Here is a 56052-nt window from a genome sequence, read left to right on the forward strand (position 1 = left end):
CCCAGATACGGACCACCACATAGGTGGTGGTAATCTCTTCAATCCAGCCCCATTCGTTCTCAACGATGACCACGTCCTCAAGCCGGATTGGCTGCGTGATCGCAAGCTGAACTCCAGCCACCAGATTCTCCACCGTGGGCCGCGCGGCCAAACCCACCGCGAGGCCGGCGATTCCAGCCGAGGCCAGGATGCTGGCGCCCAGCTCCTTGCCCCAATGAAAGGACATCAGGCCGATCGCCACGGCCAAAATCGCGATAAGCGTCATCAGGATGCGGCGGAAGATGCGAATCTGAGTGACAATGCGCCGGGCGCGAAACTCGTCAGTCTCGGTGATTTGAAAATGCGCGATTAGGCTCTCGGAGAGCGCCAGTGCCGCCGTGATTAACAGCCAGGTGACGGCGCCGATCTCCAACAGCCCCAACACGTGTTGCAGGAAATCGGCCAACTCGTGGGGAAAACGCAGCAGCGGTGTCACCAAATCGACCGCGTAGATCGGCAGCGCCAGACGCAAGGGAGCGCTGCAGTTGAGCATCAGAAGCTGGGTTAGCTTGCCGGGATGGCGATCCAATCGGCGGAAGATCGCGAAGGCGATGCGATGGGTGATCAAGCCCGCGATAATCGCGCCTGCGACCAGAGCAGTGGAAATTGCCAGCCGATGCCAGTGAGCAAGAAGCGTAGGGATCGCGGAAATCCAGTCTGCCCACATCATCGCCTTGGCTCCTTTCGACTGATCAAATCAAGGCCCGGTTGACCTATCCGAAAATAAAAGATTGGCGAGGGGTCAGGCCGCGGCCTTCACCACCGTACAGTCTTAAAGCGCTTCTTTCAGCCTTGTTCAGGCTAACAGCCTGGGCTGCATCGGGCGAGCATTCGAGCGCGAGCCCTAATGATCGCCCCGATTTCCGTAAGCTTTGAAAAGTAATGCTCCCACGGAAAACGCGCGCGCTGAAAAGCCTGCGTAACACCTTGCCGCAGTTGCGCTCTCAGGCAATGGCAGGGTATGTGATAAGGACTCGCTCCGCCAAACCAGACTTGGCGGTGCAATCCTTACCAAAATCGCGCTTTGGACACGGGCGCATCCGGCACGGCTGTGTCAGCCCGAGCGCGGAAAGGCAATCGTGTTGAGAAAAAACCTAGCCAAGTTCGGCATGTTTGTGGCCGTAGCGGGAATGATCGCGTGGGGAGCGCCAGTGGTCCACGCACAAGGGGCTGGCGCCGAAGCCCAGTTGCGCGCGATCGTGGCGGGAGCGCAGCGTTCGGCCAAGAACCGCGCGCGTGACCGCTATCGCCATCCGGTGGAAACATTGGAATTTTTTGGGCTGCGGCCGGATATGACAGTGGTCGAAATTGCGCCCGACGGGGGCTGGTACACTGAAATCCTGGCGCCCTATCTGAAACCTCAGGGCAAGCTTTACGAGGCGGTGCCGCCTGGGCGTTCGCTTCAGAGCTTCCGCAAGAAAATTGCAGCCAATCCTGAGCTGTACGGTAAGATTATCGTCACCGAATTGAATCCAGAAAAGAAAGCCGCCATTGCCCCCGCCGGTAGTGCCGACCTGATTCTGACCTTCCGCAACGTTCATGACTGGGTTGCCAAGGGCGATGCGGAAAGCTACTTCCAGACCTTCTACCGCGCCCTCAAGCCTGGTGGCACTCTGGGCGTGGTCGATCACGGCAGCAAGCTTCCGGCCGACCCCCACGCCCGCTCAGGCTATTTGACCCAAGGCCAGATCGTTGCCCTGGCGCGCCAGGCCGGGTTCAAACTGGCTGCCAGCTCTGCTATCAACGCCAATCCCAACGACGATACCGATCATCCCGCAGGGGTGTGGACTCTACCGCCCACCTTTCGGCTGGGCGATAAGGATCGGGCCAAGTATGCCGCCATCGGCGAAAGCAACCGACTAACTCTGAAGTTCGTAAAACCGGCTGCCACAAATAAGTGAAGCGTTTCGCGGCCGAGAAACCGGCAGCGGCAACTGGTGGTGCGTGCAGCGCCCGCGCCACTAGTTGCCAAGCAAAATCCGATCACCTTCGAATTGCTTGCCTTAGGACGTGTTGCAGCCTATTTGCGAGCTATCAGCCAAGGCCCGAAGCTCGTTAAACGTGTTCGATTGGAAGCGGTGGGGCCGAAGGGTTGGGCGCCACCAAGTTTTCGACGGATTTCCCTACCGGCCGCCTGAATATGTGCCCTGCCTCTGTCGTCTCGACGTTTAGCGGCGGGTTAAGGGCAAGTTAATCTTTTCGCACCTATGGCTTTGATTCTCCGCTTTTTAGTGCTACGCTAGATTTAACTTACTTTTGCATTACAAAAAGCTATCCAAAGAGGATTTGAGCATGCGGTACGAAAGGAGTACGTCACAGTTGGCTGATACCCAATTGGTCAACGGAAACCCCGAGATCATGACGGTCTCGATGCTGGCCGAGTATCTGCGCTGCCATCCCAGTACGATCTATCGATTGTTGCGGCAGAAACGACTGCCCGGATTTAAGATCGGCAGTGATTGGCGATTTAAAAAATCGGTAATCGACCAGTGGTTGAAAGAGGTTACGGTAAGCGCGCTTGAGGAGTGAACGGCATCTTTGGTGCCGCTCGCTCCTCAAGCACGTTCTAGCCCAACAGCTTGCGGGTCACGCCCTCGATACGATCGAAGGCCTCGCGCAGGTTCTCCAGGGAATTGGCATACGACAGGCGCACGAACTGCGGTGCGCCGAAATCGGTGCCACCCACGGTAGAGACCAGCGCTTCGTCCAGCAGGATGCGGGCTAGACCGTCGCCGTCACCCACCGGCTGGCCGTTCCATTTGCAAGCGAGCAAGGCCGAGACGTTGGGGAAGACATAAAAAGCGCCCTCGGGTACGTTGGGCAGGCTGAAGCCTGGGATGGTGCGTACGCGCTCGACCACAAAGTCGCGCCGGCGATGGAATTCGGCCGCCATTTGCCGGACGTCGTCCTGCGGTCCGTTGAGCGCCTCGACCGCCGCGGCCTGGGCGATCGAATTGGGGTTGCTGGCGTTTTGCCCTTGCAGGCGAGTCGCCGCGGCGATGACCTCGCGCGGTCCGGCCGCCATTCCGATCCGCCAGCCGGTCATCGCATAGCTTTTGGAGAGCGAGTTGATGACGATGCCATGCTCCTTGAGTCGCGGCTCGATGGCAAAGAGGTGGGGTATGGGACCGCCGTAACTGATGTGCTCATAGACGTCATCGGAGATGACCCAAAGCTTGGCCTCCACAAATATCCGTGCGAGCGCGCGCAGATGCTCTTCCTGATAAACCGCGCCGGTCGGGTTGCAGGGTGAATTGAGAATAATGCCGCGGGTGGCCGGGGTCAGCGCCGCCTCAAGGCTTGAAGGGCTCAGCCGAAAGCCGTCGCGCTCCGCGGTGGGCACCAATTTGGGCGTGGCGCCCGACAATTGTACCATCGCGATGAAGCTCACCCAGGCCGGAGTAGGAATAATGAACTCGTCGCCTTCATCGAACAGGGCGTTTATCAGGTTGGCAGCCGCCGGCTTGCCGCCCGCCGTTGCCATCACTTCCGCTGGCTCGTAAACGAGCCCATTTTCACGTTTGAGTTTGGCGCAAATCGCCTGTTTGATCCGCGAGGTGCCGCTAACCGCGGTGTATTTGGTCAACCCCTCGGCCATCGCCGCGCGCGCGGCCTGCTTAATGCGCTCGGGGGTGTCGAAGTCGGGTTCGCCAGCGGCCAGCGAAATCACGTTCTTGCCGGCTTCGCGCAATTCGATCGCGCGCGCCTCGGCCGCCAGGGTGGCCGAGGGCTTCAGCATGCCAACCCGGCGATTGAGCTTGATCATCGATCAGTCCTTTGCATGGCCGCTGCCCGGCCGCGGGAATATTAATCCAGTTTAAACTTCTCGCGCAGTTTTTGCATGACGTTGGGGGGAACCAAGGCCGGCAGCCGTTGGCCATAACTGGCCACCTCCTTGATCAGGTGGGAGGCGGAAAAGAACAGGGCCGGATTGGCGAACAGAAAAATCGTCTCCACGTTGGGCTTCATGTACTTATTGAGATGGGTCATGCCCAACTCGTACTCGAAATCGGTCACCGCGCGCAGGCTACGGATAATTACCCGAGCGCCGATTCGTTCGGCGTACTCCACCGACAGGCCGCTGAATTTGTCCACGCGGGCCCGCGGTTCGAGGTCACGCACACTTTCCCGGATCATTTCCACCCGCTCGTCGGCACTGAACAGGGCGCTGTCTTTGTGCGGGTTGTAGGCCACGGCGACGATTACTTCGTCGAAGATTTCCACCGCCCGGCGCACGATATCGATATGGCCGTTGTGGATCGGGTCGAAGGTTCCCGGATAGACCGCGCAGCGCATGCGCGTACTCTGCTGGTTGTTCATTCCGCCGCTGTCTCCTCGAGGCGGTACAGCGCGATCTGATGGTCGCCCAAAGTAGCCAAGCTGATACGTTGCAGGCCCGGGCGCGAAGCGGGCGCAAGCTCCAGTTTGGAAACCTCTGTTACCGCCCATCCCCCTGGCGCAAACAATTCCAACTCCACCAGCCGGCTCAATACCGGCTCACCCCAGCCGCGCCGATAGGGAGGATCGAGCAGAATCAAATCGAACCGGGCGCGCTCGCGCGCAAGCTGCTCCAGCGCGGTCCAGATATCGCTTCCTATCACCCGTGCGCGTTGGTTCAGGGCCAAGGCTGCCAGGTTATCGCGCAGCGCGGCCAGAGCGGGGCGCGCGCCTTCCACGAAGGTGACGTGGGCGGCGCCGCGCGAGAGCGCCTCGATTCCCAGCGAGCCTGTGCCGGCAAACAGATCGAGCACGCGCAGTTCGCTCATTCCGAAGCGGGCCGCTAGGCGCGAGAAAATCGATTGGCGAACCCGTGCCAAGGTTGGTCGGGTGGCCAATCCGGCTGGGGCCTTGAGCTTGCGCCCGCGGGCGTCTCCCGCGATTATTCGCATAGTCGCCGCCGGGCGCGCGCGGCTAGCGCGGAACAGCGGGCGGAGTGAACCCCGGCCCGCCAATCGGTCGCCCGCTTTTGTAACATCAGTTGGGATAGATAAAGAATCCTCACGGGGGAAGCAAGGCGCAAGCCCGCGCGCGTCGCCGGCGCGGGCAGAAGGGTGGTGGTACTTGCTACGCAAATAGCTTTCGGATACGAGTTCATACTGTTCGCCCGGCGCGTGGCGGCGTCAGATTGAGATCGATGACCGAGCATAAAGAAATCAACTTTTCGCAGCCGGTGTTGGCGGAGTTGCACGACCTCCTGAGCCATTATCCCACCAAGCAAGCCGCGCTATTGCCCGCGCTATGGTTGGCCCAACGCGAGTTTGGCTGGATTAGCCCCGAAGTGGAAGCCTACGTCGCGGGGCTGCTGGGGTTGGCTCCCTCCCATGTGGCCGGTGTGGTTTCATTTTATACGATGTTCTACCGCAAGCCGGTAGGGCGCTGGCATTTGGAAGTGTGCGGCAATCTTTCCTGCCGCTTGCGCGGCGCCGCCACTATTATCGACTGCGTTCGCGACAAGCTTGCGATCGGACCGGGCGAAACCACGGCTGATGGCAAATTCACGCTCAGCGAAGTGGAGTGTCTGGCCTCCTGCGGCAGCGCGCCGATGCTTCAGCTCAACCATGGCCCCTTCTACGAAAACCTCACGCCCGAATCGGTGGTTCGGCTGATCGACGAGCTGGGCAGTCGTGGCGATTGATCTGCTCATTGGCGCCGTCAAGGCGATCGTGGTGATCCTGATGGTGCTCAACCTGTCAGCGCTTCTGCTGTGGTTCGAGCGCAAGGGCAGCGCCCTGATTCAGGATCGGGTGGGCGCCAACCGTGCCAACATTCTTGGTTTGGGACAGCGCCTGGGACTGCCTAATCTGGGCTTCGTCAACACCCTGATGGCGGATCCGCTCAAGCTCTTTACCAAAGAAGACTTTGTTCCCGCTGGCGCCGACCACTTTTTGCACAGCTTGGCCCCTTTTCTGGCCATGTTTCCGGTGCTGGTAACTTTCGCGGTGGTGCCCTTCGGCGACGAGTTGACCATCGGCGGTTACCACATCAGCCTGCAGGCCGCTCCGATCAACGTAGCCGCGCTCTATGTTCTGGCCACGGTTGGTATCGGCGTATACGGCGTCGCACTGGCCGGTTGGGCTTCCAACAACCGCTGGGCACTGTTGGGGGGTATTCGCGCTACCGCGCAGATGATCTCATACGAGCTGGCGATGGGCTTGGCGGTTATCGCGGTGGTTATGACCTACGGCACCCTGGATTTGCAGGTGATGTGCCGGGCTCAGGGGGGGGTGTGGTTTGGCTGGCTGCCGCGCTGGGGAATTTGCGTGCAGCCGGTGGCTTTTCTGCTGCTGATGACGGCTGGGATGGCGGAATCCAAGCGCGTGCCTTTCGATTTGCCCGAGGGCGAATCGGAGCTTATCGCGGGCTATTTCACCGAGTATTCGGGTGGCAAGCAGGCCGTCTTTATGCTGGTGGATTTTGCCGAAATCGTCCTGATCTCGGCCCTGGTCACGACCTTTTTCTTTGGCGGCTGGCAGGTCCCCTACCTCTATCCCACTGGCTTCCATTTTCCCGGTGGCGCCACGCTGGCACTGCCCAACGTAGTGGTGGCCATCCTGGGTATAATCAGTTTTACCCTCAAAGTGGTAGTTTTCTGCTGGTTGCAGATCCTGGTGCGTTGGACCCTGCCCCGCTTTCGCTATGATCAGCTCATGCGGCTGGGTTGGAAGGGGCTGTTGCCGCTGGCCGTGGCCAACCTGGTGGTCACAGCCTGCGTAATCGTGCTGGCGGGGGTATAACAGCGATGCCGCTTGGGCTGTTCGCTTTTCTGGCCGCATTGGCGGTGCTCTCCGCGCTCGGCGTCATCGTTCAGCGCAATCCCATCCACTGCCTGCTTTCGCTGGTGGGAACGCTGCTGATCATTGCCGTGCTCTTCATTGGCCTGGGCGCGGTGACCGTGGGTTTTTTGCAGGCGATCGTCTATGCCGGCGCGATCATGGTTTTGTTTCTCTTTGTTATCTGGCTGCTCAATCTGCAGGTCGAACCGCCCGAGGGTGGGCGGCTGGCGCTCAAGGTTCTGGCCGCGTTGTTCACTGCAGCGCTGATTGCCGAGCTGGTGATGGTCTTCGTGAATCTGGGGCCAGCGCTGGGCGGGAGCCAGCCCGCGGTTGGGGCCGGTTACGGCGACATCAACCGATTGGCGCAAACGCTTTTCTCCCAATACCTAATCGCTTTCGAAGTGACCTCGATTTTGCTGCTGGTGGGGGTGGTGGGCGCGATCGCGTTGGCGCGTCGGGTGGCGCCTGGCGAGGCAGGAGCCGTGAAATGAGCGTGACGCCGATCGATTACTTCCTTGTGTTGAGCGGTGTGCTGTTTTGTATCGGCGTTGCCGGTGTGCTGTTGCGGCGCAACATCATCATCATGTTCATGTCGATCGAAATAATGCTCAACGCTGTTAATCTGGCCTTCGTCGCGCTTGGGCGTGCGCTCAACTCCACCGACGGCCAGGCCATTGTGTTTTTCGTGATGACGGTGGCGGCGGCCGAAGCCGCGGTCGGCTTGGGAATCATTCTGGCGATTTTTCGTAACCGCGAAACCGTTAACGCCGACGAACTCAACCTGATGCGCTGGTGAGCCGATGACGGTTGCTTTTCCGGCCCTGGGCCTGATTTTGCTCTGCCCTGTCCTGGGGGTCGTGTTCAACCTGTTCTGGGGCGCGCGCGCCGGCCGCGCCGCGGTCTACACCGTAGGGGTGGCTGCGATCGCAATCCCCTTCGCCGTTGCCCTATGGGCAGTGGGTACCCTGCTGACCCTCAACCCGGGTCAGGTCTTGGGTGTCACCTTGTGGCCGTGGATCGAGGTCGGCAGATTTCACGTCCAGATCGCCTTGCGCCTGGATTCGCTGGCGGCGGTGATGGTGCTGGTGGTGTCGGGGGTAGGCGCGCTGATCCATCTGTATTCGTGCGGCTATATGGCTGAGGATCCTGACTTCGCCCGCTTCTTCACCTACATGAACCTGTTCGTGTTCTCGATGTTGCTACTGGTCTTGGCCGCCAACCTGCTGCTGATGTTTGTAGGCTGGGAAGGGGTCGGGCTGTGCTCCTACCTACTGATCGCGTTTTGGTACACCGATCCACAGTTTGCCTATAACGGCCGCAAGGCCTTCGTGGTCAATCGTATCGGTGACGCCGGCTTTATCCTGGGGCTGCTGACCCTATTCTGGGCGTTGTCTTCGCACGGCTTCTGGACCCTGGACTTTGTGCAGATGCAGAGCCATATCGCGGTGGTGACGCCCGCTTTGGCTACGGCCGCGGGCTTGCTGTTGTTTGCGGGCGCCACCGGTAAATCCGCCCAGATTCCGCTCTACGTCTGGCTGCCCGACGCGATGGTCGGTCCTACGCCGGTCAGTGCTTTGATCCACGCCGCGACTATGGTCACGGCTGGGGTCTACATGGTGGCTCGCCTCAACTTCCTCTACATGCTCAGCCCGCAGGCGATGGAAGTGGTGGCGGCGGTAGGCACGGCCACAGCGTTTTTCGCCGCCACCATCGCCATTGTCCAACCCGACATCAAGCGCGTGCTGGCCTACTCGACCATCAGCCAGCTCGGCTACATGTTCATGGGAGTGGGAGTGGGAGCGTTCGCCGCCGGTATCTCCCACGTCATGACTCACGCCTTCTTCAAGGCCCTGCTCTTTCTGTGCGCCGGCTCGGTTATCCACGGATTGCACGGCGAGCAGGACATGAACCACATGGGCGGGCTGGCGCGCAAGATGCCGATCACTTGCGTGACGATGTGGATGGCGACCCTGGCGATCGTGGCGATTCCACCGTTTGCCGGATTTTTTACCAAGGATCTGATCCTGAGCTCGGCCTACTCTTCGGGCCATTTCGTCTTATGGCTGGTGGGCTTGATTACCGCCGCGCTGACCGGACTTTACATGTTCCGCCTGATTTTCATGACCTTCCATGGCAAGTCGCGGGTCGCGCCCGAAAAAGCCCATCACATCCACGAATCGCCATTGGTGATGACGCTGCCTCTGATGGTGCTGGCGGCGCTGTCGCTATGCGGCGGCTGGATAGCGTTGCCCCAGGGCCTTCTGTGGGGCAATGTGCTGGGCCGCTTCCTGGCCAGTACGGTGGGCACCTTCAAGCCCCTGTTTGAAACCAACGAAGTCATGCTCAGCGGCTTGAGCGTGCTGGCCGGCCTGACCGGACTGGCAACTGCTTGGCTTTTCTATATCGCTCGTCCCGAGTGGCCCGGCCAACTCGCACGCTCGGTATATGCTTTGTATCGGCTTCTCCTGGACAAGTATTTCATCGACCAAATCTACGATCGGTTGGTGTCGCGGCCACTGTTTTTCATCGGCCATTATGTGCTGTGGCGCGGCGTTGACTCCTTCACGATCGATGGCGTGGTGGAAGGCTCGGCCGTGACCGTCGAGACCGGCGGTGACTTGGCGCGGCGGGCGGAAAACGGCAACGTGCAATCCTACGCCCTGGTCTATTTGCTGGGCGCGGTGGCGGTGGTTGCCTTCTACGTCTACCGGGTGCTCCACTGATGTTTTCCAACTGGCTGACCGCGATGGTGTTTGTGCCGCTGCTGGGGGCAATACTGATTACCCTGCAAAGCAATGAGCGGGGCGCGTGGCGCTCGGCCTTCATCTTTTCGCTGATTCCGCTGGCGATAAGCTTTTATCTCTTTGCCGCCTTCGACCCCGCCAGCACCAGCTATCAGTTCGTGGAAAACTATTCCTGGATTCCGCAATTCGGGATTTCCTATCACATCGGTATCGACGGCATCAGCTTGTTCCTGGTTCTTCTGACCACGATTCTGATCTCGCTCTCGCTGCTTTATTCGGGCGGCGGTGATATCGGGTTTCGGGCCAAGGAATTCTGTTTCTTCATGCTGGTGCTGGAAACCGGACTGCTAGGCGCCTTGGTGGCGGTTGATATTTTCCTGTTCTACGTATTTTGGGAAGTGATGCTTATTCCGATGTATTTTCTCATCGGGATTTGGGGTCACGGCCGCAAGCTGTACGCCGCCTTCAAATTTATCCTGTACACCATGCTCGGCTCGATCCTGATGCTGGTCGCCATCATCTATCTAGTGCTGGCGGCGCGCACGCAGCTTGGGCATCTCAGCTTCGATCTGCCGCAACTCTACCAAGTGCCGTTAACCGCGACCCAGGCCCGCTGGCTGTTCGCGGCCTTCGCCCTGGCCTTCGCGATCAAGGTGCCGATGTGGCCGGTGCATACCTGGCTGCCCGACGCTCATACCGAGGCCCCCACCGCGGGCTCGGTGATTCTAGCCGGGGTGATGCTGAAGATGGGCGGCTACGGCTTCCTGCGCTTCGCCATTCCGCTCTTTCCCGACGTGGCACGCCAAGCCGCGCCGATCTTCATGGCCTTGGCGGTAATCGGAATTGTTTACGGTGCGGTGGTGGCATTGGTGCAGCCCGATCTCAAGCGCCTGGTAGCCTATTCTTCGGTCAGCCATCTGGGGTTCGTGATGCTCGGACTGTTCGCTCTCAATCCGCAGGGCGTTGAGGGCGGGCTTTACCAAATGCTCAACCATGGGGTTTCCACCGGCGCTCTGTTTCTTCTGGTCGGGATGATCTACCTGCGCCGACATACGCGCGAAATCAGCGAGTTTGGTGGTCTGTGGCACAGCGTGCCCAAGTACGCGGGAATCTTCATGGTCGTGATGCTGTCGTCGGTGGGCTTGCCCGGCCTCAACGGCTTCGTGGGAGAATTCCTCATCCTGCTGGGCGCCTACCTGGCGACTTGGCAAGCGGCGGCGGTGGCCGTCACCGGCCTGATCCTGGGCGCGCTGTACCTCTTCTACGCCTACGAGCGGGTGATCTTTGGCCCCATCAAACACAAGATCAATGAAACCCTGCCCGATCTCACGGCACGGGAAATCGCGGTCATGGTGCCGCTGATTGGGCTGATGTTTTTCATGGGTCTTTACCCCAAACCTCTGCTGTCGCGGATGGAACCATCGGTGCAGCTGTTGGTGCAGCGTGCTCACGCCCAGGTCGCTCGGCTGGACCAAAGCGAGAGCAAACAGATGGCGGCGGCCGCGGTCGCGCCGGCGAGCAACCTGAGATGACTGCGAACGCTTTCAATTTCGCCCAGCTGCATTTCGCCTGGCTCCCAATCTTGCCGCTGATCGTGCTGGCGGTGACCGCGATGGTTGTGCTGCTGGTGGGGGCGCGCCTAAGTGAAGAGGAAGGCGAGGGCCTGGGCTGGCTGTCGCTGGTAGGGTTGGTGATCGCGTTTATTTTCGCGCTGGGGATGATCGGTCCCTCCGAGCTGACCTTTTCGGGCGCCTTGGTGGTCGATAATTTCAGCGCCTACTTCTTCCTGATCCTCCTCTTCGCCGCCGCGGTTACCGTTCTGATGTCGCTGGATTACGTGGCTCAGCAGGGCCTGCCCGGAGCCGAATATTACGCGCTGCTCCTATTTGCTACGATTGGCATGCTGTTGATGGCCGCGGCGGGCGACCTCATCATCATTTTTTTGGGCCTCGAGACGATGTCGATCGCGGTCTACGTGATGGCGGGACTGGCCCGGCGCGATCCCAAATCCAACGAAGCCGCGCTCAAGTATTTCCTGCTGGGAGCTTTTTCTACCGGCTTCCTGCTCTACGGTATCGCGTTTATCTACGGTGCCACCGGTAGTGTCAAACTCGCTCAGGTCAGCGCCGCCATGGGTCATTCCAGCCATCAGCCGCTGCTGCTCTTGGGTGTCGGCCTGCTCCTTATCGGGTTCGCTTTTAAAGTGGCGGCTGTGCCCTTTCACATGTGGACGCCTGACGTTTATGAAGGAGCGCCGACCTCGGTCACCGCCTTCATGGCAGTAGGTGTCAAACTGGCGGCTTTCGCGGGCTTCGTGCGTGTCTTCATGGTCCATCTGCCGGCGATAAGTCCGGATTGGAGTTGGGTGTTGTGGGTGATTGCCGCGCTGACGGTCACGGCTGGCAACACCATCGCATTGCTGCAGACCAATCTGAAACGACTGTTGGCATATTCCGCGATCGCCCATGCCGGCTACATGCTGGTGGCGATGACGGCGGGTGGAATTGGCGCCGGCGGCGCAGTCCTTTACTACCTGCTGGGCTACGCCTTCACCAACCTTGGTGCCTTCGCAATCCTGATCGCGCTGGCCCGCCAGGGCGAACCCAATGATCGGATCGACGACTTGCGTGGTCTGGCGACGCGCCATCCGATCCTGGCCGCCGCGATGACGTTGTTGCTGCTGTCTCTGGTTGGAGTGCCACCGCTAGCCGGATTCGTGGGCAAGTTCTACCTGTTTTCGGCCGCGCTGTCGGCTGGCTATGTCTGGCTGGTGGTAATCGCGGTCGTCAATAGCGTGATATCTGCTTACTACTATCTGACCCCGGTGGTTGCCATGTATGCCGGCACCGGTGGCGTCGAGCCCGGGCGTGTCTATGCCCGCCCGGCGTTGGTGGCGGCAATCGCTATAGGCGTGGCGGGAACCATCGCGATCGGGCTCTTCCCCCAGCCTTATATGGCGGCCGCCTCCGGCGCGTTCGCCTCCGCCTTCGGCAAACCGGCGCTGAGCGCGGTCGCGCTGTTTCATTAATTTCCTGCGTCCTCCAACTGCCTGGCTTTGGGGCGGGGTGTTCGCGATGCCGCGGGAAATGTGCGCTCGCTTGGCCATGGGCGCTCTGGCAGACTCGGGGTGGCCCCAATGCCCGAAGTACTGCTTAAACCCGCGCCCGAGGACTCCGCCAGGCAATCCACAGGGGTTTTCCGAGCCCTGCGCCACCGCAATTTTCGCCTGTGGTTTTTCGGCCAGTTTACCTCGCAGGTGGGCTCCTGGATGCAGAACGTGGCCCAGGGCTGGCTGGTGTTCAAGCTGACCGATTCCTCGCTGATGCTGGGAGTGGTCTCCTTTGCCTCGTTGATGCCAGTGCTGGTGGTTTCGTTGTTTGCCGGAGTGGTTGTGGACCGCAGCGATCGCCGCCGCCTGCTGGTCGGCACTCAGAGCGCGATGATGGCCACCGCGTTCGTACTCGCGGCCCTGACCTGGACCGGAGTGGTGCGGGTTGAGCACATCATCGTGTTGGGTTTCCTCAACGGCGTTGCGATGGCGTTCGACATGCCCGGCCGGCAGGCTTTCGTGATCGAGATGGTCGGAGGGCGCGAGGAATTGCCGGGTGCCATCGCGCTCAATTCGATGTTGATGAACGGGGCGCGCGCCCTGGGTCCGGCCTTGGGCGGCCTGCTGCTGGCGCTGATCGGTGAAGCCGGTTGCTTCCTGGTCAACGGACTGAGTTTTCTGGCGGTGATCGGTTCTCTGATGGCGATGAAGGTGGCGCCACGACCGGCTCCCCGTCACGGCGCGATGCTCTGGCGCCAACTGCGCGAGGGGCTGGCCTATGCCTGGCATCACGTGGCGATCTTCAATCTGCTCGCGATGCTGGCAGTGGTCTTTGGGATAGCCATGCAGTACATGGTGCTAGCGCCGATTTTTGCTCGCGACATCTTGCACGGCCAGGCGCGTCTCTACGGCTTTTTGATGGGCGCCAACGGCCTGGGCGCAGTGCCGGGCTCAGCCCTGCTCAGCGCCTATGGTCGCGACGTGCGCCGCCTGCGCCGCCTGCTGATCGCCGGCGCGTTCGGGATGGCGGTGGCGGTGATCGGTTTCGGCCTGTCCACCCACCCCTGGTTATCGCTGATAGCGTTGGTGTGCGCCGGTTGCGCGATGATCAATTACACCGCCGCCTCCAATACCTTGTTGCAACTATTCGTGGCCGAGGAGTTTCGCGGCCGGGTGATGAGCCTGTACACCCTGGCGATGCTGGGAATGACGCCGCTGGGCAGCCTGTTTGCAGGCTTCCTAGGGCAACGCCTGGGTGCGGTGTGGACCGTGGTGTGGTGCGGAGTCCTGACCCTGCTGTGTGCCTGCTATATGCTGCGCAAGGTCAAATATTTTGTGCTGGCGCCCGCGCCCGCTTGAGCCAACCGCCTAAAAGATCAATCCGGAGGCTCTGTAACCCACGCTGTAGTGAGCTATGATGCCTGCGGGCTTGTCGTTACCTTGGCGTGAAGTCGCGGGGTCTGTAAAAATCCCGAGTTGACGCTTGGGCGACAAGTCGTGGTCGGCGGCCTGAAGCCGCGAAAGGAATTTATGGGCAGTTGGGAGCGATGGGATCCGCAGGCGCTGGCCGAACGTGTGCTGGCCGGCGAGGAACTGGAGCGCGAGTGCGCGCGCGCCGTGCTGAACAGTCCGGATGAAGGCTTGGAGGAGTTGCTTCGAGCCACCTTGACTGTGCGCGAGGCCCATTTCGGCCGCCGGGTTAAACTCTGCATGCTGCGCAACGCCCGCAGCGGCATCTGCCCGGAAGACTGCGGCTATTGCTCGCAATCGCGCCTGTCGACTGCCGAGATCCCGGTGTACAAGCTGCAAAGCCTGGCTAGCTTGCTCGAAGGGGCCGAGCGCGCCGCCGCCTCCGGCGCGCGCCGCTACTGCATGGTGACCAGCGGGCGCGGCCCTAGCGCGGCCGATATCGAACATCTAGGCGAGGCCTGCGAACGGATCAGGGCGTGTCATCCGCAGCTGGAGCTGTGTTTGTCGCTGGGACTGACCTCGCGCGAGCAAGCCGAGGCGCTCAAGGCAGCGGGTGCGGGCTGGATCAATCACAATCTCAATACCAGCCGCAATTTCTACCCCAGCATTTGCACCACGCATACCTGGGACGATCGGGTAGCAACCATCGAAAACGTGCGCGCGGCCGGGCTTAACACCTGTGCCGGCGGGATTGTGGGCATGGGCGAGAGTATCGAGGATGTGTTGGATCTGGCCTATGCCACGCGGCGGATGCACATCGATTCAGTGCCGGTCAATTTTCTCAACCCTATCGCGGGCACGCCCTTGGCCGGGCGGCATGATCTGACGCCTCAACAATGCCTGCGCACCTTGTGCTTGTTTCGGCTGCTCAATCCCGGTGCCGAAGTGCGCGCGGCCGGTGGGCGCGAGGTGGGCCTTGGCCAATGGCAGAAGTACGCGCTGTATGCCGCCAACTCGATCTTCGTCGACGGGTATTTGACCACGCCGGGAATGGCTCTGGAGGAGACGCGCCACTTGATCGAAAGCCTTGGTTTCGAAGTCGAGCCGGGGGTCAATTAGGGTTCCGTGGCGAGCAAAGCTCAGGTACCGCCGGCGCCGCGGTCCAGCGCCTTGCGGCTGATGCCGTCGGTGGACGAATGCCTCAACGCCCTGGCGGGCGAGCCGGCATTGAGCGCAGTCAACCGGGCCCGCATCGTCGAAGCAGTGCGCGCCGCGCAAACCGCGCTGCGAGAGCAGGCTAGTGCAGGCCACTTGGAGCGCGACCTGCCGCGCGCGGCCATGGTGGCGCGGATCGTGAGTGAAGCGCGCGGGCGCTTGCTTGACCAAACTGCCAGTTGGCAACCTGTGATCAATGCCACTGGGGTGGTAATCCATACCAATCTGGGCCGTGCGTTGCTGGCCGAGGCTGCGGCCGAAGCAGTGGCACGGGCCGCCCGTGAGCCGATCGATCTAGAATTTGATCTTGCCAGTGGTAGCCGTGGAGACCGCGATCGGCTGGTTGAGGAGGATCTGCGCGCGCTATGCGGCGCGCCTGCCGCCACGGTGGTCAACAACAACGCGGCCGCGGTGCTGCTGGCCCTGGACACGCTGGCGCGCGGGCGAGAAGTAATCGTTTCGCGAGGAGAGTTGATCGAGATCGGTGGCTCCTTTCGGATCCCTGACGTGATGGAAAAAAGCGGTGCCCGCCTGCGCGAGGTCGGGACCACCAATCGCACCCATCTTAAAGATTATGCCCAGGCGATCGGACCCGACACCGCGCTAATGCTCAAGGTGCATCCCTCCAATTATCGGGTGGTGGGCTTCACCGCCGCGGTGGAATTGCGCGAACTGTGTGAATTAGGCCGCCGCCAAGGAATCGCAGTGATGGAGGATCTGGGGTCGGGAGCGCTGATCGATTTGCGCCCGCTGGGGCTCAAGTACGAACCGGTGGTACAGGAACGGATCGCGGCCGGGGCCGATTTGGTGTGTTTCTCGGGCGACAAGCTTTTGGGTGGACCGCAGGCCGGCATCCTGGTCGGCCGCAGCGACCTGATCGAGCGGATCAAGGCTAATCCGCTCAAGCGCGCGTTGCGCTGTGACAAACTGACGCTAGTTGCGTTAGCGGCTACTTTGCAGCTTTATCGCTGGGCCGCCGAGCCCGCACACGAGCTCCCAAGCTTGCGCTTTTTGTCCCGCGGCGCGGAGGAATTAGAGAGTTGCGCGCAACAGGCGTGCGCGATTTTGCGCCAGCGCCTGGACTCCGAGTTTACGATCACGGTGGCCCCGTCCACCTCTGAGGTCGGCTCGGGTTCGATGCCCGGTGAAGAGCTACCGACCCGGGTTCTCAGAATCACCCATCCACATTATTCGCCCCAGCGAATCGCGGCTTGGTTCCGAAGCGCGCGCCCGCCGGTAATCGGCCGCATCCAGGAGGGTGCCTTCCAGCTCGACGTGCGCACCATTGACGATCCGGCACGGCTGGCCATCGAGCTGCCTCCGCTCTGACCTTGCGGGCGAAGCTGGCTTTCCAAACCGCTCTTTTGATTGTGCCCTAGAGCGTTTATGCTTGATCGAGCACCCTGAGCTCGGAGGCGAGAGAGTTGCGATGAAGCGCTGCCCGGAATGCGACCGAACTTACCCTGACAGCGAGCGCTTTTGCGCCACCGACGGTGTGGCCTTGGTCAGCGGCGCGGAGGCGGCGGGCGAACGCGCTACCCAGCGCATGGTCTCGCCGCAGGAGGCGGCGCCGGTGCCGACGCAAGCCGCCGCGGTGGAATGTCCCGTATGCGGGGGCAGGGCTTTGCCCGGCGAGGAAGTCTGCTCGTTTTGCGGAGCTCGGCTGACGGCCGGCGGAGCGACGTCATCGCCGCCGCTGCCGCCGCCGTTGCGGCCCTCCTCGGCGCTGGGCGGCTATAATTTGGGGACGCCAGGGCAGACGCAGACCTTCGACGACGATCGGCCTCAAGCGCAAGTTTCGTCTTGGCGATGGCTCAGTTGGATAGGCTATGTGCTGGCCGCTCTCATCGCGTTGACGGCGGGTGCCTGGTTTGCCTGGCATCTCAATTCAAGGGCCACCCGCATGGCGGCTGCGCCTTCGCCCTCGGCGATCAGCTCACCGGCGGTGAATAGTGGTCCGGTGGCGGCGCTGGCGGCCTATACGCAAGTCCAGGTCACGGGGGAATCGGCCGATGATCCGGCGCGCAATTCCGATGCCGCTATCAAAGTATTCAACCAGAACAAGGCGGGCCTGCTCGATGTCTATCGTAACGCCTTGGCAGGCGACCCTAAGGCGCACGACGGACTGCTGGTTAATTTGACCGTAACGCCCGACGGCAGCGTTACCGCCGGCGCAATCCAGACCTCGACTTCGCCCAACCCGGCCCTGGACGGCGATGTCATCAAGACCATGATGGGCTGGCATTACACTCCTTTTTCCGGCAGCTCGGTGCAGATCAGCTACCCGGTCGTGATGGCGCGCAATCCAGATGAACGCTCTACGGTGGACTCGGCGCTGGCTGACAAGATTGCGCATATGAATAGCGGTGAAAGTCCCGAGTACGCCAATGCCCCAGCAGTGCCCGCGCCTGCCCCCAGCGCGGCCGCTGCCAGCCCGGCCGCTACGGCGGGTGCTGGCGTGGCTTCGCTGGGGCCCAGCGCACCGCCTGTGGCGCCCGAGCCGATCGCACCGCCGGTGGCACGACCACCGCTTCATCGGGAGCGGCCGCCGGTTCGTCACGTGGCGCGTCCGCCGCGCCCGAAGCCCACGCTGCTGGCGCGCGTGCAGGAACGGTTGCGTGCCGACCGTCGCTTTGGACGGGTCGGGGTTTACACCAACGGGGGCGGAGTGGTGACGCTGTATGGCAAGGTATTCGACGACAAGGCCAAGCGGCTGGCGGTCAAAGCGGCGCGTGGCGTGGATGGGGTCAGCGACGTAATCGACAATCTGCATACCGATACCGCCGAGTGGGCGGCGGAGCAAAGTTTGGTGCTGCAGAAATTGCAGGGTGCGGGACTCACCAAGGTTACGGTTCAGATCATTGGTCACGATGCGTACCTGGACGGCGAGGTGAGCAGTAACCTGGAGCGCGAACGGGCGGTAACAATCGCGGAGAGCGCCGCGCCGGTGACGGTGCGCACCAACCTCATACGAGTGGTCCCCAAAGGCATTTTCGGCTTCTAAGAGTGTGAAAAGCGTCGGCGGTGAACTTTAAAAGATTGCACCTGTGCGGCTTCGGTCTGCTAAGCTTGACTTGTGAGTCGAGGGGACCGGAGCGCTTCCCCAGAGGTCTTGGGATATTGACAAGCTGTTAGGGTGGCGCTTATATGGCCGCAGCAGTGCCCGTAGCTAGGCGCCGGCGAGAGAGAGGTTGGAATGCCATCCAGTTGTCAGGCGATTTTTGCTGCTATGCCCAGCAGCTTCAAGCCCGAAGCTGCACAGGGACTGGATGCTACCTATCAGTTCGACCTCTCGGGTGAGGGGGGCGGCAAATGGTACGTGGTGATCAAAGACCAGACTTGCCAGGTGCATGAGGGAAGTCATACCTCGCCCAGTGTCACGCTTTCGATGACCGCGCAAGATTACGTGGATATGATAAACGGCCAAGCTAATGGCCAAGTCCTTTTTATGACGGGCCGTTTGCGTATCGCTGGCGATTTAGGCTTGGCGATCAGAATGCAGAGCCTCTTCCAACAAGGCTGAATCTGATCTATAAATGTATTACGCTCCCTTCGGAGCGCTTCGAATTCTGCCCTATACCATTCCGCTAAATAATCATTTGAGCACGTAATCACGGCTCGGACTTTTGATCAAACGACTTTGGGCATTCGGCTGATTAGCCGCCTGGGCGGCGCACTTGGAAGAGTAATTTCCCGTCAGGAGAAGGGAGCTACATGGGTTCCCAAGAGACTATGAGTAATTCGGTGGGGAGCGAGGGGCTGGAGAACGAAGCGCGCGAGGGCGAAGCTGGTTTGGCTTCCAAGCTGTCGCAGGAGCTAAGCAATTGGCGACGCAAGCGTGGCAACGCCAACCTACGCAATCATGAGGCGCGGCTCAGCCTCAAGCCGCAGAGTTCCGAGCCGGCCCGTACCATCAAGGTTCGCGGGCATGAAACCCTGGTCATCCGCAAGGCCAGGCTGGCCAGCAAACCGCGCCCCGAAGTGACGCCGCCGCGCGCCTAGTATCGCGTCTCCTCAATAGGAGGAGCGCTGCGCGGTCCGCAGAAGCGATGCCGCCCTAGCGGGGCGGGCCGCCACAGCCCATTCGTTGTCAGCGCGGGCAAGGCTGCTCGCGATTTGTGACTAAGCTGCGCGCGGTCCTTCGCTTTACTCGTCTCCGTCCGTTCACCCCGGGGTAAGGTGCTGGGTTGCCAGCTACGGATAGTTGCGAGATGCGCTCCTGGCGTAAGTCTTGGCAATAACCTCGCCAATGCGCCGCCCCGTGGTTATGCAAGTGCGTGCAGGGGTGCGGGTGGGATCGTAGAGCTGGCAAGCGGCGCGAGCCTTGCTCAAGTCTGCCGCGCTACTCCGCGCGACTCAGCCCGGAGGCTGGAAGCAGGCATTTATTCCCAGCGGATAATCTCCACCGGCAATTGTCGCGAGGCTTGGCGCGCGGGATAGATCGTGGCGACTAGGCATAATCCCATCGCAGCCACTGCGACCCAGGCGAAGGCGGCCAGGGAGGGGGCAACCGGCAGGGTTGAGATGCCGTAAATGTCGCGCGGGAGATGAATGAAATGGAAGCGAGCCAGGGCGTCGCAGCCCATTGCGCCTAGCGCCAGGCCGGCGGCCGTGCCGAGCGCTCCTACCACCAGCCCCTTGAGCATGAAGATTCGGCGGATGGCGCCACGTGTCGCACCCATCGCCATCAGGATGGCGATGTCGCGCCGCTTTTCCATCACAACCATGATCAACATAGCCACCAAATTGAAAGCGGCTACCCCGATCAGCAGTGTCAGCACCAAACTGTACACTGTCTTGAGCATCGCAAAGCCGGCCGAGGCGGCCTGATTAAGCTCGATCCAGTTGCGCACACGGTACTCAGGAAAGGGAAAAACTCGGCGCAGCCGCGCGGTGACCAAGGCGGTTTGAGAAAGGTCACGCAGTCGAATCTCGATCCCATCCACCCGCTGCGGGCGGCCGAAAAAGGCCTGAGCTTCGCTCAAATCCATGAAGATCAGATTGTCATCAATAAATTGGACGCCGGAATTGAACAGTGCGCCTACTCCCAGCGGCGCGCTGGTCGCGGTGACCGCGGCACCTGAAGCCGATACGATGGGCGAGACGATCTTGACCTGTTGCCCGACGCTTGTATGCAGCTTTTTAGCCAAACTCTGCCCGATCGCGATCCAGCCCATGAGCGAGGTTTGCGCGGGTTGAGCCTGCCCCAGGCGTCCGAGGTTGCCGGCAATAACATAATTTTGCAACTGCACGATTGAGTTGGGGTTGGAGGGATCGACCCCGCGCACCACCACTCCGCTAGCTGCGGTGGGCGAAGTCAACATCGCTTCGCCGATGATAAACGGATCCGCGCCGGCCACGCCGGGCACGCGGTCGGCCCGAGCCACCGCTCGCTGATAATCGGTTAAGCCGCCGAAGCGGACCACTTCAACCTGGGGGGTTAGACTGAGCACGCGCATGCGCAGATTGGCCTCAAACCCGTTCATCACCGCCAAGGTAATGGTCAGCGCGGCGACTCCCAGGGTGAGGCCGATGGCGGTGAAGAAACTGGTGATGGACACAAACGCGGATTTACGCCGGGAGCCCAAATAGCGCAGCGCGATCAGCGCTTCGTAACCCATCAGCGCACGCCGCGCTGGGCGACTTTCCGCCGCCATGCTCCGGTCATGCACTGGGCCCTGTTGATGACATGAACAGCTCAAAGCTAGGCTGCAAAGGTTGCAACTCGGGCGTCTGAGCCAGTACCACGATGGCGCCGTCGGCGTCCTCGGCTGAGGCAAACTGCGCCAGGCAGCAGACTTGACCCGGCTCTCCAACCGCTCGCATCAGCACGTGATTGAGGTGACCGGTCAAGTCGTTCAACCGGCGGATTTTTTCTTCGCCCTCGTCGGTCCATTGGGCCAAAGCGACGACGACCAAAGCCTGCGTTGTACCGGCACCGCGACTGCTTTGCACCGGGCCGAAGGGCTGGTAGGCACGCTCGCTGCTAAGCTCCAGCATGGCATGCAGTCGGCGGTAAAGAGGCGAGCGAGCAAGTTCGCGCCGAGCCCCGCCCAAATCAGCCAAGCTTTCCCACTCTGAGCAAGCCAGCCAGACTTGCTCATCCTGACCGCGATAAAGGCGCTGGAACTGGCAGCTCTTCTTATGTCGCAGTATTTCTGACAACTCGCGCCACAGCCGCACGCCTTCGTCCAGATGTTCCGTTTTGAAGCGCAGCCGTTGCAATTCGCACACGTGGCGCATGCGCCCGCTGACGCTATTACTATTATGGTTCAATCGAGCAGCGATGGGTTGCTCTCCTTGCCAAGGTTGGCTTCATAATAGCCCCTGTGCGCCGCTCCATTCCACGCCAAGTGCCTTTCAACGGCGGGTTAGGCGGGGCCATTGGCGGCAATTTGATTGGAGGCCTGGTGCCCGTTATGGCATGAGAGCGCGGTGGTTCCATGTTTCTGCAATGGTGCAGCTGGCCACCGAGGATTGACAGCCGCAATTAAACTTGTATTCTACAAGCATATTTAATGGCCGTGCGTGCGAAGGCCCTGCGGAGTCGAAGATGGGCGCATCTAGGGAAGAGGGATTGTTGACTGGCATGCTTACCCGCGAGCACCGAAAGCTCGATGACCTCTGGGGTCAGGCGTTGACGACGCTGAAGGGCGAGGTCACGGCGGCCGGCACACCGCTGGAGTGCTTTGCTAACGAATTGCGCCGACATATTCGAGATGAAGAGGAAATATTCTTTCCTGGCTTCGAAGAGCGCACCGGCCTCACCGCCGGGCCAACCGCGGTAATGCGGATGGAGCATCGGCAACTCGAAGTGCTGCTTCAGGCGCTGGCGGCGGGCGTGCATGGCGGGGCCTCGGATCGGCTCGGCGAGCATGCGGCGGCGCTTTCCAGCCTACTCGATAGCCACGACAAAAAAGAAGAGGGGATGCTCTATCCCATGATGGACCGGGTGTTTGACGAGGACGACGGTTTGGCCCTCTTGGCGCGGGCCGGACTTAAACGCGGTCCGCAATAAGCGGCGGCCGCCTGGTTACGAAGTAGCTATGCGCAACCCAATTGGCCGGCCGTTGGCGCTGGGCTCCGTCTCTCCGCTCCAGATGCTGCGTGGGATGCTCGATATGTCTACCCAATGGTGGCACGATGGCTTTCCGCTGCTCGGTGCGATTCGCTTAGTTCTGCTGGGCGCCACGCTATGGGCGCTTCTTAACTTGGCACACGACCCGGTTCGGGGTGCGATCGTAGTTGCGGTTTGCCTGCCGAGCTTTTTTGTCTTGCGCCAGCGTTAGGTTTGGCGCGATTCAGTTAAGGCTTGAGCGCGGTGCCAGCAGTCTGGCCAGGCTCGTGCGCCGGCGCACCAAGTTGGCCAGGGAATAGCGATCGAGTACGGTCAGGAAACTTTCGCACGCTTCCTCCAGCGCCTCCACTAGGCCGCAGGCGCCGGTAATCAAACAGCGATTACGACTCGCGTCGAAACATTCCACCGGTTTAAATCTACCCTCAGTGTAGCGCACCACGCTGCCAATATTGATCTGCTCGGGTGGCCGTGCCAACTCGATCCCACCCCCCTTGCCGCGATAGGTCCTTATGAATCCGCCGCGAGCCAAATTATGCACGACCTTCACCAGATGATTGCGCGAGATATCATACCGCTCGGCGATCTCGGCCACGTTGGCCATCGGCTGGTCGGTCACAGCCAAGTACATCAGGACCCGCAAGGCGTAATCGGTATGATAGGTAAGCTGCATATGTAACGGCGGGCTTCGTATGGCGCCGGTGCACTAGCTGCCTTGTTCTGCCCGTTCCCTAAAGATATATCAGACATTCGTATTTAAGTGATGACAAGTCAAGCCTCTCGTCTGGCGCCACGGCGGAGGACGCAAGTGTAGGTTGGGTCCGGAATCCTGAACGGTGCCGGCCCAACCGTGGGAGGCCCTCGCAATGGACGGGAACGACCGGTAGCAGCTCTGCCGGCGGATCATCGAGCCCGCCTCTGTGCTCTCGCGGAGGCAAGCTCGAGGATCTGCACCACGGACTTGCTCAGGCCTCAACCTTGATGCCTAGGGCGTCTTCGAAGGCGCGGGTTACCTCGGGCGGCTGGCCAGTCTGAAACGGATAGGCGCGTCGGTTTCCCAACGCTTTGACCCGCGCTTCGTATTCCTCGCGGGTGGGTCCATTTTCATGGTAATCGCGTTCGGCGATCGGCAATCTTACGCAGCGGTTGGTCTCGATATCACGAATCGTGGCCTTGGGATCCTCGCCTCGCTTGATCGCATCGAGGTCGGCCAAAAAGCGCTTGCGGAGCGACAGCACGCCTACATCGCTGGCGCCCAGATGCTCCTGAGTGCGATCGGCAATCGTTCCTTGCCCGACCCAGGCGATGAAATCCTGGTTCATAATATGGGTGGAAATCCAACGCCCGGTGCGTGGATCTTTAATCGGACCGCGCCAATAGGGGATTTTCTCCTGCACATAGGGGTGGCGATCGCGCGGCACCGGGTCGAAACACCAGGTCACGCTGAAGGTGTTCTCGTCGTCCACCGGCACCCTCCATTCGAAATGGCCGCCGGTAAACAGTGCGTTCGGCCATAAGCAGACGCGCCCGATGGTCCACAAGGGATGGTCTTCGCCGGCCCCCTCGCGGATGCGCCGGTAGGTAAAACCGTAATCGAACTCGTCGAAGGCGATCTTTAGATGCCGAGGTGCGACGCCGCCCTCGTGGCGCAGCTTCTTGCCCCAGTTATCGTGCATCCATTCGAAATGGACTGGGTCGATCGAATTCTCCTGGCATTGGAACCAGTTGCAGGGAATGTCGGCATAGACGATTTGGCGAAAACCGTTACGCCAGGTGAAAGGCTCCCAGTTGGGGACCAGGGGCGCCGGCTGCGGCCCCATGTAGGCCCACACTAGGCCGGCGCGTTCGGCGGCCTGATAATGTTTGATGTTGATCTTTTCCTTGAAATGGCTGTTGGGATCGGCCTGTTCCTCGTACGGTTGCGCCACGCAGCGGCCCTGCGCGTCGAAGGCCCAGCCGTGATAATTGCAGCGTAGGCCGCATTCTTCCACCCATCCGTAGGACAGGTCGGCGCGACGATGGGGGCAATGGCGATCCAGCAGGCCGTAGCTGCCTTGCTGGTCGCGAAAGAGCACCAGGTCTTCGCCCATCAGGCGCACCGCCTTGACCGGATTTTCCTCCATCTCGGTGACCGCTGCGATCGGATGCCAGTAGCGGCGCATCAATTCGCCCATCGGAGTTCCGGGACCGACCTGGGTAAAGATCCGGTTGGCGGCTTCGCTCAGCATCGAGATTCCTCCTGTGCGATCAGCCGCGGCGCGGCGCGGCTTTCCTTTGGGAAGCCTAGCTTCTATGATGCCCCGGTCAAGAGCGCAAATTTATCCTTGGGAGGCGTTCGATGGCCAGTTCAGCGCCGCACAATCCTCCGTTCCGTGCCGAGCACGTAGGAAGCTTTTTGCGCCCGCCCGCCCTGCTGGCCGCGCGCGAGGAGTTCAAGGCTGGCCGGCTGCCGGCGGCCCGGCTGCGCGAGCTCGAAGACGAGGCGATCGGTAAGGTAGTCGCTTATCAAGAAGAGCTCGGCTTACAATCGATCACCGACGGCGAGTACCGGCGCGAGGTTTTCTACGCCGATTTCTACGCCCGCGGCCTGGGCGGAATCGCGATGGGTCACGACCCCGAGATCGATCAGACCTTCTTTATCGATACAAGCGGCAACAAGATTCCCATTCCGCAGCCGGTGGTCAACGGGCGGATGCGCTGGCACGGGCCGATCCACGTCGATGACTTCAACTTCATCCGCGCGCGCACCCAGCGCACGCCCAAGATCACGATTCCCTCGCCGACCATTATCCATCTGCGCGCCAGCCGCAAAAACATCAGCCGTGAGGTCTACCCCGAGATCGAGCTGTTTTGGGACGATATCGTCGAAGCCTTCCAAAAAGAGCTGCAGGCGCTGGCCGCGGCCGGTTGTACCTACGTCCAGATGGACGAAACCACGCTGTGTGCGTTGAGCGATCCGGCCGGATGGGAGCGGTTGCGCCGGCGCGGCGAAGACCCGCACAAGCTGCTATACGAGGTGTATCCGGCGGTGATCAACCGGGCGCTGGAGGGTCGCCCGCCCCAGATCCATCTAGCGCTCCATCTGTGCCGCGGCAACAACCTCAGCTCCTGGACCTCCGAAGGCGGCTACGATCCGTTTGCCGAGATGCTCTTCAACCGGCTCAACGTCGATTCCTACTTCCTGGAATACGACACCCCGCGCGCCGGCAGTTTCGAGCCGCTGCGCCAAGTGCCTAAGCACAAGACGGTAGTGCTGGGACTGGTTTCGACCAAGTTTCCCGAACTGGAGGCCAAAGACGCGCTCAAGCGCCGCATCGAGGAGGCAGGCAAATATATTGCCCTGGATCAGTGCTGCCTGAGTCCGCAATGCGGCTTTGCCAGCACCATCCCCGGCAATCTCATCACGCCCGAACAGCAGAGCGCCAAGCTGCGCCTGGTGATCGAGACCGCGCGCGAGGTCTGGGGTTAGAAGGGTAGCCCTATCGTGCGTGCGAAAAAGCTTGGCGTGCGGGCCAGCGGTTGTAGCGTGGCGGATGGAGGGATTCAAATACCCGTCCACCTGCCACGCCAGCTGCGCAATCTGTGAACACAGCCGAGAGTACAAACCATACTTCGCACGATCGAAGGAGGGAAATTCCTCGCCCTCAGCCCGCGCGGGGCGGGCTGGGAGGGCTACTTCGCGGATTTGAGCAATTCGTCGAAATCGATGCTGGATTTTTCCGGAAGCGTCACGGCGACCCGTTGTCCACCCGGTAGCATAATTTGTACGTTTACCCCTTGGGGGAACGTAACCTGAAACTTCCCCTCGCGATCCGAAACCGCTTCCTTGGTAACCGCATCGACGAACGCATCGCCCAGCATCTGGGTGTCGCACAGGAAAGCGATCTTGCGCCCCTCGGCGGCTTTTCCACCCGGTTCACGCAGGGTGCCTTTGATGGTGATATCAGGCATGGTGTTATCACCCTCCTCTCTGAGCCCGCCTTTTATCATGGATTTATACGCTCAACAACGCTGGTGCTGTAGCCATCGGCGCACTCGGCGGCGTCGGATTCACCAGTCGTAGCCGGGGCCATTGTCACTCTGAGCGGCGGAAGCCGAAGCGGCCAGGGTTGGTAAGCCGCCGAGAGTCTGGGCCGCATCGGAGGCGACGATTAGCCCGGTGTGATTGAGGATCAACGGGGCCAGTACGCTGGCGTGCGCCACCACGATGGGAGCTGCCGGGAGGGCGAGGCAGCCGGCGCAACCCAAGAAAACTGCCCCCATACCGGCCCGCGCCGCGCTGTTGCGCCATTGCGCCCCCGTCATTTGGGAAGCTCAGGCGGCGCGGGCAATCGCGCCGTGCGGTTCAACGCCGGCGGCTTGGAGGGCCTCGCGGATGCGCCGGCATTCGTCTGCTTCCAGCGCGACCAGCGGCGGTCGCACGGCGGCGCAGGGCAAGCGCCCCAGAATGGCGAGCGCGACTTTCATCCGATTGTGCATGTCCACCAGCGGGGGTGCGTAAAAGACTTGCGCCAGGGGATAGATGCGCTCGTAGAGGCTGCGGGCGGCGCTCAGATCGCCGGCCTGGAATGCGCTCCACAGCGCGACGTGAAGGTCCGCGATAACGCTACCGCTGCCCGACAAGATGCCGCGGCAGCCCAGTACCAGGGAACTCATCAGCCAGGCGCTGTGGGTGGTCAGCACGCTGAGCGGGCGGGGCAGGTGTTGCAGTACCCGGATGTGGCGCTCGTGCAGCACGACGTCGTTGCACCAATCCTTGATCGCGCACAGGCTAGGGATGCGCTCGGACAGCATCACCAACGTCTCCAGGGGATAACCCTGGCCGCCGGCCAGCGGATATTGAAACGCGATCAAAGGTAGATCGCTGGCCTGGGCGATAGTCTCGAAGTGAGCCAACGCCATCGCAGGTCGCCGCTGGGCGCCCATCGTGAAGGGCGCCGGGGGAAAAACCAAGAGGGCGGAAGCGCCGGCCGCTTGCGCCATTCGCGCCAGGCGCGCGGCTTCCAGCGAGCCGTCGGCGTACACGCCTTGCACGATCGGCAGCCGGTCGCCGATTTCCTCAAGCGTTAAGTCCAACACCCAACGCTGCTCCTCGAAGCTGCACGAGGCCACTTCCGAAGCGTGGGCGTTGACCGTGATCGCGCTCAGACCGGCCACCGCCGTTATGTCGCGCAGATGGCGCCGGTAGGCGGCAGGGTCGATCTGGAGGTCGCGATCGAAAGGCAACAGGCAGGCTGGAATTACGCCTTGAGGCTGAAAACCAAGCGGTGCCATGGTAGCCCTCCCTGCAGTAATTGCACGAACCTATCACCCGCTCGGCCCGGCGGTCTATGGTGAATCAGTGGGCGGCGGCGTGCGCTTGCGAGGCCTGCGAGACGGAGTCGGCTATCTGCCGACTCATTTGCCCCAAGGCTTGGCTGAGCGCCGCAGCCTGGGCACTGGCGGAATCGGAGTCGGCCGTGAGGGTGATCGCGCTGTGCCCCTGGCAGACCATCTGCCCGGCCTGATTGCTGATGCTCCATTGCGCGTCGACCCGGCATTGTCTGCCCGTGTCGCACTGAAAGTTAGTGGCATTGAGCGTGACCGCGTAATCGACGTGGGTGCTGCTATACCAGGGGTAGTTGACGATCCGTACCGGACCGAGCAATTGCGCCAGGTTTTCGTTCAGCACCGAGCGTACCGCAGCGCTGAGTGGCTCGGCCCACAGATCGTTATCGGCGATTTTCAACCGGTTGGCATCGATGCGGGTGACCATCTCTCGCCGGTCCAGGTAGGCGGGCAGATGAATCTCACCCAGTCCAATGGTCAGTTCCGAGCCGGTGCTTGGCGAAGTGGCGCTGGCGGCGATGGGAGTGAGAATGTAATAGCTAGTGCGGTCGGGCACTGGAGCCAGAAGCGATGAGCACGCGGCTACCAGGGGGGCGAATAGGCTCAGGCTGAGCAGTAGTAGATAGGGACGCGCTGTGTTCATTGTGCTCCGGCGGCACGCCCGCGCACCAGGGCGCTGGGGTTGCGCTGCAGATAATCGGCCAGGCGCTGGGTTGCCGCGGCGGCGGCCGACAGATCACGCAAGGTCTTGAGCAGTTGATAATTGAGCGGCGAGTCCGGCTGCGTCACCACCCCCAGTTGGGCGAAAGTCAGGCGAGCCTGATCCAAGGTTTGGGTCGCGGCCTGGCTGGTTTGGCGCAAACTGGTGCTCAGCGTCGCCGATTGGCCACGCAGGTCCCGCGCCAGCTCGGTAAACTGCGCGGTCATCATATCTAGCTTGCGCGTGCTCTCGTTCAAGTTATGCAAAGTGACGGGCATCGCGGCCAGAGTTTGCTGCAGCCCAGGTGCGTTGAGCAGGCGGTTGGCGCCATCCAAGGTCCCGGTCAAGGCTTCGGTCAGGTGGGTGATGTTGACTTCGTCCAACTGGCCGACCAGTCGGCTCAGCGCGGATTGGGCCTTCTGATATTCGGTCTGGACCGTGGGAATCTCGGTATAAACCGAGGGCTGGGGCAACACAAAATGCGGCTTGCTGCCGGGCTTCATGTCCAAGGCGACATAGAGCATCCCGGTGACCAGGCTTTCGATCGCCAACTGACCGCGCAGCCCTGAAGCGACTAGATTCTTGATCGTGCGCTGAGGGTTTTCGATGCGCAGGCCGTGACTTAGGATGCGGTTTTCGTTGAGTTCGATGACAACCGGAATGGTGATGTTGAAAAGCTGGGTATGGTGGTTCTGCCCGGGTTCGTCCAAGGTCAACAGAATACGCGAGACCGAGCCTATCTCGACGCCGCGAAACTTCACCGGCGCACCTACCCGCAGGCCGTTGACATCGCCGGAAAAAAACAGCACACAGCGAAAGGTCTTGGTGAACAAGCGGCCCGAGGCCAAAATCACCACCGCGGTGCCCGCGATCGCAATTGCACCCAGAACGAAAAGCCCCACCAAGGTGGGACTGACGTGTTTACCCATGGCTTGAATCCATAGCTTAGCGTGCCCCGCGAGTTAGAAAAGTCAGCACTTGCGCATTGGGTGGATGGGCCAGCAGCTCCTTGGGAGGGCCGCTGGCGGTCATCGCGCGGTGGTCCACGTCTAAAAAGATAGCGTTGCTGCCGATCGCAAAGATGCTGGCCAGGTCGTGACTGACCACTACCACGGTCGCGCCCAGGTTGTCGCGCATAGCCAGGATCAGGTCATCCAGGCGCCGCGCACTGACTGGGTCCAAGCCCGAGGAGGGCTCGTCGAAGAAGAGAAATTCAGGGTCCAGGGCGATGGCCCGTGCCAGCCCCGCACGCTTCTGCATCCCGCCGCTTATCTCCGAGGGATAGTAATCCTCGAAGCCGCGCAGTCCCACCAGCGCCAGCTTGAGCGCGGCCACCTCGCGAATCTCCGCCGGCTTCAGATCGGTGAATTCGGCCAGCGGCAGGCCGATATTTTCTGCCAAGGTTAGCGAACTCCATAGCGCCGAGCCCTGGTAAAGGATACCGACTCGGCGCAGGATCTGGCGGCGGGCTTCGGCGTCGGCATGAACGAAATCGGCCTGGCCGTAAAAAATCTCTCCCTGCTTGGTCGGATTCAAACCGATTAGATGGCGTAGGATGGTGCTTTTGCCCGAGCCGCTGCCGCCCATGATGATGAAGACGTCGCCCCGATGCACGGTGAAATTAACGTCGCGCATGACCACGAAATCACCGTAAGCCAGCACCAGGTCGCGCACCGTGATCATCGGCGCGCGGTCGCTGGGCGCCGCGGATCCCTCCGCCACGGGATTGTCTGCGGCTTTCAGCGCCATCTTTAGATTCCCAACATGTTGAAGACGAAGGCGAACAGACCGCAAGCGCAGACCACCAGCACGATGCCCATGACCACGGCGCGAGTGGCGGCATCGCCTACCGCCGAGCTGCTGGTGCCACATTCAAAGCCACGCAAACAGCCCGCCAGCCCCACCAGCACGCCATAGACCACGCTCTTGAACAACCCCCCCAGGAGCATAGTCATGGTGACCGCGCTCTCGGTTTCTCTCAGGTATGCGGTGAACGACAGATGGAGTAGGGAGGTGCCGATCGTGGCCCCGCCCAGAATGCCGACCAAGTCGGAGTAAAGGCATAACAGCGGCATCATCAGCACCAGCCCCATCATTCGCGGCAGAACCAGGAATTCCACCGGCGAGACTCCCATGGTCTGGAAGGCGTCGATCTCCTGGGAGACCTTCATGCTGCCCAGCTGGGCGGCAAAGGCCGCGCCAGTGCGGCCGGCCATGATGATTGCCGTCATCATCGCCCCCATCTCGCGCACCATTGCGATTCCCACCAGGTCTGCCACGAAAATGGAGGCGCCGAACTGCTGCAACTGGATCGCGCCCATGAAGGCCAGGATAATTCCGACCAGGTAGCTTATCAGGGTGACGATTCCCAACGCGTGCACGCCACAGTCTTGGATTGCCAGCATTAGGTCGATGCGCCGCCAGCGTGCCCGTGCGGTCATCCAATGCCAAAAGGCGATGGAAACCTGGCCGAAAAAGTTGAGCGAGGAGTTCCAGTTACGGCCATAATCGATACCCCACAGGCCTAATCTTTGCAGGAACGGTGGCGGCTTGCGCGAGGCAGCGGTCGAAACCTTCTCGGGCACCGCCTGTGCCGTTTCCATCATCCGGCGCAAACCCTCGGGCAAGGCACTGAGGTCCAACGCAGCCCCGGCTTGCCGGCAGCGATCGGCTGCTCGCAGCAGGAAAGTCAGGATACTGCTGTCCCAACTCGTCACTTCGGCCGCGACGACCACGCGGGCGGGTTGGCGCAGTTCGGCCAGTTGCTGGCCCAGTTCCTCGGCCGAGGGCATCCCATGGTGTAAGCGCCAAGCGCCCGAAAGCTGCATCAGCAGGGTGCTATCGTCACGCCGCTGCAGAGCAACAAGCGCGTTGGCTGTGGGCAAAGTTGCGGCAGTCATCAGTCAAGCGTTCTTAAGTTGTAGCCTATTGGCGGGGCCGCCGTAAGTGGGAGGGATGCTAAAAGTCGCTTTCTCAACGTTATACCGAGAGTATGCATTCGATCTGCTCGAGCATCGAGCGGCCGGGCCGAACTGGTTAAATCTTCGAGCTCACGGCAGTTGAGCGGCGTTAGCACACCATCGTGGCCGGCGCCCGGCTAGCCCCTCGCGCAGATTGTCCACCGCCATCTCGGCCATCTTTTGCCGCGTTGCCACCGAGGCGCTGCCGATGTGGGGCGTGATCACGACGTTAGGAAAGCTCAGCAACGGACTTGCGGAGTCCAGCGGCTCGCGCGCTGTGACATCCAAGCCCGCGCCGCCCAGTCGGCCGCTAGCCAGGGCCTGCACTAATGCCGGTTCGACGATCTCTTCGCCACGGGCGGTATTGACCAGGATAGCACCAGGTTTCATCAGGGCAAATTGCGCTGGGCCGATCAGTCCGCGTGTGGCCGCGGTCAAGGGAGCGTGGAGGGAAATAAAATCGGCGCGTTGCAGTAACTCGTTTAAGGGCAGGAACTCGGCCTCATCCGGCAGCTTCACTGGAGCGGGATTGTTATACAATATGCGCATCCCGAAACCGCGCCCCCGACGTGCCATCGCCGTTCCGATCTTGCCCATCCCGATGATTCCTAAAGTGGCGCCGTAAAGATCGCGGCCGAGCAGGATGTCAGGACCCCAGGTTTGCCAATTTCCCGCTCGCACGTACCGATCGGCTTCGACCACCCGCCGCGCCACCGCCATCAGCAAAGCAAAGGCCAGCTCGGCGGTCGTCTCGGTCAATACGCCTGGGGTATGGCCGACCGGGATACCGCGGGCCGCGGCCGCGGCCAGATCGATATTGTCGGTACCGACCGCCATCTGGCTTATCGCGCGCAGATGGGGTGTTGCGCGCAAGACTTCAGCATCTAACCGATCGGTGACCATCGTAAGCACCCCTTGCGCGAGGGCTAGATGGGCCCGCAACGCGGCGGGTGGAGGGGGCAGCGGATCGGACCATAAATCGACCTGGGCAAATTGAGCGAGCTGGGCCAAGGCCGAAGCCGCTATTGTTCGAGTCACAAACACGCGCGGCAAGGGGGTAGTCATCGGGGCTCACATAGCATGAGGCGCATCCGCTGTCACTTTGCGTGCGGCTCGCATTCAGCACCTTAACAAGCCGCGCCGGCGCGCCGATAATGATGGGGAAAGTGCACCAAAATGGAGGGACCGTCATGAGTGATGGGACCGAATCCGGCGCTAATCGCCAAGCGTTGCGTCCTCGCAGCGGTGACCTGATGCTGCTGGACCTGGCCGCCGAAGTCGCCCGTCTCAAGCAACAGCCGCAATGGGACGCCACCGACCGCCATGCGCTGAGCCTGGTGAAGGATGCTGGGCTCAACGTGATGCTGTTAGTGCTCAAGCGCGGCGCACACATGGCCGAGCATCACGCCAAGGGGCCGATCGCGCTGCATGTATTGGAGGGTTGTATCCGCTTCAGCGCCAACGGTCAGAGCGTGCAGGCCACGGCCGGCAAACTGCTGGCTTTGGACCGCCAGGTTCCGCACGGCGTGGAGGCGGTGGAGGAATCTACTTTATTGCTGATCACCGCGATCGGGTGAAGGTGGGCGAACGCGGCCATTGATTTGACTGCCGCGGCCGAGGCGGTCTATGGGAAAGAAGCGGCGGGGCGATGGATCAAGAGCGCCCGCTCGGTTTTGCCGATGCATTTTGTATACGAGAGCGCGCCGGCGCGCGTGATTTTTTTCCCCGGCGCATTGTCCCAGCTACCTGCCGAAGTCGAGCGCCTGGGCCGGCGCGCGCTGATTCTCTCCACCCCCGGTCATCGCCAACTTGCCGACGACGCAGCCAGCGGTTTGGGCGCACGCAGCGTCGGCGTTTTCGCCGGCGCCGTGATGCATGTTCCGGTTGAAATTGCTCAGGCCGGCCGCTCGATGGCGCGCGAGCTTAAGGCCGATTGCCTGGTCCCGATCGGTGGCGGTTCGACCACCGGGCTGGCCAAGGCGATTGCGCTGGAGCTGGAGTTGCCGATCCTGGCGGTGCCGACCACCTACGCTGGCTCCGAGCTGACGGCTATCTGGGGGCTTACGGAAAACAGCCGCAAGCGCACCGGGGTCGATCCGCGAGTGCGGCCAAAAACGGTGCTGTACGATCCCGAACTGACCTTGGGATTGCCTTTTGCGCTTTCACTCACCAGCGCGATCAACGCGCTCGCCCATTGCGTGGAGGCGCTTTACGCTAAGCCGGCCAATCCCGCCGTCGCCGCGTTGGCCGAGGAGGGTATCAGGCTGATAGCGAGCAGTCTGCCAAGGTTGGCGGCAAGTGGCGCCGACCCGGGCGCGCGCGAGCGATTGCTGTGCGGCGCGTGGTTGGGGGGCATTGCCCTGGACGCCGGCGGCAGCGCCTTACATCATAAGCTCTGCCATACCCTGGGCGGGAGCTTCAATTTGCCTCATGCTGAAACGCATACCGTGGTGCTACCCCACGCGCTCGCCTACAACGCTCCGGCGGTACCGGAGGCGATGGCGCGAATTGGGCGCGCGCTGGAGAGCGTTACGCCGGCGGACGCGCTTTACGACCTGATCGAGAAGCTGGGCGGGCCGACCTCGCTGCAGCAGCTTGGAATGCGCGCGGAAGATCTCGAGACCGCCGTCGAGTTGGCTGCGCAAAATCCCTATTACAATCCCCGCCCCATCACGCCCGAGGGGGTACGCGCGCTGCTGCAGGCGGCCTTCGAGGGCCGCCGTCCGGCATAGTTGTCCCAGCCGCGCCTATGCTAGGACAAGGCGCGAATAGCAGGAGGAGTTTGGTGGCGCAACTAACCGATCGCAATATCACCCAGGTGGTCCTCTCGCGCTTCGGCCCGCAGCTCGATCCGCGGGTCCGGCGCGTGCTCACCAGCCTGATCGAGCATCTGCACGACTTTGTCCGCGACGTCGATTTGACCAACGAAGAATGGCGCCGCGCGGTCGAGTTCCTCACTGCCACCGGTCATATCACCGATGACAAGCGGCAGGAGTTCGTACTGCTGTCCGATACCTTGGGGGTGAGTGCACTAGTCGATCTGCTGGCCCACGGCAAGCGCGCCGCGGGCGCCACGCAGAGCAGCTTACTGGGCCCTTTTTATGTCGAAGGCGCTCCGGAGTTGGAGCTGGGCGCCAACATCGCTCGCACCCCGGGGGATCCGATTGTCGTGCGGGGGCAGGTAACCGCGGTTGACGGCCGGCCGCTGCCGGGGGTGCTGCTCGATGTCTGGCAGGCCGATCCGCGCGGCTTTTACGACGTGCAGGATCCCACCCAACCGGCGATGAATCTGCGCGGCAAATTTCGCACCGACGCCGAGGGGCGCTACCATTTTCGCTCGATCAAGCCCAAGAGCTATCCGGTTCCGCACGACGGCCCGGTGGGAGAATTGCTACGCGCGCAAGGGCGCCATCCCTTCCGCCCCGCCCATATCCATTTCATCTTGTCGGCGTCCGGCTATCATACCCTCACCACCGCGCTCTATATCGCGGGCGACGAGTATCTGGAATCCGACGCGGTGTTCGGCGCGCGCGACCCGCTGGTGGTAAATTACCAACCCAATTCAGATAATAAGGAGGAAGTGCGAGAGATGATTCACTTCGATTTCAAGTTGGCGCCGCTCAAGCCCTGAGCTCGCCGCCGGCTACTTGCGCGCGCTGAGCCAGGCCTCGACTTCGCTTTCGATTGTAGTGCCCTTGAAGAAGTCGCGATTGGTCGAGGTCCAGAACGCGACCGCGTTGTCGAACAGAAATTGGCGCAGCTCGTCCTCGTCGATGAGATGATGTTCGACCAGTTCGTAAGCTTCTTCCAGCACCTCGCTCATGTCGGGAACGTCCCAATGGCCGATGTCGGAGCCGTACAGCGCCTTGAGGCGGGCCTCGAAAGGTGTCCCCATTGGACGAAAAGCGAGAGCGTTTAGCGGGTCGTCACCCTCGCAGCCGAAGTAGAACTGATTGACGAAGATGTCGCGCAGTTGCTGGGGCGAGGTAATCCCACTGGGGGCCCATTCGTCAGTCAGAGCAGCATCTTCGCCGATATACATCCGGCTGATCAGCGCGTCGAGGATCTGATCTTCGTGTCCTTGGGTGAAGCGGCCGCCGGCTCGCACCATTTCGCGCTTGAGCAGGGCGCGGTCGATGCGATCGGGGTCATAGAGCGCGATCGCCTCGCCGTTGCGCTTTTGCCAATGGCTAATCGCATCGGAGTACAGTGCGCGCGCCCACGCCATGCCGCCTTCCAGAAAGGCGAAGGTCAGCTTGGGAAAGCGCTTGGGCACGCCGCCCATCAGCAGGCCGCGGCAAATGGCGTCGGCGCTGGCGCCGAAATTGCCTAGATGGTTATGGACGTAGTTGGTAACCGATTGGCGCGCACCCCAGCCGTAGCCTAGCGAGTGAAAGGTGGGCGACACCCCCAGCTCCACGCATTTGGCCCAGAACGGATCGTAATCGTATTCAGAATCCAGTCCGTAGGTGTCCATCCAATAGGCCCATTGGCCGACCCCGGGGTAGCGCTTTTCGACCGCCGCGATCGGCCGCTTGACATAACTGGGCACCATGACAGCCTTGAACTTCAGTTCCTTGACTGCGTACTCCAGCTCTTCGATGGCTTCCTGCGGGGTATACATCGGGATGCCTGCGACCGGAGTCAGCCGATCGCTGAATTCGGCGAACATCTCGGCCTTCATCAGGTTGTGCGCGCGCACAGCGGCTTGGCGCACCTCGTCGTCGGCCACGCCCTCTATCTGGAAGCCCAAAGTTGGGTAGATCACGGCGTGGTCCAGCCCCATTTCGTCCAACCGCTCGTAGGTCAGGCGGGGCAGAATCGCGGTGGCCAGGTCGCGGGTATTGGCGGCGGCGATTCCACGCCAGGTCGGGCGCAGCTCGCGACGCTCGCGCCGTTGGGCGGGCGAATTTTCGCGCCAATGGGAACTGGTGTGGCCGCTATCGAAAGCCCGCCGGTAGCGGTCCACCATGGTGGCGCCTGCTACCCGCTTGAGGTAGTCGAAGAACACTAGCCCCATCTCGAAGGTGTGGCCGTCCGAATCGATCACCGGATATTTCAGCTGCGCGCGGATGGCGGCCGACTTGGAGCTCTGACTGATTGCCGAAGCCATCGCTAAGCCAAGCTTCTAATGGCGTCAGGCTAGCTGAGGTGCGGGTGCGCGCCGCGGACCGTCCATGATCTTGCGCACCCAAACCAGCTCCTCGGGCTTGAGGGCGCCAAAGCTGTCCTGACTCTGATGCTTGAGTTCGCGATCCTCCGCGGTCAGCTCGCGCACCGTCGCGCAGTATTCAAGCAGTAAGCCGTTGGGATCACGGAAATAAATGGAGCGGGCCCAGTTATGGTTGATAACCGGAGTTACTTCGATTCCTTGGGCCACCAGCTCTTCGCGCCGCTTGTTCAAGGCCTCCAGCGACTCCACCGCCATCGCGAAATGGTAGAAGGCGCCGGGCAGATTTTGCGCGCTGTTGATATCGGTGGCATACTCTTCGGGCACTCCAGGCACCCGCTCTGGACACATGAAGGCGAAGTAACAACCGCCCCCGCTATCGAGGAAGACGTGTTTGATGCGCCCGCCCTGCTTGGGTTCCAGGATGTCCTGGAAGGCAATCTTCCAACCCAGCTTCTTAGTATAAAATTCAATGGTCCCCTCGAAATCGAGGGTCGAAAGACCGATATGATGCATTCCAGGCATGGCGCGCCTCCAGCGTAGATTCATCTGAGCGATAACACGCTCCGTGCGCACCCGTCAATCGCCCGGAGCTTGTCCCCCGGCCGTTCAAGCTAAGCGCGGCTATGCTCGAGCAGCGTCGGGTCGAGCAGGCGCGGGCGCTGACCGGGCACCGGATGGGCTACCGCCTCCTCCAAGCTGGCTGCGCCGCGCCACTGTTCGGCCGGCCGCACCCACTGGTCGCTACCAACCTGATCCACGCCCCAGTATATCTCTAGGTTGTGGCCGTCGGGATCCAAAAACTCCACCGCGATTTGCGCTCCGGCCCGCCGCCGGCCTTCGAACACGATCGGTACCTGATGGCGGCGCAAATGCTCGCGGGCGCGGAAGACTTCGTCCAAGGTGGCCACTTCAAAGGCGAAATGATGCAGCTCGTGTCGCTCGCCCGGGCCCGGCGCGCCGCCCACCAAAGCGATCCCATGATGGTCGGTGTTGAAGCGCATGAAGACCATGCCGCCGGGCGCCAGCTCTTCGGAGTACACATCGGAAATTTTCATTCCCAGCACTCCAGTATAAAAGCGTGCCGAACGCTCCAGGTCGGTTACCCGCAAGACCACGTGGCCAATCTTTTGCAGGTCGAAAGGTTGGTCTTGCGAGGCCGCCAGTCGCTTGATTTTTTCTACTTCGACCATGATGGTTCATCTCCGCTCGCAAGCTTGACCGCGCCGCGGCCGCGCCGCGGTTTGCGCCCCGCCATTATGCAGCCCTAACATTGACCAGGGCAAACGCCGCCCGCCCCTGGCTTCCTTAGGTTGCGGCGCGAGGCAAATCGAGATGAAAGCGATCGTCATCCGCGAGTTTGGGCCGCCTGAAGTGATGAGGCTGGAAGAGGTGCCTAACCCAGTGGTGGGAGCGCACGACGTGCTGATCGAGGTCCACGCGGTCTCGGTCAACCAGACCCTCGACCTGATCGCGCGCGCCGGCAGGTACCCGGTTCCCATCCGCCTGCCCCATGTGCTCGGGGTCGATCCGTCCGGCGTGATCGTGGCCGCGGGTGCGGAGGTGAGCGCGCGCCAAGTCGGCGATCGGGTCGTGGTTTCCTCCCGTTTGAGCGCGCCCGACCAACTCCCGCGTCTGCTTGGTGTGCATCAATGGGGCGGATATGCGCAGTACGTGGCGGTGCCTGCCGCCAACACCCATCTGGTGCCTGATACAATCGACTTCCCCACTGCTACCGTGGTGGCTCGCCACGCGCCTCTGGCCTTTGGCCTGTTGCGCGATGAAGCGCGGCTCCAGCCCGGCCAGTGGGTTCTGGTGATGGGCGCGGCCGGCGGTCTGGGCAGCGCCGGTGTGCAGGTGGCAAAGTATCTAGGGGCGCGGGTGATCGCGGCGGCGGGTGCAGATCAGCGGGTGGCCTCGGCTCTGGCGCTGGGCGCCGACCATGGCATTAACTATAGGGCCGAGGATCTGACCGCACGGGCGCGTGAGCTAACCGGAGGGCGCGGCGTCGACGTGGTATTCGAAAATATAGGGGCGCCCGACCTCTTCCCCCAGGCCTTGGCTAGCCTGGCGCGCGACGGGCGTTTGGTCACCGCCGGCAGTCATGGCGGCGGTATCGTGCCGCTCGATGTCAGCCGGCTGTATATGCAAAACCTCACCGTTATCGGATCGACGCGCCAAAATTCCAATGATATTGACCTCAGCCTGCAAGCTGCGGCGCAGGGGCGCTATCGCGTCCTAATCGATCGAGTCATGCCGCTGGCGGAAGCAGTGGACGCCCACCGCTGGGTGGAGGGGCGGGCCGGACTGGGTAAGGTGGTGCTCACACCCCACAGTAGCCGCAGCGCCAAGAGCCAGCGCTAATCAGGGCTGGTGCAGATCGATTCGGTCCAAGCCGGGTTGCTGCTTGAGGGCTTGGGCTCGTGCTCGTTGGATGGCCGCCAGTTGCTCCAAGGCCGATGGTGCTGGCGGGCGAATCGCGGCGCGCCGGCGCACGGGGTGAGGGAGCGGGGAGGCGGACGAGCGCCCGGCTCGGGACGGCGGGGGTGGCATCACGCCCAGCAGGTAGGCCCATAGCACGCGGCGCACATAGGCGTGAGTTTCCTGATATGGCGGAATTCCACCATATTTCTGTACCGCTGCTGGCCCTGCGTTATAGGCGGCCAAGATTTCAGGTAAATAGGATGAGGTGGGGAAAGTGAGTTGAGCCCACGACCGCAGCTCGACCAGGAAGCGGGCCGCGCCTAGGACGCTTTGCACCGGATCAAATGGGTCGCGCACCGCATAGCGCTGCGCGGTCTGGGGCATGAGCTGCATCAGCCCTTGCGCCCCCTTGGGCGAGACCGCGCTGGGGTCGTTGGCGGATTCCACCTGCGCGATAGCGGCCAGCAAGCCTGGATCGACTCCATACATGCGTCCCACTACCTGATACAAGCGTGCCATTTCCTGCGGGCTCCACGAGCCGCTCTGCGCGCTTGCGCCACCAACCCACAAAAGCACCAGGATGAGCAGACCGCTGATGGCCCGCAGCCCGCGCCATGCTATAAGATAGCCGCGAGGCCGGCCGGACGCACGAAAGGGACGGGCGCGTCGCAGGGAGCGGGCAGCCAAGTTCATGTTAGTGTCGCGCCTCCAAAATAAGCGAAGCGCTGCGCGGTTACAGAAATCGGTAAGGCTTGGTGGGGCGAGCCGCCGTGCCCGCCCACCGTCCGCACGAGCAGCGCCGCCCGCGTCACTGAGGCTGACCAAGTTGTCCGAGAACCTTCGATTTCGACTGCCTCCGCTCGCCTCGTTTTGACATGCTCGCAGTCCGCCATGTCAGATCCTACAAACGCGACCTCTAGATCCCGACCGCCAGCACTCCGATCATGCCCAAGGCGGTGGCGCTTTGACCGATGATGGTGGCCACGTCGCGTGCCACTTCCAGTTTGTTGCTGCGCACGATTTTGTCGGGCACATAGACCGTATCGCCGGGCTGTAGCCGACTGGCCATCAAGCCGCCCGAGATCACCGGCAAAAATGGGAAGATTCGCGAGCGACGGCTCAAGTCGTAGCCTCTGCGGGTCAGGATCAGGCCGTTGGCCTTGATCACGAAGATATTCTCGGGGTCGGCCAATTCGGTCGGACCACCAGCCCGTTGCAAGTAATCTTCCACCCGCATGGTGGCGTCATAGACGATCGCGGTGGGGGTATATACCTGGCCCATCACCGAGACCGCGCTGGGTACTTTGGGCACCATAATCCGGTCCTGATCTTCCAGCACCACATCTTGGTCAGAGGGCATCGGACCGTCAAGCGGCCCCAACTGCACGACCAGCCGCCCCGGGGCCTGCAACCCCTGAGCCTGTGACAGCAGGCGCTCTAGGGTGTCGAAGTTGGTCGCGGCAGGGGGATTGCCGCTGTTGGAGCTTTGGGCCTGAGTGAGCTGCAGTTGAGCCAAGCCCGCGGCTAGGCGCGAGCGCGCGAGTTCGACCTGTTCCTGCTCACGTTTGCGAATTGATTCGCGAATCAAGATCAATCCCGGCAGGTAGGCATCCGGGAGCAGGCCTCCGCAGCGCTTGAGCAGAGAGGCCAGCCGCTCGCCTTTGCGGATAGTATAGGGGCCAGGACGTGCCACCTCGCCCTGGACAGTAACCAGCCAGGGCAGATGCCAGCCTGGGGCCGCCCAGATCGAGAGTTCGTCGTTGTCGCGCAGGAGTAGGTTTTGCTCCCGGTCGCCGTGCAAGGCGGCTTGCAAATTGATGGTGAAGAAGGTGTGCACGGTGCGCGCGCCATGCAGAACTTCGGTGCGCGCCAGCTCGGCTCGGGCCAAGTAGGCCTGGTCTGCCGCCCCACCGGCGGCATAGACCAGATCGCTCACCCTCATCCCATGGCTGAGCGGATATAGGCCGGGTGCGCGGACCTGGCCTTCCACTCTGACGGTGGGCTGGGACTGCATCTGGTTTTCCCCGTAAATTACCAGCTCGTCGCCCGGGCGCAGCGGTAAATTGCCTGGGTCGCTGGGGTCGGCTAGCAGGTCGCCCAGATTGAGCGGCTGATAAAGGGTGGTGCGGTCGGCTCCCTGCAAGCGCTTGAGGAGGGCATAGGCAAAGAAGGTATGGGGTAGAACCCCTTCGCCGCGGCGGATTAGGTCGGTTACTTTCATCCCGTCGTAAAGCTGATAGCTGCCCGGCCGGCGCACGTTGCCGCTGAGCACCACTTCGTTGTCGGGGCCGGGTAGGACCGAAAAGATTTTAATCAGATCACCGTCCTGCACCTGAAAGCGCTGGTCGGCGATACGCTCTAGGTCGATATCCAAGGCCACCATGTGGCTGTGGTTGGCGGTGCGGATAACCTGCAAGCGCTGGGCATAGCTGAAGGGAGTGGCGCCTCCCGCCAAGTGGACCACCTCTTGCAAGCTGGCGCTGGCGCCGCGCAGCTCATAGATGGCGGGTCGCTTGATCTCGCCCGCGACCGCCGTCACCGCTCCGATTACCGGAACGAAAATGACGTCGCGCGCTTGCAGGCGCAGGTCCTCTCGATTATCGCCGCGCAGCAGCAAATCGTACAAATCCAGCGTGGCGACTACATGCCCGGCGCGCCGCAACTGCACCTGGCGCAAGCTGCCGGTAGGGTTGATTCCACCGGCGGCGCGCAGGCCATTGGAGATGCGCGCCAAGGCGCTGACCGTGTAGGCGCCGGGCTGAGCGACTTCGCCCAGCACGAAAATGCCGATCGTGCGCAAGCGCCCCATCGTGACCTGCGAGTCGATACCGGTGATTTGATCGAGATGCCCCTCGATCAGTTTTTGCGCTTGTCCGAAGGTCAGCCCTGCTACCTGCAAAGGGCCGACTTCCGTCAGAAAAATCGCCCCATTGCGGTCAACCGAGATCACCTGGCTGCGTGAAAAGCGACCCCAGGTGTTGATGTTCAATTCGTCACCGGGTCCCAACACGTAATCGCTGCCTACCGGCACCTCGGCCACTGGCGCAAAGGTGGAAACTGGGGCGGAAAACAGGCTGTAGCCGAATTGACGCAGATGTTTGGTGTCGGGCGGGGGTGGTAGCGCGTCGGGCTGGTCCAAGAGGGCAAACTTCTTTTCCAGCGCGCTCTCGGCCCCGCTGGCCGCAACCGCGCTGGCCGGCGTTGCCGGCGGCTGGCTATGCACGGGGGCGCGGCTACGCAGTTGTTCGATTTGCGCCGCGCTCAGCCCCATCGACTGCGCGATCGCGATAGTCTCCTGCATACTCAGCCCTTTGGCTTGCGCCCGCGCGCTGAGAGCTTCGAGCTGATCCGAACTCAAGCCGCCGCCGGCGATCGCGTTTTGGTAGCTGCTGATCTGCTCGGGCGTCAAACCCAGCCGCTGCGCCAGTGCTTGGGGGTTGTTTAAACTCTCCTGGGGCAGCTCTCCCCCATCGCCATTCACCGCCGGCCCAGGATTGCCAGCCAGCCCCTGCGCGCGCGCAAGCTCAACCCAGCCCAACCCTATCCAGACAGCCAAAATCGCGCTTCCCAGCCTGCGTCGGTTAATCATGGGACAGCCTTCCACGGCAAGGCGCAGCCTTAGCCGCGCCAGGTTTAGCGCTCTTGGTTTGGGGGGCAATCAATGCGCGGATGGCAGCAATCGACACCCGCCTGGCTTACGCGGCGACTATAATGCGGGTGAATGTAACGCTCAAACTTTGGCGCGGTGAATCGCGAGCGGGCTTGTCACTGACCAAAAATCGCCGGGGCTCGACCGGAGTCAGCAACCCCTGCTCAGGGGAGATGAATTTGAAACAAAACCAGTTGCTCAGGGCGCGGCCTGCCAGAGCCCGCGGTGAAATCGCGGGAGTGGGTCTTTTCGCCCCTGCCAGGCTGGCTGCCAGACGGGGAACGCCTTGGCTGGGGTTTGCGCAAGTCGAGGGCGGTCAGGGATGCCCGTAGCTATCCCTGCTCGGGATCAATCCAACGGGTCGGAATCATTCTCAAGGCGCAGGCTGAGGTCTTGGGCGAGTGCCTTCGAGGCTTGATTGCGGACGATCAATAACTGGCGGCGCCCATCAAAGCGCACCTGCCCACCATCGCGGTTGGGCCACAGCGCCAAGCGGGGGACATCGTCTGCCCCGCTCCCACCTAGCTCTCGCGAGGGCGAACCCAGTATCTTTTTAAGGCGGGTGAAAACCAAAGCGGAAGAATCGGCGGTAAAACTCGCTAGCACCATCTGCATCCCGTCCTGAGGCGTGAACTCGTATAACACCGTCGGGTACTGAATGCCCTGACCAGACAAGCCCCGGACCTGATAACACGTAAAGCCCATGGGGCTGGTCCGAACCATTCCGCTTGGGTAGCGCTGGCGGGCTTGGGCCAAATCGGCGCCGAAAGGTAAGCCTAGGAAGGAGCGTAAGAAGGGTTGGCGTGCACCTGGGATAGAGCCATAGCCGCTATTCAAGGAGCAGCCTGCGAACATCAAGAGCGCCATGCCCACGGCGACCAGGGCCGGCGCGCGGCGGCGTGAACCGGTATCGACAGGATGCGCGAGCTTCACTCAGCCACGCAACTTAGCGGTAAAACCACCCTGATGGAACTGGCTCCAATCGCGTCAAGCAATATTGCCACCCGCTCGCTACTTGAGAGGTAGCGATCGAAGATCGCCTGGAAACCGCGGAAGGGGCCGTCCACGATGGTGATGCGCTGACCGTGCCCCAAGGCCGGCGGCTGAATCTCCACGATCCCATTCTCGCCGCGCCGCCGGATCTCCTCCACGATCAGTTTAGAAACCACCACCGGTTCGCCTCCGACGCCAACCAAGCTGTGCACGCCGGGAGTGTATTTGACGTCGTAATAGCAGGTTTTCAGGTTGAAACGGCTAAACACATAGCATGGAAAAAGAGGTTTGACGGTGGTGGTCAGCCGCCCGAAACAACGGGTCTTGGAGCGCAGCAGAGGAAGGAAGGGCTCCTGGGTGATGCGTTTCAACTGATCGAATACCCAACGCTCCTTGTGCGGCTTGGTGCGAACCAGATACCAATTGCTGAAATCCGCGTCGGACATTAGCCCCACCTTTCGGTGCTTCGTGCAAGCTACCGCTCTTCCAAGCTTTCTTATCGACGACAACAAGTAAATAGAAGAGCGCTTCGGACTGCAAGTGCGCTTTGATGAACTGACTCAAGCCGAGCCAGAGATCGGCCTAATACTGCTCCAGATCGCTCGCCAAAGCGACAGCCAGAGTGCCGTTAACGGGTGCTCTGGCGCTGAGGTGGGGATGATCGACCTCGATCGCAAGCCGCCCGTGGCGTGCGCGCTCGAGAAACTGCTCGGCGTTATAGTCGCCAAGCGAAAATTTAACGAAATGAACCGAGCTGATGCGCTCTTCGGTCATTTGACGGGTGTCGAATCGGGCCAACTCTCGCCGCTCGCCATCAATCAGCCACAAGTGGCGCTCCAGTCCCACCAACCGGTGCAACTGCTCGTCGCGCTGGGCCGGATCGGGGAACTGGATCAGCAGGGTGGCAGACAGTTGATGTGGGTCCGGCAGCAGCTCATTGTAAGTTTCCAATTCATGCGCCAGGGCATCGAAGGCAACGATCTTCTCGCTGCGAATCATCTCCTGAATCTGGTACCAGACGGTCTGGGTATTCTCGAATAGCAAAGTCAGATGAGCCCCTAGCTCCAGCCGCCGCCGTTCCTTTTCAGCGATAAAGAGCGGGCGCAGCAAGGGACGCAAAGTCTCGTATTGGCCCGGCGACAGAAGCTGAGTTGGCTGTACCGCAATCATGGGTTTTTGGCCTGAGCCGGGGGTACCGCCTGCTCGAAGCCCTTGGGATCGTAGGCGCGGGCGAGCACTTCCAGGGGATGGATCGGATGGACGCCGGTGGCCTGTTCGATCTGCAGCGCGGCCAAAGGGCAGTCGGTGGCCATCAGGCGGGCCTGCGCGTCGCGCATCCCGCTGAAGGCCTTTTCGCCCCATTGCATCGACAAGGGGAAGAATTCCTTCTTCATCGCCCAGGTGCCGTCGTGGGCGCAGCAGGCATCGACGCTGGTGATTTCCGCCCCCGGGATGAGTCGCATCAGATCGCGGGCGCGCAAGCCGATGTGCTGTGCTTTGAGATGGCAGGGGATATGATAGGCCACGGCGCCGGGAGTGGAGCGAAATTCGCGATTGAACCGCTCAACCCGCCGCAACTGGTAGAGCAGCTCGTGGGTGTCCACCACCGCCGCGGCTAGCGCGCGCGCGTCGTCATGGTCTATCAGGCGTGGATATTCCTGACGCATCATCAGGGAACAGGTGGGGTTAATGACCGCTACCTGCCAACCTTCCTTGACCAGCGGCAGCAGGCTGTCGATATTGCTTTGAGCCTGCTTGCGCGCGAATTCCACATCGCCCCCGTCCAGTGCCGGCATTCCGCAACAGTTCTGGCGCGGACAACGGATCGCGCATTGATTCTTGCTCAACACCGCGACTGCAGCCCGGCCTGGGGCGGGGTCGTTGTAGTTGATAAAGCAGGTGTGAAACAGCGCGACTTTGGCCGCAGGATCGGCCGGCGCAGCGGGGAGCGGATGGCTGCTCAGCCAGCGCTCAAAAGTCTCGCCCTGAAAATCGGGCAGCTTTTTGTCGCGATGGATTCCCAACAGCTTTTCCATCACGATTCGATGAAAGCGGCTGTTGTTGGCCCAATTGGCCATGAAGGGGGTCAGACTGCCCAGCTTGCCCAATTTGTCGGGGTCACCCAGCAGTTTGTTGCGTAAGCCCACCCCATGTTGGCGTGCCTCCAGCGCCTTGGCTCGCTGCATCAAGCGGGGAAAATCCAATTGAAACTCATGCCCGTCGCGCGGGGTGTAAGGACATCTAATTTCGCACAGCTTGCAGCCGTAGCACAGATCCACCACCTCTTGACGCTCAGCCGCGCTCAACGCCGCCGCGTCGCCCTCGTGCTCTTCGACCGCCGCGAACAAGGTGGGAAAGGAGGGGCATAGATTGAAACAGAGGCGGCAGCTCTGACAAACGTCGAAGACGCGGGTCAGTTCCTGCTCGAGTCCCTTGGGCTCCCAATACTTGGGCTCGCTGGGATTGTAGGACAGGCCCTCGGTGGGTTGGGCTTTGATCCGATCCATCAAACTCCTCAAACCGCCCGTACGCGCCCGATCGGCCGAGCTAGCCGACCGGGTGCGCGCACGGGCGAGGCGTGGCTACAGACTGCTGGCAGCCTTGGAGAAACGACCGGCATGGGATTTCTCGGCCTTGGCCAGGGTCTCGAACCAGTCCGCGATTTCCTTGAAGCCCTCATCGCGTGCCGTCTTGGCCATTCCGGGGTACATGTCGGTGTACTCGTAGGTTTCACCAAAGACCGCCGACTTGAGGTTGGCCAAAGTGTCGCCGATCGGCTGATCGGTCACCGGATCGCCCACCGACTTGAGATAATCTAGATGGCCATGAGCGTGGCCGGTCTCACCCTCGGCTGTGTCGCGGAACAAGCCGGCCACTTCCGGGTTGCCTTCGACATCGGCGATTTTGGCGAAATACAGATAGCGACGGTTGGCCTGGCTTTCGCCGGCGAAAGCCGCCTTGAGGTTTTCGTGGGTCTTGCTTCCCTTTAGATTTGCCATCGATCTCAGTCCTCCGCTGGATTAGGAGCTTTTGCTCGTTTTGTTCGGCGCGGGTTTGCCGCCCGTGTTCTCATTTGACAACTGGCGCACAGCGCCTGAATCTCCACCGTGGCCCCCAATAGCGCATACTCGCCCAACCGTTCACGCCCGTGCAGGAGATGGTCGAACTCCGCCATCTCGATATCGCTCACTCGTCGGCAGCGCACGCAGACCAGATGATGATGGGGCTGGGTGTTGCCGTCGTAACGAGCGCTGTCGTGCAGGGCCGTCACCTTGCGTGCCTCGCCGATCGCGCACAGGGTCTCCAGGGTGCGATGGACGGTGGCCAAAGAGATGGTGGGGAATTGCTCTCGGAGCGCGGCGAAAATGCTCTCGGCGCGGGGATGGTCGCTGGCGGCCAGCAGCGCCCGCATCACCGCTAGCCGCTGTGGGGTCAAGGCTAGCCCGCGCTGGTGGCAGCGCTGGCTGAAAGCCTCCAGCCGCTGGTCGGCGTAACGTCTGCGCCAGGCTGGGCTGATGAGGGTCGGACCATTCATCTGGTTGATAATAATTATCAGGTAGTATCTGGTGGCGCAAGCGGCTGGCGCGCGACGGCGGGCTTATAGGCGAGATGAAGCGCAATCGTGCCTAGATTAAGCCGCCGGTAACTAGCCTGCTCCAGCCCCGCATTCACCATCCGCCGGCACAGTTCGTCGGCTTGTGGATGGCTGTGGACCGAAGCCGGCAGATAGCGATAGGCGGCAAAGTCGCCGCTTATCAGCCCACCCAGGAGCGGTACGAAAAGGGCGAAATAGGGCCACAGCAGCGGTCTGAGCCAGCGCGGCGCAGGAGTCAAATCCAGGCATACCAGCCGTCCGCCCGGTTTGAGCACGCGGCGAAATTCCTCAAACGCGCGGTCCAGATTGGCGACGTTGCGCAGGAGGAAGCCGTTGACGATGCAATCAAACTGGCTGTCGGGGAAAGGCAATTGCAGAACATCGGCCGCGAGCAGGCCGCGATGGGGTGCACGGCCCAGCTTGGCGGCGGCGGCGAAAACCATTTCCGGGCAAAAATCCGCACCCACCACCATACGGCTACCTTGGCGCTCCAGCTCGGTTATCAAATCCCCGGTGCCGGTGGCGGCATCCAACGCGACCGCGCCTTGAGGCTGAGCGGCGGCCACGGCCAGGCGCCGCCAGCGTCGGTCCATCCCCAAGCTCATCAGCCGGTTGACGAGGTCGTAGCGCGGCACGATGCGGGCGAACATCGCGCGCACCGCGACCGCCTTGGAAAGTTCCGCGCTCGGCCGACTGCTGGCGGCGGGTAGCATGCCAAACCCGCGCCGGGTGCCTAGAGTATCAGCCCCAGGGCGAGTAGCAGGCCGAAGAGCAAATGGAGGCGGGCGGTGGCCTTAAGCACGGGGTTGAGCGCCGCGCCCTGCTTGGCCCGCAGTTCGCGTGCCAAGCGGGCCGCCATTGGCAAGGTCAGCCACGCCAGCAGGGCCCAGGGTTGGGCCTCGCGCCGGGCGACCACAATCAGCACCACCAGGTAGGCGCTGGCCAGTAGCGCGAAATATTCGAGCTGGGTTCCGGTGCGACCGATGATAGTGGCCAGGGTGTGTTTGCCGGTACGCTGATCGGTTTGCAGGTCGCGCAGGTTATTGACCACCAGAATAGCCGTTACCAGAGCCGCGACCGGGAGCGAAAGCAACCAAGCCAGTGCCGTCAAGGCGCGGGCGTAAAGGTAATAGGTTCCAAGCACCGCGACCAAGCCGAAGAAGATGAAGCAGATGAGATCGCCCAAGGCATGATAGCCGTAGGGCCAGGGGCCGGCGGTGTAGGTAATTCCGGCCAGAACACAAGCGACACCCACCGCGACGATTGGCCAGCCACCTTGAATCGCCAGATAAATTCCCAGTGCTGTCGCCAAGCCGAAGCTGACCACACTGCCTGTGGCCACGGCACGGGGACTCAAAATGCCGGCTTGTGTCACTCGGATCGGACCCACCCGCTCGCTGGTGTCGGCACCTTTGCGAAAATCGGCCAAGTCGTTGGTCAGGTTGGTCCCGATCTGAATCAGAACCGAGGCCGCCAGCACGGCGATGAAGATGGCGCTACTGAAGCGATGGTCACGCGCGGCCAGCGCGCTGCCGACCAGAACGGGGACGACCGCCGCGGGCAAGGTGGGAACTCGAACCGCCATCCACCATGCGCGGGCAGGGTTGATCCTGAAGGCGGCAGCCTGAGCTTGCGCTGTCATAAACTCCATGTCCTAAAAAGGCGGCTCTTCAAGCGCGCCGGGTCTTACTCAAGCGCGGTTTTGACAACCTCGCCGTTAAATTTTACAAACCAGCTCTCGGAGGGGAAGGGCTTGCCTGCCAACCGTTGTGCCACCCAGTCGGCAATCAAAGGTGCGGGCGAGGGGCCTCTGTAGGGCGCCGGGGTAGCACCCAGGGAATGGCGATCGCCTTGGTAGATCACCAGCCGGCGCGGACTTTTCACCACTTCCATCAGCCGATGGGAATGTTCTAGCGGGCTTAGCTGATCCTTCTCGCCCCCGACCACTAGCAACGGGCACCGCAGGCGGCGGGCGGCCGGGAGGGGGCTGAGCGTTTTGGCGAAGCTATCGAAGCGCGCTTCGTTGCTGAATCCCGACATGTACATGTAACGAATTTTGAAAGTAGGCGAGGCGGCGTTGAAAATCGTGTCCATCCCCGGTTCCAGGCAGGTCAGCGAAGAGGCGCAAGCCTTGATCCGGGGTTCGGCCGCGGCCGCCTGGATCGCCCAGAACGAGCCCATACTGACCCCGTTGACTGCGATGCGCTGAGGGTCGATCTCGGGTCGAGAAGCCAGGTAAGCGTAGGCGGCGCGCCCGACATCCTCGAAATTGTTGGCGGTGCAATGCAGGTTGCGGATCAGGCATTCGCCTTGGCCGGGGCCATCGATCGCCAGCAATGCCATGCCTCGCTCTAGCCAATTGTCACCATGCTGAGCACATGACAGCTCTTTGAAGCTGTCCATCCCCGGGATCGAGATTACAGCCGGCAGTGGCCCCGATCCCGGCTGGGCGGGCATATGCAGATAGGCCGGAAAGGTTGCTTTACCCAGCGCGATCTCGACTCGCTCCACCGGATGGGGCGCGTTGCGAGCCCAAGCGAGGTAGCAGGCGTTCTTATGCTCATTATAACGTATATTGTCGGCATTGTTCTCATGCAGCGGCCATTGCGCGCCGCCCCACAGGACCGAGGCCAACAGATAATTATCGCGCGCGGTAATTAGATTACCCTCGGCTTCGGCTGCCTTGGCCTTGCTTTCACGCAACCAAGCGGCGGCCTCGTACGCCGGGGCAATATCGTCATAGCGCTTGACCTGGGCCGCGATCGCCCGCATGTCCGCCATCGCTTCGGCACCGCAGGTGCGAACCGGCAGCAAGGCGCGTGGCTGGTCCCATTCCAGACCAACCGAAGCCACGGTAGCGTCGAGCAGCCAACGCTGGTCGAAATACCGTTGACAAAAGGGGGCTTCGGTGCGCTTTTGGGGAGTGCTCTTGGCCGCTGGGAGCTTGGACTTGGCTACTGCCATCGCGAGGTTCCTTCCGAGGAGAGTTCTTATCTTGGGCAGATTTATCAGCCGAGCGCAGGTTGGCGAAACTGCTCCTCGCCGATATACGCGAATGTCACGCAATAATCCATGATTGTCCAGCTTAATCGCCCGCGTGAGCGAACTCTCATCGGCCATAGCTTGGCACAGGGGCGACGGTAGTAGCCCCCGCCATTTTTACTGGCCGCAGCTAGCCGCGTGCTATGATCAATGGCTATTGTGTCGTCGTTCCCCGCACCCCATGTGGCTGACCTGATTGCCGCGCGCAAAGCTCGCTTACTGGCCGAGTTTCGCGCTCAGGTGCGCCCGCTCAGCGGTCGGCTGGCGCGCCTGGAGGACGAGCAGCTCGAAGACCATTTGCCCCGCTTGATCGACGCCTTGATGGCTATTCTGCGGCAAGGCCCCGGTCATGGAGAGCAATTGGTGCAGGAAAACGGTGCCCATCACGGCCTGATCCGCCGCCAACAGGGCGGCTCGGTGGCCGATATCGCGCGCGAGATCAATCTCTTTCGCAGGATGTTGTTGGCGCTGACTGAGCAGGCCGCTACTTATGGGGCGGATGCCGGGGAAATCGAGGCGGCGCGAACCGCGTTGCTGGAATTGGTCGACCGCTCCCAGGAAGCTTCCATCGCCAGCTACAATCAGGCGGGCGAAGACGCGCGCCGCGCGGCCCAAGCCGAGGCGCGCGAACTTCATATGCAGCGCGACCGCTTTTTGACCACGCTTTCGCACGAATTGCGCAACCAGATCTCGCCCATCCTGCTCTCGGTCCGCGTGCTCAAAAGCAGTCCGCTGAGTGAGCGCCAGCAACGCAGCCTGAGCATCGTCGAACGCCAAGCCCGCCATCAATCGGTCCTGATCGAGAACTTGCTGGAGATCAGCCGTTTTCGCTACGGCAAAGTGAAACTCAAGCGCGCATCGGTTGATCTGAGGCTGGCTGTGGAACAGGCGGTGGAGAGCTGCCAGAGCGACATCGAAGCCAAGGCGCTTAACTTGACCGTTGAACTCCCTGAGCGGCCCGTCATCATTGACGGCGATGTCGCCCGTTTGGTTCAGGTGATGGTCAATCTGCTCTCCAACGCGGTGAAATTTACCCCGGCTGAGGGTCATATAGCGGTGAGACTGCACAAGGAGGCGGGCGAACTATTGCTCAGCGTAAGCGATAGCGGAGTAGGCATTCCTGCCATGCTGATGCCCAGGATCTTCGATATGTTTTACGAAGTCGAAAACCACGGCACGCTGAGCGGATTGGGGATCGGGTTGTGGCTGGCTCGCAGGTTGGTGGAAATGCACGGCGGCAGCATCAGCGCCGCTAGCGAGGGAGCCGGCAAAGGCGCCAGCTTTTGTGTGCGCTTGCCTGCGTTACAGCCCGTGCAACTCGCTAACCGGCTGTTGTTGGTCGAAGACAGCCTCGACCAGCTCGAAGCGCTGAGTGAAGTGCTGACCAGCGAAGGGTTTGCCGTGCTCAAGGCGTCCGAGGCCGGGGAGGCGCTGCGCCTGGCCAGTTGTGAACATCCCTTTGCCGCTATCGTGGATATCGGGTTGCCGGGAATGAACGGCCTGGAGTTGGCGCGTGAACTGCGCGCGATACCCGGCCTGGGCCATCTGCGGCTGATCGCCCTAAGTGGCTACGGTACCGAAGCCGACCGCAAGGCTGCCCACGAAGCCGGCTTTGACCATCATTTGGTCAAACCTCCCGATATCGATCGTTTGAAACAACTTCTGCTGGCTGACAGCAAAGATCGGGTTCGGCAGAGGCACGAGTCGCTCAGCGGCAAGCCTGCAAGCGATAAGCTTCGCGACAAGCTTCAATGAAGAGCGCGATCGCAATTAGGCACGTTCCCTTCGAAGATCTGGGCAATTTGGCGCCGGTGCTGGCTGCTCACGGCCTGGCCTCGCGCTATCTGGATTGCGGTCTGGATGAAATCGATGGGCGCGCGGCACGAGAGGCCGACTTGCTGGTGATTCTGGGCGGTCCAATCGGGGCCTATGAAGACAATCTCTATCCCGTGCTCGGAGAGGAGTTACACGTGCTGGAGCGGCGGCTGGCCGAGGGCCGGCCGACCTTGGGTATCTGCCTGGGGGCGCAGCTAATCGCACGCGCTTTGGGAGCCAAGGTCTATTCGGGAGCGCACAAGGAGATCGGCTGGTCCGCGCTTGAACTGAGCGCGGCCGGCAAAGCCTCTGCCCTGCGTCACCTGCAGGACGTCGAGGTGCTGCATTGGCACGGCGATACTTTCGATCTGCCGGCGCAAGCAGTCGCGCTGGCTTCCACCCCGGTTACGCCTAATCAAGCCTTTGCCTGGGGCGCGGCGACCCTCGCCCTGCAATTTCACCTGGAGGTCACCGCCGCCGGCCTGGAGCGCTGGTTTATTGGCCACGCCTGCGAGATCTCAGCCACGGCGGGAGTCAACCTCGCGGCCCTGCGCGCTCAAAGCCGCGGTTGCAGCGATAAACTGCAAGGGCCGGCGCACCGCGTCCTGGACGAGTGGCTGAAGCGTGTGCTGGCGCCTTGAGGCGTACGCTCGGTGCCAGCCCTCAGGGCCGTGGCGCGTCAAAAGCGCTCAGCTCGCGCCAGCTCCGCTGGGGTGGAAACTTCACCGAGAGCGCGCGGATGCGCGAGTAATCGACGGGCTGCGCCAAGCCCGGTGCGGGCTTGCCCTGGGCAAAGGCGCGCGCCCCTTCGATCAACGTGCGGCGCACCCGGATAATCACCGAGTCGCTGCTGCCCAGGTACTCGCGGCTGCGATCCACGACCGGTGTCATGGCTTCCTGAATTGCGAAATCTTCCCACGGCACCGAATGCATCAGGCCGCTCCAGTGACCGGCTTTCATCGCCGCGCGATCCTGATGCCAGAGGTTGTCGACATCGCCCAGGGCGGCGCAAAAGTTATTGGGGTCGTCGCTGGGATCCAAAAAATGGGTGCCCCACTTGGCCTCTTCAGTGCTCAGCGGATGGTCAGGATGGTAAACGACGTACCACTGATAGCACCAGTAATCGTCGATTGGGATCGAGAAGATGGTGGCGCATTCATGCCCGGGTTGGGTCGGAATGAAGGCGAAGTAGGGATAGACGACCTCGCGGATGCGGGCATAGCGTAGCCCGTCGGGCAGATCGCGTAGAGCGCCTTCACGAAAGCCATAGGGGCGCTCGAGAAACTCGAAAGTCGGGCCGCTGCTGGCGTTGGAGAGCTGAATGTCGTTGACAATCCCGACGTTGCCGGCGTCGTCGCGAATCCAGCCCTGATGGAGCTGGCCGAGGTGAGCCGAATCGAGCACGCCCTCGAAGCCCTGAAACCAGTTGGCATGCACCATCGCACGCCGCGCGATCACATGGTCGGCCGGCAGGCGGGTGAACTCGAAATTGAAGAAGGGCGGTGGCTCGGTGCGAGCACCGAGATAGACCCAGACAATCCCGCCGGCCTCGCGTACTGGATGGTGGGCAACCCGCACCTTGGCGGCAAATTCGGCACGCCGCTCCGGCGGCTCGGAAGGGACTTCGACCACCTTGCCCGAGACGTCAATTTTCCAGCCGTGGAAGATGCAGGTCAGCGCATTATCTTCGTTGCGCGCCAACGCCAGCGAGGTACAGCGATGGGGGCAGCCTTCGTCGAAAAAGCCCACGCGCCCATCGGTTGCGCGAAAGGCGACAAAATTTTCGCCTAGCAGTCGCACGCGCACCGGCGCGCCGTCGGCCTCGAGCTGAGCGCCGCGCAGCGCCGGGGTCCAATACTGGCGCAGCATTTGACCCATCGCAGTGGCGGGTCCGACCTGGCATAGCAAATCGTTTTCTTCGCGAGTCAGCATTGGATTAGCCTCCGCGTTATCGCTGCCAACGGACCGCTATCGGCCGCCGGGCCTGTTCACCAGGGTACCGAGGCCGGGTCCAACTCGCGCCAGTTACGCTCCATCGGCAGTTGCGTGGACATCGAGCGCAAGCGGCTGTAATCCTGAGGTTGAGCCAGCCCCAGCGGCGGTGCGCCTTTAGCGAAAGCGCGCGCCCCCTCGATCAGTTTGCGCCGGGTGCGGATGATGATCTGGTCGCTGTGGCCCAGGTATTCGCGGCTGCGATCGACGATTGGTCCCTGCCCTTCCTGCATCGCAAAATCCTCGAACGGCACCGAGCGCGTAATGCCACTCCAGTGCCCTTCCTTCATTTTAGCGCGATCCTGGGTCCAGTTTTGGTCCATCCCTCCGGCCGCGGCGAAGTTGTCCGGGTCGTCGCCCTCGACGAAATGGTCGCACCATAATTGCTCTTCGCGCGAGAGCGGATGGTCGGGGCGATAGACGATGTACCACTGCGCCATCCATTCGTCGTCAATCGGCACCGGCGCGACCAGTGCCATTTCGGAGCCTGGCGGAGTCGGAATGAAGGCAAAGTAGGGCCACACGAACTGGCGGATGCGTACGTAGCGGCTGCCGTCGGGCAGCGGCCGCATCGCCGCCTCGCGAAAACCGTAGCTACAATCCTCGAGCTCGAACATGGGGGCGCCGGTGGCGTTGGTCATGCGAAAGTCGTTGGCGATTCCCCGATCCTTGGCGCCGCTGCGGATCTGGCCCTGATGGAGCTGGCCTACGTGGGCTGAATCGATCAGCCCCTCCAACCCTTGCACCCAATTGGCGTGATTGATCGCACGCCACACCTTGACGTGACCGGCGGGCAGATTGGTCGGCTCAAAATTGAAGAAGGGCGGCGGCTGCTCGCGCTTGCCCAGATAGACCCACACGATCGTGCCGGCCTCGCGCACCGGATAATGGCGCACCCGCACCTTGGCGGCGAATTCGGCACGCCGCTCCGGCGGCTCGGAAGGGACTTCGACCACCTTGCCCGAGACGTCGATTTTCCAGCCGTGAAAGATGCAGGTCAGCGCGTTGTCTTCGTTGCGCGCCAGCGCCAGCGAGGTACAGCGATGGGGGCAACCTTCGTCGAAAAACCCGACCCGTCCGTCGCTAGCTCGAAAGGCAATGAAATTCTCGCCGAACATGCGCACCCGGACCGGCGCTCCGTCCGCTTCCAAGGCCTCCGCGCGTACCGCCGGATTCCAGTATTCGCGCAGCATCTCGCCCATCGGGGTGCCGGGTCCCACCCGGGTAAGCAATTCGTTTTCGGCGCGTGTCAACATCGGGTCGCAAGCCTCCTCGCAATCAGGTCGCTGGTTCTGGTGGCGCTGACTTCATCTTATAGGAAAGCGCTTGCGCGTGGGTCAATCCAGGCGAGTCGCCAGGCTTTTCAAAGGGGAGAAATGTACGCCAGAATACTTGTCAAAAGATATATAACATGGCATAACAACGAACCATGAAAGATTTTCCGAAAGCCGCCTGTTTCACGCTCTGCGCGGTTATGCTGGTGATCTCGGGTGCCAATCGCTCCTGGGCCCAATCTGCACCAAGCGCGATACCTTCGCCCGTTACGATGCCCGCGCTGGCGATGGCGGGCCCCTCGCCAACGGTTTATTCGCCCTTTATCAACCTGAAGGCCAAGTACGACGCCTGGCTGGACATGGTCCATCGTACGCATGAAGAGGAGCAGCCCGACTGGATGACGCCGCTGGTCACCGTAATCCCGACCCTGCAACAAGAACTTCGCACCGACTACAGCTTCGCTTTTGCCCCACACGGCTTGCAGACCTTCACCTTCTTGAGCAAGGGCACCGAGATCATTCCGAGCGAGAACACCGAGATAATCTTGGGCAATCCCTCCTACATCACCAAGAATCTACCGGTGGACAAGCACACCTCGGGCTGGGCGGATTGGCCTTTCTTGGTGAAGTACCGTTTGTTGTCCTCGCCCAGCGAAGCGGGCAATTACGTGGTCACGATTATGCTGTCGACCTCCTATGCCACAGGCTCGACCACCTTCGTCTCGGAAAACCACGACTACTTCTTGCCGATGCTGGGCTTTGGCAAAGGCTTGCTGACGCGATATGGTGAGTTCGATTACCAGGC

At 61.7% G+C, this 56052-nt stretch carries 57 protein-coding genes (1 of these 57 only partly in view); 25 read left to right on the forward strand and 32 right to left on the reverse strand.

From position 1 onward, the window contains the following. Nucleotides 1-709, reverse strand: a 709-nt coding sequence (locus VKV28_04095) for a mechanosensitive ion channel domain-containing protein (protein HLH75969.1), incomplete at its 3' end; no start/stop codon positions are given. A 409-nt stretch (nucleotides 710-1118) separates the two neighbouring features. Between VKV28_04095 and VKV28_04100 the strand changes: the two genes are divergently transcribed. Next, nucleotides 1119-1940, forward strand: coding sequence for a hypothetical protein (locus tag VKV28_04100; protein ID HLH75970.1), 822 nt, complete (start codon nucleotides 1119-1121; stop codon nucleotides 1938-1940). A gap of 391 nt (nucleotides 1941-2331) precedes the next feature. Then, the gene (locus VKV28_04105) at nucleotides 2332-2568 is read left to right on the forward strand and encodes a helix-turn-helix domain-containing protein (GenBank protein HLH75971.1); all 237 of its coding nucleotides are present in this window, start codon (nucleotides 2332-2334) and stop codon (nucleotides 2566-2568) included. Between the two features lie 37 nt (nucleotides 2569-2605). Here VKV28_04105 and VKV28_04110 read toward each other — a convergent pair whose 3' ends face one another. From VKV28_04110 to rsmD, 3 genes are read right to left on the reverse strand one after another with little or no spacing between them, the layout of a single operon-like run. Further along, nucleotides 2606-3805 carry a pyridoxal phosphate-dependent aminotransferase gene (locus VKV28_04110; protein ID HLH75972.1) on the reverse strand — a complete coding sequence of 400 codons (1200 nt, stop codon included), beginning with the start codon at nucleotides 3803-3805 and terminating at the stop codon, nucleotides 2606-2608. A gap of 41 nt (nucleotides 3806-3846) precedes the next feature. Continuing rightward, nucleotides 3847-4359, reverse strand: coding sequence for a pantetheine-phosphate adenylyltransferase (gene coaD, locus VKV28_04115; protein ID HLH75973.1), 513 nt, complete (start codon nucleotides 4357-4359; stop codon nucleotides 3847-3849). After that, nucleotides 4356-5111 (reverse strand): 16S rRNA (guanine(966)-N(2))-methyltransferase RsmD, encoded by a 756-nt coding sequence (gene rsmD, locus VKV28_04120; protein HLH75974.1) that lies wholly within the window; start codon nucleotides 5109-5111, stop codon nucleotides 4356-4358. The genes coaD and rsmD overlap by 4 nt, the downstream gene beginning before the upstream one ends. A gap of 62 nt (nucleotides 5112-5173) precedes the next feature. Between rsmD and VKV28_04125 the strand changes: the two genes are divergently transcribed. The 13 genes from VKV28_04125 to VKV28_04185 all read left to right on the forward strand — a co-directional run bounded on the left by VKV28_04125 (nucleotide 5174) and on the right by VKV28_04185 (nucleotide 19232). Beyond that, nucleotides 5174-5674, forward strand: coding sequence for an NAD(P)H-dependent oxidoreductase subunit E (locus tag VKV28_04125; protein HLH75975.1), 501 nt, complete (start codon nucleotides 5174-5176; stop codon nucleotides 5672-5674). Continuing rightward, a complete protein-coding gene (locus VKV28_04130; protein HLH75976.1) occupies nucleotides 5664-6773 on the forward strand; it encodes a complex I subunit 1 family protein in 1110 nt (369 codons plus the stop codon). Before VKV28_04125 ends, VKV28_04130 begins: the two co-directional genes overlap by 11 nt. A 5-nt stretch (nucleotides 6774-6778) precedes the next feature. After that, on the forward strand, nucleotides 6779-7303 hold the full coding sequence (locus VKV28_04135) for an NADH-quinone oxidoreductase subunit J (protein ID HLH75977.1): 525 nt from the start codon (nucleotides 6779-6781) through the stop codon (nucleotides 7301-7303). Continuing rightward, a complete protein-coding gene (gene nuoK, locus VKV28_04140) occupies nucleotides 7300-7608 on the forward strand; it encodes an NADH-quinone oxidoreductase subunit NuoK (protein ID HLH75978.1) in 309 nt (102 codons plus the stop codon). The genes VKV28_04135 and nuoK overlap by 4 nt, the downstream gene beginning before the upstream one ends. A gap of 4 nt (nucleotides 7609-7612) precedes the next feature. Beyond that, nucleotides 7613-9535 (forward strand): NADH-quinone oxidoreductase subunit L, encoded by a 1923-nt coding sequence (nuoL, locus tag VKV28_04145; protein HLH75979.1) that lies wholly within the window; start codon nucleotides 7613-7615, stop codon nucleotides 9533-9535. After that, the gene (locus tag VKV28_04150) at nucleotides 9535-11088 is read left to right on the forward strand and encodes an NADH-quinone oxidoreductase subunit M (protein ID HLH75980.1); all 1554 of its coding nucleotides are present in this window, start codon (nucleotides 9535-9537) and stop codon (nucleotides 11086-11088) included. The genes nuoL and VKV28_04150 overlap by 1 nt, the downstream gene beginning before the upstream one ends. Beyond that, the gene (locus VKV28_04155) at nucleotides 11085-12584 is read left to right on the forward strand and encodes an NADH-quinone oxidoreductase subunit N (GenBank protein HLH75981.1); all 1500 of its coding nucleotides are present in this window, start codon (nucleotides 11085-11087) and stop codon (nucleotides 12582-12584) included. The genes VKV28_04150 and VKV28_04155 overlap by 4 nt, the downstream gene beginning before the upstream one ends. A gap of 108 nt (nucleotides 12585-12692) precedes the next feature. After that, nucleotides 12693-13964 (forward strand): MFS transporter, encoded by a 1272-nt coding sequence (locus VKV28_04160; GenBank protein HLH75982.1) that lies wholly within the window; start codon nucleotides 12693-12695, stop codon nucleotides 13962-13964. 171 nt (nucleotides 13965-14135) lie between these two features. Continuing rightward, nucleotides 14136-15134, forward strand: a complete 999-nt coding sequence (gene bioB / locus VKV28_04165; GenBank protein HLH75983.1) for a biotin synthase BioB — start codon at nucleotides 14136-14138, stop codon at nucleotides 15132-15134. Nucleotides 15135-15140: 6 nt separating this feature from the next. Beyond that, nucleotides 15141-16559 (forward strand): L-seryl-tRNA(Sec) selenium transferase, encoded by a 1419-nt coding sequence (gene selA / locus VKV28_04170; GenBank protein ID HLH75984.1) that lies wholly within the window; start codon nucleotides 15141-15143, stop codon nucleotides 16557-16559. Between the two features lie 100 nt (nucleotides 16560-16659). After that, nucleotides 16660-18234 (forward strand): BON domain-containing protein, encoded by a 1575-nt coding sequence (locus VKV28_04175; protein ID HLH75985.1) that lies wholly within the window; start codon nucleotides 16660-16662, stop codon nucleotides 18232-18234. 192 nt (nucleotides 18235-18426) lie between these two features. Further along, the gene (locus tag VKV28_04180; GenBank protein HLH75986.1) at nucleotides 18427-18753 is read left to right on the forward strand and encodes an SCP2 sterol-binding domain-containing protein; all 327 of its coding nucleotides are present in this window, start codon (nucleotides 18427-18429) and stop codon (nucleotides 18751-18753) included. Between the two features lie 191 nt (nucleotides 18754-18944). Continuing rightward, nucleotides 18945-19232 (forward strand): hypothetical protein, encoded by a 288-nt coding sequence (locus VKV28_04185; GenBank protein HLH75987.1) that lies wholly within the window; start codon nucleotides 18945-18947, stop codon nucleotides 19230-19232. Between the two features lie 380 nt (nucleotides 19233-19612). Here VKV28_04185 and VKV28_04190 read toward each other — a convergent pair whose 3' ends face one another. Then, nucleotides 19613-20887 carry an FtsX-like permease family protein gene (locus VKV28_04190; protein ID HLH75988.1) on the reverse strand — a complete coding sequence of 425 codons (1275 nt, stop codon included), beginning with the start codon at nucleotides 20885-20887 and terminating at the stop codon, nucleotides 19613-19615. A 7-nt stretch (nucleotides 20888-20894) separates the two neighbouring features. Further along, entirely contained in the window at nucleotides 20895-21506 is a 612-nt protein-coding gene (locus VKV28_04195; GenBank protein ID HLH75989.1) for a hypothetical protein, read from the reverse strand. 277 nt (nucleotides 21507-21783) lie between these two features. Between VKV28_04195 and VKV28_04200 the strand changes: the two genes are divergently transcribed. Together VKV28_04200 and VKV28_04205 are read left to right on the forward strand one after the other, a co-directional pair. Then, a complete protein-coding gene (locus VKV28_04200) occupies nucleotides 21784-22248 on the forward strand; it encodes a hemerythrin domain-containing protein (protein ID HLH75990.1) in 465 nt (154 codons plus the stop codon). 28 nt (nucleotides 22249-22276) lie between these two features. Next, nucleotides 22277-22519, forward strand: coding sequence for a hypothetical protein (locus tag VKV28_04205; GenBank protein ID HLH75991.1), 243 nt, complete (start codon nucleotides 22277-22279; stop codon nucleotides 22517-22519). Between the two features lie 12 nt (nucleotides 22520-22531). Here the strand turns inward: VKV28_04205 and VKV28_04210 are convergent, their stop codons facing one another. Then, nucleotides 22532-22978: an Rrf2 family transcriptional regulator gene (locus VKV28_04210; protein HLH75992.1), complete on the reverse strand. Its 447-nt coding sequence runs from the start codon at nucleotides 22976-22978 to the stop codon at nucleotides 22532-22534. 292 nt (nucleotides 22979-23270) lie between these two features. Beyond that, nucleotides 23271-24533 (reverse strand): aromatic ring-hydroxylating dioxygenase subunit alpha, encoded by a 1263-nt coding sequence (locus VKV28_04215; protein HLH75993.1) that lies wholly within the window; start codon nucleotides 24531-24533, stop codon nucleotides 23271-23273. Between the two features lie 110 nt (nucleotides 24534-24643). On the opposite strand from VKV28_04215, the gene VKV28_04220 reads away from it, so the two are divergent. Further along, the gene (locus VKV28_04220) at nucleotides 24644-25774 is read left to right on the forward strand and encodes a 5-methyltetrahydropteroyltriglutamate--homocysteine S-methyltransferase (protein ID HLH75994.1); all 1131 of its coding nucleotides are present in this window, start codon (nucleotides 24644-24646) and stop codon (nucleotides 25772-25774) included. 203 nt (nucleotides 25775-25977) lie between these two features. Here VKV28_04220 and VKV28_04225 read toward each other — a convergent pair whose 3' ends face one another. The 8 genes from VKV28_04225 to VKV28_04260 all read right to left on the reverse strand — a co-directional run bounded on the left by VKV28_04225 (nucleotide 25978) and on the right by VKV28_04260 (nucleotide 32331). Then, nucleotides 25978-26256 carry a hypothetical protein gene (locus tag VKV28_04225; protein HLH75995.1) on the reverse strand — a complete coding sequence of 93 codons (279 nt, stop codon included), beginning with the start codon at nucleotides 26254-26256 and terminating at the stop codon, nucleotides 25978-25980. 99 nt (nucleotides 26257-26355) lie between these two features. Next, a complete protein-coding gene (locus VKV28_04230) occupies nucleotides 26356-26610 on the reverse strand; it encodes a hypothetical protein (protein HLH75996.1) in 255 nt (84 codons plus the stop codon). Between the two features lie 9 nt (nucleotides 26611-26619). Continuing rightward, a complete protein-coding gene (locus tag VKV28_04235) occupies nucleotides 26620-27579 on the reverse strand; it encodes a dihydrodipicolinate synthase family protein (protein HLH75997.1) in 960 nt (319 codons plus the stop codon). Between the two features lie 64 nt (nucleotides 27580-27643). Further along, a complete protein-coding gene (locus VKV28_04240) occupies nucleotides 27644-28276 on the reverse strand; it encodes a PqiC family protein (GenBank protein ID HLH75998.1) in 633 nt (210 codons plus the stop codon). Then, nucleotides 28273-29262: an MlaD family protein gene (locus VKV28_04245; GenBank protein HLH75999.1), complete on the reverse strand. Its 990-nt coding sequence runs from the start codon at nucleotides 29260-29262 to the stop codon at nucleotides 28273-28275. The genes VKV28_04240 and VKV28_04245 overlap by 4 nt, the downstream gene beginning before the upstream one ends. Nucleotides 29263-29278: 16 nt before the next feature. Then, nucleotides 29279-30082: an ATP-binding cassette domain-containing protein gene (locus VKV28_04250; protein ID HLH76000.1), complete on the reverse strand. Its 804-nt coding sequence runs from the start codon at nucleotides 30080-30082 to the stop codon at nucleotides 29279-29281. A 2-nt stretch (nucleotides 30083-30084) separates the two neighbouring features. Beyond that, nucleotides 30085-31233, reverse strand: a complete 1149-nt coding sequence (locus VKV28_04255) for an ABC transporter permease (GenBank protein ID HLH76001.1) — start codon at nucleotides 31231-31233, stop codon at nucleotides 30085-30087. A 150-nt stretch (nucleotides 31234-31383) separates the two neighbouring features. Further along, nucleotides 31384-32331: a D-glycerate dehydrogenase gene (locus VKV28_04260; protein ID HLH76002.1), complete on the reverse strand. Its 948-nt coding sequence runs from the start codon at nucleotides 32329-32331 to the stop codon at nucleotides 31384-31386. Between the two features lie 152 nt (nucleotides 32332-32483). On the opposite strand from VKV28_04260, the gene VKV28_04265 reads away from it, so the two are divergent. Genes VKV28_04265 through VKV28_04275 form a run of 3 tightly spaced genes read left to right on the forward strand, consistent with a single transcriptional unit; the run spans nucleotide 32484 to nucleotide 34924 of the window. Then, entirely contained in the window at nucleotides 32484-32870 is a 387-nt protein-coding gene (locus VKV28_04265; GenBank protein ID HLH76003.1) for a hypothetical protein, read from the forward strand. Nucleotides 32871-32894: 24 nt separating this feature from the next. Then, nucleotides 32895-34025, forward strand: a complete 1131-nt coding sequence (locus VKV28_04270) for a maleylacetate reductase (protein ID HLH76004.1) — start codon at nucleotides 32895-32897, stop codon at nucleotides 34023-34025. A 53-nt stretch (nucleotides 34026-34078) separates the two neighbouring features. After that, complete coding sequence (locus tag VKV28_04275) at nucleotides 34079-34924, forward strand: intradiol ring-cleavage dioxygenase (GenBank protein ID HLH76005.1); 846 nt, start codon at nucleotides 34079-34081, stop codon at nucleotides 34922-34924. A 12-nt stretch (nucleotides 34925-34936) separates the two neighbouring features. On the opposite strand, the gene VKV28_04280 is transcribed toward VKV28_04275, so the two are convergent. The 3 genes from VKV28_04280 to VKV28_04290 all read right to left on the reverse strand — a co-directional run bounded on the left by VKV28_04280 (nucleotide 34937) and on the right by VKV28_04290 (nucleotide 37656). Then, on the reverse strand, nucleotides 34937-36406 hold the full coding sequence (locus VKV28_04280; GenBank protein HLH76006.1) for an amidohydrolase family protein: 1470 nt from the start codon (nucleotides 36404-36406) through the stop codon (nucleotides 34937-34939). Between the two features lie 24 nt (nucleotides 36407-36430). Further along, the gene (locus VKV28_04285; GenBank protein ID HLH76007.1) at nucleotides 36431-36988 is read right to left on the reverse strand and encodes a VOC family protein; all 558 of its coding nucleotides are present in this window, start codon (nucleotides 36986-36988) and stop codon (nucleotides 36431-36433) included. Nucleotides 36989-37077: 89 nt separating this feature from the next. After that, nucleotides 37078-37656, reverse strand: a complete 579-nt coding sequence (locus tag VKV28_04290) for a VOC family protein (protein ID HLH76008.1) — start codon at nucleotides 37654-37656, stop codon at nucleotides 37078-37080. A gap of 142 nt (nucleotides 37657-37798) precedes the next feature. Here VKV28_04290 and VKV28_04295 point away from each other — a divergent pair, with 142 nt between their 5' ends. Next, a complete protein-coding gene (locus VKV28_04295) occupies nucleotides 37799-38827 on the forward strand; it encodes a zinc-binding dehydrogenase (GenBank protein HLH76009.1) in 1029 nt (342 codons plus the stop codon). Here the strand turns inward: VKV28_04295 and VKV28_04300 are convergent, their stop codons facing one another. The 11 genes from VKV28_04300 to VKV28_04350 all read right to left on the reverse strand — a co-directional run bounded on the left by VKV28_04300 (nucleotide 38828) and on the right by VKV28_04350 (nucleotide 50088). After that, nucleotides 38828-39580, reverse strand: coding sequence for a lytic transglycosylase domain-containing protein (locus tag VKV28_04300; GenBank protein ID HLH76010.1), 753 nt, complete (start codon nucleotides 39578-39580; stop codon nucleotides 38828-38830). A gap of 223 nt (nucleotides 39581-39803) precedes the next feature. Further along, nucleotides 39804-42476 (reverse strand): SLBB domain-containing protein, encoded by a 2673-nt coding sequence (locus VKV28_04305; GenBank protein ID HLH76011.1) that lies wholly within the window; start codon nucleotides 42474-42476, stop codon nucleotides 39804-39806. Between the two features lie 408 nt (nucleotides 42477-42884). After that, nucleotides 42885-43469 carry a hypothetical protein gene (locus tag VKV28_04310; GenBank protein ID HLH76012.1) on the reverse strand — a complete coding sequence of 195 codons (585 nt, stop codon included), beginning with the start codon at nucleotides 43467-43469 and terminating at the stop codon, nucleotides 42885-42887. Then, entirely contained in the window at nucleotides 43466-43975 is a 510-nt protein-coding gene (locus VKV28_04315; GenBank protein ID HLH76013.1) for a transcription termination/antitermination NusG family protein, read from the reverse strand. Before VKV28_04315 ends, VKV28_04310 begins: the two co-directional genes overlap by 4 nt. A 136-nt stretch (nucleotides 43976-44111) precedes the next feature. Beyond that, a complete protein-coding gene (locus VKV28_04320; GenBank protein HLH76014.1) occupies nucleotides 44112-44699 on the reverse strand; it encodes a DUF3501 family protein in 588 nt (195 codons plus the stop codon). Continuing rightward, entirely contained in the window at nucleotides 44696-46036 is a 1341-nt protein-coding gene (locus VKV28_04325) for an anaerobic glycerol-3-phosphate dehydrogenase subunit C (protein HLH76015.1), read from the reverse strand. Before VKV28_04325 ends, VKV28_04320 begins: the two co-directional genes overlap by 4 nt. Nucleotides 46037-46111: 75 nt before the next feature. After that, on the reverse strand, nucleotides 46112-46528 hold the full coding sequence (locus VKV28_04330; protein ID HLH76016.1) for a rubrerythrin family protein: 417 nt from the start codon (nucleotides 46526-46528) through the stop codon (nucleotides 46112-46114). A 5-nt stretch (nucleotides 46529-46533) separates the two neighbouring features. Continuing rightward, entirely contained in the window at nucleotides 46534-47064 is a 531-nt protein-coding gene (locus VKV28_04335; GenBank protein HLH76017.1) for a transcriptional repressor, read from the reverse strand. 17 nt (nucleotides 47065-47081) lie between these two features. Further along, a complete protein-coding gene (locus VKV28_04340) occupies nucleotides 47082-47837 on the reverse strand; it encodes a ubiquinone/menaquinone biosynthesis methyltransferase (protein ID HLH76018.1) in 756 nt (251 codons plus the stop codon). A gap of 20 nt (nucleotides 47838-47857) precedes the next feature. After that, a complete protein-coding gene (locus VKV28_04345; protein ID HLH76019.1) occupies nucleotides 47858-48766 on the reverse strand; it encodes a 1,4-dihydroxy-2-naphthoate polyprenyltransferase in 909 nt (302 codons plus the stop codon). Between the two features lie 44 nt (nucleotides 48767-48810). Continuing rightward, nucleotides 48811-50088: an alpha/beta hydrolase gene (locus tag VKV28_04350; GenBank protein ID HLH76020.1), complete on the reverse strand. Its 1278-nt coding sequence runs from the start codon at nucleotides 50086-50088 to the stop codon at nucleotides 48811-48813. A gap of 228 nt (nucleotides 50089-50316) precedes the next feature. Here VKV28_04350 and VKV28_04355 point away from each other — a divergent pair, with 228 nt between their 5' ends. Together VKV28_04355 and VKV28_04360 are read left to right on the forward strand one after the other, a co-directional pair. Next, nucleotides 50317-51921 (forward strand): hybrid sensor histidine kinase/response regulator, encoded by a 1605-nt coding sequence (locus VKV28_04355; protein HLH76021.1) that lies wholly within the window; start codon nucleotides 50317-50319, stop codon nucleotides 51919-51921. Next, nucleotides 51918-52622 (forward strand): glutamine amidotransferase, encoded by a 705-nt coding sequence (locus VKV28_04360; protein ID HLH76022.1) that lies wholly within the window; start codon nucleotides 51918-51920, stop codon nucleotides 52620-52622. Before VKV28_04355 ends, VKV28_04360 begins: the two co-directional genes overlap by 4 nt. Nucleotides 52623-52644: 22 nt before the next feature. On the opposite strand, the gene VKV28_04365 is transcribed toward VKV28_04360, so the two are convergent. Together VKV28_04365 and VKV28_04370 are read right to left on the reverse strand one after the other, a co-directional pair. Next, entirely contained in the window at nucleotides 52645-53913 is a 1269-nt protein-coding gene (locus VKV28_04365; protein HLH76023.1) for a Rieske 2Fe-2S domain-containing protein, read from the reverse strand. 56 nt (nucleotides 53914-53969) lie between these two features. Next, the gene (locus tag VKV28_04370; GenBank protein HLH76024.1) at nucleotides 53970-55229 is read right to left on the reverse strand and encodes a Rieske 2Fe-2S domain-containing protein; all 1260 of its coding nucleotides are present in this window, start codon (nucleotides 55227-55229) and stop codon (nucleotides 53970-53972) included. A gap of 173 nt (nucleotides 55230-55402) precedes the next feature. Here VKV28_04370 and VKV28_04375 point away from each other — a divergent pair, with 173 nt between their 5' ends. Continuing rightward, a protein-coding gene (locus tag VKV28_04375) for a hypothetical protein (protein ID HLH76025.1) crosses the window boundary here: on the forward strand, nucleotides 55403-56052 show its 5' portion. 331 nt of this gene lie beyond the right edge of the window; 650 of the gene's 981 nt are visible here — the first part of the coding sequence; its start codon is at nucleotides 55403-55405; its stop codon lies beyond the right edge, outside the window.

This window comes from Candidatus Binataceae bacterium (assembly GCA_035294265.1).
Lineage (GTDB): Bacteria > Desulfobacterota > Binatia > Binatales > Binataceae > DATGLK01.

Excerpts from the sequence above, each read along its gene's own strand:
- VKV28_04105 (HLH75971.1), top strand. The coding sequence starts at position 2,332 with ATGCGGTACGAAAGGAGTACGTCACAGTTGGCTGATACCCAATTGGTC.
- VKV28_04110 (HLH75972.1), bottom strand. The coding sequence starts at position 3,805 with ATGATCAAGCTCAATCGCCGGGTTGGCATGCTGAAGCCCTCGGCCACC.
- coaD (HLH75973.1), bottom strand. The coding sequence starts at position 4,359 with ATGAACAACCAGCAGAGTACGCGCATGCGCTGCGCGGTCTATCCGGGA.
- VKV28_04125 (HLH75975.1), top strand. The coding sequence starts at position 5,174 with ATGACCGAGCATAAAGAAATCAACTTTTCGCAGCCGGTGTTGGCGGAG.
- VKV28_04135 (HLH75977.1), top strand. The coding sequence starts at position 6,779 with ATGCCGCTTGGGCTGTTCGCTTTTCTGGCCGCATTGGCGGTGCTCTCC.
- nuoK (HLH75978.1), top strand. The coding sequence starts at position 7,300 with ATGAGCGTGACGCCGATCGATTACTTCCTTGTGTTGAGCGGTGTGCTG.
- nuoL (HLH75979.1), top strand. The coding sequence starts at position 7,613 with ATGACGGTTGCTTTTCCGGCCCTGGGCCTGATTTTGCTCTGCCCTGTC.
- VKV28_04150 (HLH75980.1), top strand. The coding sequence starts at position 9,535 with ATGTTTTCCAACTGGCTGACCGCGATGGTGTTTGTGCCGCTGCTGGGG.
- VKV28_04155 (HLH75981.1), top strand. The coding sequence starts at position 11,085 with ATGACTGCGAACGCTTTCAATTTCGCCCAGCTGCATTTCGCCTGGCTC.
- VKV28_04160 (HLH75982.1), top strand. The coding sequence starts at position 12,693 with ATGCCCGAAGTACTGCTTAAACCCGCGCCCGAGGACTCCGCCAGGCAA.
- bioB (HLH75983.1), top strand. The coding sequence starts at position 14,136 with ATGGGCAGTTGGGAGCGATGGGATCCGCAGGCGCTGGCCGAACGTGTG.
- VKV28_04175 (HLH75985.1), top strand. The coding sequence starts at position 16,660 with ATGAAGCGCTGCCCGGAATGCGACCGAACTTACCCTGACAGCGAGCGC.
- VKV28_04180 (HLH75986.1), top strand. The coding sequence starts at position 18,427 with ATGCCATCCAGTTGTCAGGCGATTTTTGCTGCTATGCCCAGCAGCTTC.
- VKV28_04185 (HLH75987.1), top strand. The coding sequence starts at position 18,945 with ATGGGTTCCCAAGAGACTATGAGTAATTCGGTGGGGAGCGAGGGGCTG.
- VKV28_04190 (HLH75988.1), bottom strand. The coding sequence starts at position 20,887 with ATGGCGGCGGAAAGTCGCCCAGCGCGGCGTGCGCTGATGGGTTACGAA.
- VKV28_04200 (HLH75990.1), top strand. The coding sequence starts at position 21,784 with ATGGGCGCATCTAGGGAAGAGGGATTGTTGACTGGCATGCTTACCCGC.
- VKV28_04205 (HLH75991.1), top strand. The coding sequence starts at position 22,277 with ATGCGCAACCCAATTGGCCGGCCGTTGGCGCTGGGCTCCGTCTCTCCG.
- VKV28_04210 (HLH75992.1), bottom strand. The coding sequence starts at position 22,978 with ATGCAGCTTACCTATCATACCGATTACGCCTTGCGGGTCCTGATGTAC.
- VKV28_04215 (HLH75993.1), bottom strand. The coding sequence starts at position 24,533 with ATGCTGAGCGAAGCCGCCAACCGGATCTTTACCCAGGTCGGTCCCGGA.
- VKV28_04220 (HLH75994.1), top strand. The coding sequence starts at position 24,644 with ATGGCCAGTTCAGCGCCGCACAATCCTCCGTTCCGTGCCGAGCACGTA.
- VKV28_04225 (HLH75995.1), bottom strand. The coding sequence starts at position 26,256 with ATGCCTGATATCACCATCAAAGGCACCCTGCGTGAACCGGGTGGAAAA.
- VKV28_04230 (HLH75996.1), bottom strand. The coding sequence starts at position 26,610 with ATGACGGGGGCGCAATGGCGCAACAGCGCGGCGCGGGCCGGTATGGGG.
- VKV28_04235 (HLH75997.1), bottom strand. The coding sequence starts at position 27,579 with ATGGCACCGCTTGGTTTTCAGCCTCAAGGCGTAATTCCAGCCTGCCTG.
- VKV28_04240 (HLH75998.1), bottom strand. The coding sequence starts at position 28,276 with ATGAACACAGCGCGTCCCTATCTACTACTGCTCAGCCTGAGCCTATTC.
- VKV28_04245 (HLH75999.1), bottom strand. The coding sequence starts at position 29,262 with ATGGGTAAACACGTCAGTCCCACCTTGGTGGGGCTTTTCGTTCTGGGT.
- VKV28_04250 (HLH76000.1), bottom strand. The coding sequence starts at position 30,082 with ATGGCGCTGAAAGCCGCAGACAATCCCGTGGCGGAGGGATCCGCGGCG.
- VKV28_04255 (HLH76001.1), bottom strand. The coding sequence starts at position 31,233 with ATGACTGCCGCAACTTTGCCCACAGCCAACGCGCTTGTTGCTCTGCAG.
- VKV28_04265 (HLH76003.1), top strand. The coding sequence starts at position 32,484 with ATGAGTGATGGGACCGAATCCGGCGCTAATCGCCAAGCGTTGCGTCCT.
- VKV28_04280 (HLH76006.1), bottom strand. The coding sequence starts at position 36,406 with ATGGCTTCGGCAATCAGTCAGAGCTCCAAGTCGGCCGCCATCCGCGCG.
- VKV28_04285 (HLH76007.1), bottom strand. The coding sequence starts at position 36,988 with ATGCCTGGAATGCATCATATCGGTCTTTCGACCCTCGATTTCGAGGGG.
- VKV28_04290 (HLH76008.1), bottom strand. The coding sequence starts at position 37,656 with ATGGTCGAAGTAGAAAAAATCAAGCGACTGGCGGCCTCGCAAGACCAA.
- VKV28_04295 (HLH76009.1), top strand. The coding sequence starts at position 37,799 with ATGAAAGCGATCGTCATCCGCGAGTTTGGGCCGCCTGAAGTGATGAGG.
- VKV28_04300 (HLH76010.1), bottom strand. The coding sequence starts at position 39,580 with ATGAACTTGGCTGCCCGCTCCCTGCGACGCGCCCGTCCCTTTCGTGCG.
- VKV28_04305 (HLH76011.1), bottom strand. The coding sequence starts at position 42,476 with ATGATTAACCGACGCAGGCTGGGAAGCGCGATTTTGGCTGTCTGGATA.
- VKV28_04315 (HLH76013.1), bottom strand. The coding sequence starts at position 43,975 with ATGTCCGACGCGGATTTCAGCAATTGGTATCTGGTTCGCACCAAGCCG.
- VKV28_04320 (HLH76014.1), bottom strand. The coding sequence starts at position 44,699 with ATGATTGCGGTACAGCCAACTCAGCTTCTGTCGCCGGGCCAATACGAG.
- VKV28_04325 (HLH76015.1), bottom strand. The coding sequence starts at position 46,036 with ATGGATCGGATCAAAGCCCAACCCACCGAGGGCCTGTCCTACAATCCC.
- VKV28_04330 (HLH76016.1), bottom strand. The coding sequence starts at position 46,528 with ATGGCAAATCTAAAGGGAAGCAAGACCCACGAAAACCTCAAGGCGGCT.
- VKV28_04335 (HLH76017.1), bottom strand. The coding sequence starts at position 47,064 with ATGAATGGTCCGACCCTCATCAGCCCAGCCTGGCGCAGACGTTACGCC.
- VKV28_04340 (HLH76018.1), bottom strand. The coding sequence starts at position 47,837 with ATGCTACCCGCCGCCAGCAGTCGGCCGAGCGCGGAACTTTCCAAGGCG.
- VKV28_04345 (HLH76019.1), bottom strand. The coding sequence starts at position 48,766 with ATGACAGCGCAAGCTCAGGCTGCCGCCTTCAGGATCAACCCTGCCCGC.
- VKV28_04350 (HLH76020.1), bottom strand. The coding sequence starts at position 50,088 with ATGGCAGTAGCCAAGTCCAAGCTCCCAGCGGCCAAGAGCACTCCCCAA.
- VKV28_04355 (HLH76021.1), top strand. The coding sequence starts at position 50,317 with ATGGCTATTGTGTCGTCGTTCCCCGCACCCCATGTGGCTGACCTGATT.
- VKV28_04360 (HLH76022.1), top strand. The coding sequence starts at position 51,918 with ATGAAGAGCGCGATCGCAATTAGGCACGTTCCCTTCGAAGATCTGGGC.
- VKV28_04365 (HLH76023.1), bottom strand. The coding sequence starts at position 53,913 with ATGCTGACTCGCGAAGAAAACGATTTGCTATGCCAGGTCGGACCCGCC.
- VKV28_04370 (HLH76024.1), bottom strand. The coding sequence starts at position 55,229 with ATGTTGACACGCGCCGAAAACGAATTGCTTACCCGGGTGGGACCCGGC.